This window comes from Streptomyces sp. NPDC111606, from assembly GCF_055656945.1.
Genome location: NZ_JBVKBY010000002.1, coordinates 452,676 through 509,612 on the forward strand (window position 1 = coordinate 452,676; position 56,937 = coordinate 509,612).

Consider the following 56,937-nt stretch of genomic DNA (forward strand, 5'->3'; position numbering starts at 1 on the left):
CCGTGGGCTCTTCGGCCCTGGGTGGTGACGTTCATGCGCCTGCGAGTGTTGCGCGTCACACCTATCGCTGTGAAGGGATGTGCAGCGATTGGCGGATTGCGCGCCTCCATTGCACACCCGCACGCGCTCTGTGTACGCCGGAGAGCCGAAAAAGCGCGGGGAGCGTGATTGCGCCGTACGGCAGTGCATTGCTCCGCACGGGTGGCCTTGCACGCTCTGGCCGCCGTGTCGTCTCCGACTGGCGAACCCTTTCCTCTTCAGTGGGTGCCTTAGATCTGATCAGCTCCAAAATACCGCCAAACGTGATCAGAACGCACTTAATGTCACCGGCGGGAGCGGCTCCCCGGAGGTACCTCAGATGTCCTACGACGGCTTCGGACCCAGGCCCGGCCGCAACGCGGTCATGCGCTCGGTGGCCTTCCTGACCGCCGGTGTGCTCGGCATGCCCGTGCTCGCCGGTTGCAGCGACCCGGACCCCGCCGGCAAGCCGCTGGCCGGGCAGGACATCGCCCCGGCCGCCCGGGACCGGATCGCCGACGGCGGCACGCTGCGGTGGGCCGTGGACGCCGTGCCCGAGACGCTGAACACCTTCCAGTCGGACGCCGACGCCACCACGACCCGGATCGCGCAGGCCACCCTGCCGTCGATGTTCCGGCTCGACCGGAACGGGCGGCCGGAGCGCAATCCGGACTATCTGGAGTCCGCCAAGGTCGTCGAGACCGAGCCCAAGCAGGTCGTCCTGTACAAGCTCAACCAGCAGGCCGTCTGGAGCGACGGCCGGGAGATCGGCGCCGCCGACTTCGCCGCCCAGTGGCGCGCCCTGTCCGGCAAGGACAGCGCCTACTGGACCGCCCGCAACGCCGGCTACGACCGCATCGAGAGGATCGAGCGCGGCGCCAACGACCTCGAGGTGCGGGTCACCTTCGAGCGGCCGTACGCGGACTGGCAGTCGCTGTTCTCGCCGCTGTACCCGAAGGAGGTCATGGGCACGCCGGACGCCTTCAACGACGGGGCACGGCGCAAGCTCAAGGTCACCGCGGGGCCGTTCACGGTGAAGAAGATCGACCGCAAGGGCGACGAGGTCGAGCTCACCCGCAATCCCCGCTGGTGGGGGCAGCGCGCCAAGCTGAACGAGATCGTCCTGCGCGCCGTGCCGCGCGAACAGAGGGCCGCCGCGCTGGCCGCGGGGCAGCTGGACCTGGCCGAGATCGACACCGCCGCGGCCCGGCGCATCGCGCTCGCCGCGCCGCCTCGGTCCGCGACCGCCAGTGCCTCCGCCCACGGCTCCGCCAGTGCTTCCGGTACGCCGCTGATGGGCCCGGAGCCGGGCACCAGGCTGACCCTCGAGCAGCGACGGGACCAGGCGAAGTTCCGGGGCTTCGAGGTACGCAAGTCCCTGGAGCCGGCGTACACGCAGCTCGCCCTCAACGGCGGCGACAGTCTGCTCGCCGACGAGCGGGTGCGGCGTGCCTTGGCCCGCGCCATCGACCGCAAGGAGCTGGCGAAGCTGGTCCTGGCCCCGCTCGGCCTGCCCACCGAGCCGGTCGGCAGCCACCTCGCCCTGTCCGGCCAGGCCGCGTATGCCGACAACAGCGGCGCGGTCGGCGGCCAGGACACGGCGGAGGCACAGGCGCTGCTCGCGGACGCGGGGTGGGTGCCGGGAGGGCCGGTCAAGAAGAAGAAGGGGGACGGGGAGGGCGCTGCGGGGAGCGAAGCGAAGAAGGGCGACAAGAGCGAGAAGGGCGGCAAGAGCGAGAAGGGCGAGAAGGGCGAGAAGGAGGCGGACGCCGGGGACAGGTCCAAGTCCGACTCCGGGGAGAAGCCCAAGGCCAGGTCCGACTCCGGCGACGAGTCCAAGTCGAAGGACAAGGCGGACTCGGAGTCCGAGGACGACGGGACGTACATCGTCGGGGACGACAACAAGGCGGGCGGGGACGAGGGGCACACCCAGAAGAGCGACGGCGAGGAAGGCTCGCGGCATCTCGCCCAGGACGGCAAGCAGTACGGCAACAAGCAGCTGCAGCAGGGCGGTGCGCCCGGCGCGTACGCCCCGCGCGGCACCGCCGCACCGGCGGGCGCGGCGGCCCGGCCGCTGGCCAAGGACGGCGAGCCGCTGGCGCTGCGGTTCGTGGTGCCCTCGGGGGAGGGGTCGCAGACGCTGCGCACGGTGGCGGACCGGATCGCGGTGATGCTGGAGCGGGTCGGCATCCGCACCGACATCGTCAAGGTCTCGGACGAGAGCTACTTCAAGGACCACATCGCATCCGGCCAGTTCGATCTGGCCCTGTACTCCTGGCCCGCCTCCGCCTACCCGGCGACCGACGCCCGGCCGATCTACGCCAAGCCGGTACCGGCCGCCGACGGGTCGCTGAACGTCGAGCAGAACTACACGCGGGTCGGGACCGACCAGGTCGACCAGCTCTTCGACCAGGCCATCGCCACGCTCGACGAGTCCGAGGCGCGGGCGCTGATCCGCAAGGCCGACTCACGGATCTGGGCGGCGGCGGGGTCGCTGCCGCTCTTCCAGCGGCCTCAGCTGACGGCGGCGCGGACGAGTGTCGTCAACGCGGGCGCCTTCGGCTTCGGGACGCCGGTGTACCAGGACATGGGTTTCCTGAAGAAGGGCGCGCACCCGGGGCCGAGCGGATCGTCCAACTGAGGGGTCTCGCCCCCACCGCCCCCACGCGTCCCGTACCTGGGGGCTCAGCGGGGTGTAAATAGCTCCTGACCTGCACCGACGTATCCCGGCGAGCCCCAGCGGCAGCGGCCACGTACCATGGGGTGAGGCCGTGGCGTGTCCAGCCCGGCAGGGCCCGCGTATCACAGACGTACGCGAGAGCCGTCCTCACCACTCCGGGAGTACGCCGCAATATGGCCACGCGCCACGACATCCGCAACGTCGCCATCGTCGCCCACGTCGACCACGGCAAGACCACCATCGTCGACGGCATGCTGAAGCAGGCCGGCGCCTTCGCCGCGCACCAGCTCGAAGGCGTCGACGACCGCATGATGGACTCGAACGACCTGGAGCGTGAGAAGGGCATCACGATCCTGGCCAAGAACACGGCGGTGAAGTACCACCCGAAGGACGGGGGGGACGTCATCACCATCAACATCATCGACACCCCCGGCCACGCCGACTTCGGTGGCGAGGTGGAGCGCGGTCTGTCGATGGTCGACGGTGTCGTCCTGCTCGTCGACGCCTCCGAGGGCCCGCTGCCGCAGACCCGCTTCGTGCTGCGCAAGGCGCTGCAGCAGCGCCTGCCCGTCATCCTGTGCATCAACAAGACGGACCGCCCGGACTCCCGGATCGACGAGGTGGTCAACGAGACCTACGACCTCTTCCTCGACCTGGACGCCGACGAGGAGCAGATCGAGTTCCCGATCGTCTACGCCTGTGGCCGTGACGGCATCGCCTCGCTGACCAAGCCGGAGAACGGCACGGTCCCGGCGGACTCCACCAGCCTGGAGCCGTTCTTCTCCACGATCCTCCAGCACATCCCGGCCCCGACCTACGACGAGGAGGCCCCGCTCCAGGCGCACGTCACCAACCTGGACGCGGACAACTTCCTCGGCCGTATCGCGCTGGTCCGCGTCGAGCAGGGCGAGCTGCGCAAGGGCCAGACGGTCGCCTGGATCAAGCGCGACGGCTCCGTCAGCAACGTCCGCATCAGCGAGCTGATGATGACCGAGGCGCTGACCCGCAAGCCCGCCGAGAAGGCCGGCCCCGGTGACATCTGTGCCGTCGCCGGTATCCCGGACATCATGATCGGTGAGACCCTCGCCGACACCGAGAACCCGATTCCGCTGCCGCTGATCACGGTCGACGAGCCCGCGATCTCCATGACCATCGGCACGAACACCTCGCCGCTGGTCGGCCGTGGCGGCACGGGCAAGGGCGCCGACAACAAGGCGGCCGTCAAGGACCGCAAGGTCACCGCCCGCCAGGTCAAGGACCGCCTGGACCGCGAGCTGATCGGTAACGTCTCGCTGCGTGTCATCGACACCGAGCGCCCCGACGCCTGGGAGGTGCAGGGCCGCGGTGAGCTGGCGCTGGCCATCCTGGTCGAGCAGATGCGCCGCGAGGGCTTCGAGCTGACCATCGGCAAGCCGCAGGTCGTGACCAAGGACGTCGACGGCAAGGTCTACGAGCCCGTCGAGCGCATGACGATCGACGTCCCCGAGGAGCACATGGGCGCGGTCACGCAGCTCATGGGCGTCCGCAAGGGCCGTATGGACAACATGTCCAACCACGGCTCGGGCTGGGTGCGCATGGAGTTCGTGGTGCCTTCGCGCGGTCTCATCGGGTTCCGGACCGAGTTCCTGACCCAGACCCGTGGCACCGGCATCGGCCACTCCATCCACGAGGGCTTCGAGCCCTGGTTCGGCGCCCTGCAGACCCGTAACAACGGATCGCTGGTCGCCGACCGCTCCGGTGCCGTCACCGCGTTCGCGATGACCAACCTGCAGGAGCGGGGCGTGCTGTTCACGGACCCGGGTACCGAGGTGTACGAGGGCATGATCGTCGGCGAGAACTCGCGCTCCGACGACATGGACGTGAACATCACCAAGGAGAAGAAGCTCACGAACATGCGGTCCTCCTCGGCCGACTCGTTCGAGGCGATCGTGCCGCCCCGCAAGCTCTCCCTGGAGCAGTCCCTGGAGTTCTGCCGCGACGACGAGTGCGTCGAGGTGACGCCGGAGGCCGTTCGTATCCGCAAGGTGAACCTGGACGCCCGCGAGCGCGCCCGCGCCGCGAGCCGCGCCAAGCACGGCTGAGTACCGGACGCCTGAGCCCCGGCTCCCCCGTCATGGGGGAGCCGGGGCTTTTTGCAACTCGTTTTCCGGTGGCCGAGAATCGCCGCCCTGTCCGAAATGCGGAGATCCTCGCCCGATACCCATGTAACACGTCCGTTTCGCGACGTTCTTCGACCCAACACTTTGTCCGGATTTTGGAAGGTCTTCACGCCAGCTGTGACTGAATTGAGATTTAAAGACGGTGGTCGGTAGTTGGCTCATGGCAGATAGTTAGCCGCAGCGCTCGGGTCAATGGGTCTCGCACTGTGGGGACAGTGCCGACTCGCGAGCAACAGGGGGTTGCCTGATCCTCCGTCAGGGGTGTCGGAGGAAGAGGCGCACACCTCCTACGCGCGTCCGGCTGCGGAGTTCCGCACGCCTCGCTTTGGCATACCCTTACCAGCGAAACGGGCGAAACGTGACAAGTGGTATCGGCATTGAGGGTGGCGGGACCTCGGTCATCGCGGACGGTGCACCAACTCCGGACGTGAAGCCCGAGGACGAGCAGCTGATCGGGCGTTCGCCCGGCCAGCTGATGTGGATCCGCTTCAAGCGGGACCGCACCGGGGTGATCTCGGCGTACGTCGTCATCTTCTTCTTCCTGATCGGCCTGCTCGCCCCGGTGATCTCGTGGCTGTACGGCAAGGACCCGTACACCGTGTACGCCGACGAGCGCCCCGAGCTGTTCGACAGCGCGGGTGTGCCGGTGCAGCCCAACGGCGGGATCAGCGGCGAGTTCTGGTTCGGCCTCGAACCCGGCAACGGGTACGACGTCTTCACCAAACTGCTCTACGGCATCCGGACTTCGCTCGGGATCTCGGTCGCGGTCACGATCGCGACCGTGCTCACCGGCATCCTGCTGGGTGTCACGGCCGGCTATCTCGGCGGCCGGACGGACTACTGGATCAGCCGGGTCATCGACTTCCTGCTGGCCTTCCCGTCGCAGCTGTTCTTCATCGCCAGCATGCCGGTCGTCGTCTCACTGTTCGTCAGCCCGCGCGACGAGACCCCGGTCTACGTCCGGGTGGTCGCCCTCATCCTCGTGATGTGGTTCCTCGGCTGGATGAGCCTCGGGCGGATCCTCAGAGGCACCACACTCGCCCTGCGAGAACGGGAGTTCATCGAGGCGGCCAAGGTCAGCGGGGCCCCACCGTGGCGGATCATCCGCAAGGAGATCCTGCCCAACGTGGTCACGCCGATCCTCGTGCAGGGCACGTACATGCTCCCCAACTTCGTGACCGCCGAGGCCGGTCTGTCCTTCCTCGGCGTGGGCATCGTCGAACCGACGCCGGACTGGGGACAGATGTTCTCCAAGGCGTCCACCGAACTCGTGATGCAGAACGACATCACCTACATGTTCTTCCCCGGCATCTCGATGATCATCTTCATCGTGGCGTTCAACCTGCTCGGGGACTCGGTCAGGGACGCCTTCGACCCCAAGACGGCGCGCTGAACCACTGGTTGGCACTTCCTTCGCACTGGTGACACACAGATGGGTGGAAACTGAGTGATGAGTAGGGGCGGACGCCACGTATACGCGGCAATCTCGGTGCTCGCGGCCGGCGCACTCGTGCTGACCGGGTGCAGCGAGGGCGGCAGCAAAGGCAGCGGCAACGACAAGGAACAGAAGGAGAACGCCGAGCGGCAGCAGGCGGCGATCGAGTTCGGGGACGCCGAGGCGTCCAAGGGCCCCGCCGCCGAGGTCCCCGGCGCCAAGCCCGGCGGCACCATCTCGGTGCTGGCCCGCGACAGTTACGCCCACCTGGACCCCGGACAGGTCTACGTCCAGGACGAGATGGCGGTCTCCCAGCTGCTGCACAGAGGGCTGACCGGCTACAAGGCGACCAGCAACGACGGCAGCAAGCACGAGGTCGTCGGCGACCTCGCCACCGACTCCGGTACCACCACGGACGGCGGCAAGACCTGGAAGTTCACGCTCAAGGACGGCATCAAGTTCGAGGACGGCTCCGGGATCACCTCCGCGGACGTCCGGCACACCTTCGAGCGGCAGTTCGCATCCTTCATCAACCAGGGCCCGCCGTACATCCAGCAGTGGCTGGCCGACACCCCGGGTGCCGACTACCGCAAGCTGCTGCCGGACGGCCCGTTCAAGGGCAAGCACCTGCCGGACAGCGTGCTGGAGACGCCGGACGACAAGACGGTCGTCTTCAAGTTCAAGAACCCGCACCCCGACCTGCCGTACGCCCTGGCCATGACGGGTTACGCCATCGTGTCCGAGAAGGGCGACACCAAGGAGAAGTACGACAAGGACCCGGTGGTGACCGGGCCGTACAAGATCCAGGAGTTCAAGTCCGGCAAGTCGATGGTGCTCGTCAAGAACGAGAACTGGGACCCGGACACGGACCCGCTGCGGCACCAGTACGTCGACCGGTTCAACATCACGTTCAACCAGCAGTACGAGGACTCCACCAAGGCGCTCCTCGCCGACAGCGGCGGTGACCAGACGGGCGTCAGTTTCAGCAACCAGGTCGACGCGGGCAACCTGACCAAGATCCTGAACGACCCGAAGATGAAGTCCCGCACGGTCTCCGGCTTCCAGCCCTACGTCGGCCAAATGAACATCAACCTGGCCCACCCGGAGATGAAGGACATCAAGGTCCGCCAGGCCATCGCCTACGCCCTCCCGGTCACGCCGTTCGTGCGTGCCTACGGCGGCACCGACGCGATGGAGGTCGCGGGCGGCATCATCAGCCCGACCGTCACCGGCTACGACCCCGCCTTCGACCCGTGGGGCAAGAAGAAGAAGCCCGCCGGTGACCCGGCCAAGGCCAAGGCGCTCCTGGAGGAGGCCGGCAAGACCGGTCTGAAGCTGACCTTCGGCTACATCAACACCCCCGAGGGCCAGCAGTACTCCACCGCCATGGCGGCGGGCCTGGAGAAGGCCGGCTTCGACGTCCAGCGGCAGGAGATCCCGGCCGAGACCTACTACGACCAGGTCAGCAAGCTGGACAACAACTACGACATCTTCCACACCGCGTGGGGCGCCGACTGGCCGTCCGCCTCGACCGTGATCCCGCCGCTGTACGACGGACGCGCGATCGCCGAGGGCGCCCAGAACTACTCGCAGGTCAACGACTCCAAGGTCAACAGCGAGATCGACCGGATCAACAAGATCACCGACCCGGCCAAGGCGTCGGCGGAGTGGGGCAAGCTCAACGAGTACCTGGTCAAGGACGTCGTCAACGTCGTCCCGACCGCGTACTACAAGCAGACCCAGATCGCCGGGACCAAGGTCGGCGGCCTCGTCTACGACGACATCATCGCCGGCGTCGACCCGCGCCGGCTGTACGTCAAGTAACCCCGCCCGCCCGGCACCCGGTGCGTCCGCCCTCCTTCCCCCAGGGGGCGGCGCACCGGGTGCCACCCGGCCCGCCGACGTCTGAGAGCTGCTTGCCATGCTGCGCTTCCTGGTCCGCCGGTCCCTCGGCGCCGTCGTCATCCTCTTCCTGCTGAGCATCGTCGCGTTCCTGCTGTTCTTCGGGATGCCGCGCGACCCGGCGCTCCTGATGTGCGGCAAGACGTGCACCCCGGCCAACCTGGAGAACCTGCACCGGGTGCTGGGCCTCGACAAGCCGATCCCCGAGCAGTACTGGATCTTCCTGACCAACCTCGTCATGGGCAGCGACGACTTCGCCCAAGGCCCGTGCCCCGCACCCTGCTTCGGCTACTCGTACCACTCCAACGAGCAGGTGTGGGGCACCCTCATGGACCGCCTGCCCACCACGCTCTCGCTCACCATGGGCGGGGCGGTCTGCTTCCTGATCGTCGGACTCGGCACCGGCCTGATCGCCGCGTGGAAGCGCGGCACGCTCATCGACAAGACCTTCACGGCCGGCGCGATGGTGATCAGCTCGATGCAGATCTACTTCCTGGGCCCGCTGGCCCTGGCGATCCTCGTCTACCAGACCCAAGTCTTCGACAAACCCGCCTACAACGAGTTCACCCAGAACCCGGCCGCCTGGTTCACGGGCCTGATCATCCCCTGGGTCGTCCTCTCCACGATCTTCGCCTCGCAGTACACCCGTATGGCCCGCTCGTCGATGATCGAGCAACTCCAGGAGGAACACGTCCGCACCGCCCGGGCCAAAGGCATGTCACGGCGGTACGTCTTCTTCCGCTACGCCTGGCGCGGCTCGCTGATCCCCATCGTCACCATTTTCGGCATCGACCTCGGCTCCCTGCTCGGCGGTGCCATCATCACGGAGTACACCTTCGGTCTTCCGGGGCTCGGCCGGCTGGCGGTGGAGTCGGTGTTCTTCAGCGACCTGCCGCTGCTGCTGGGCGTGATGCTGTTCTCCGCCACCATGATCCTGCTCTGCAACATCGTCGTCGACGCGACGTACGCCTTCATCGACCCGCGCGTGCGGTTGTCCTAGGTAGGAGCACTGACGTGACCACTCTGACCAAGGAGGCCGGCGCCCCGGTCCCGGCCGACGCGGACGCGTTCCTGTCGGTGCGGGACCTGCACGTCAGCTTCAAGACCGAGGACGGCATCGTACGGGCCGTGGACGGGCTCTCCTTCGACCTGGAGCGCGGCAGCACGCTGGGGATCGTCGGCGAGTCCGGCTCGGGCAAGTCGGTGACGAACCTGACGATCCTCGGGCTGCACAACCCCATGTTCACCACCGTCGAGGGCGAGATCCTCCTGGAGGGCCGGGAGCTCACCACGGCCCGGGAGTCCGAGCTGGAGAAGCTGCGCGGCAACAAGGTCGCCATGATCTTCCAGGACCCGCTCACCGCGCTGTCGCCGTACTACACGGTGGGCCGGCAGATCGCCGAGCCGTACATGAAGCACATGCGCGTCTCGAAGAAGGCCGCCTGGGAGCGGGCGGTGGACATGCTGGGGAAGGTCGGCATCCCCAACCCGAAGCAGCGGGCGAAGGACTATCCGCACCAGTTCTCCGGCGGTATGCGCCAGCGCGCGATGATCGCGATGTCGCTGGTCTGCGACCCGGACCTGCTGATCGCCGACGAGCCGACCACCGCGCTGGACGTCACGGTCCAGGCGCAGATCCTGGATCTGCTGAAGGACCTGCAGCGGGAGTTCGGCTCGGCGATCATCTTCATCACCCATGACCTCGGGGTGATCGCCGACATGGCCGACGACATCATGGTGATGTACGCGGGCCGGGCGGCGGAGCGCGGCACGGTCAACGAGGTACTGAGGGCGCCGCAACACCCGTACACCTGGGGCCTGCTGAACTCGATGCCGCGCCTGGACTCGGACCCGCACACCCCGCTGGCCCCGATCCCCGGCACTCCGCCGTCCCTGCTGCGCCCGCCCTCCGGCTGCCGCTTCCACCCCCGCTGCACGTTCCAGGACCGGGTCGGCGGCACGCGCTGTGTCACCGAGATCCCGCTGCTGGGCCCGGACCGCTCCTCGGCCTGCCACTTGACGGCGGACCAGAAGCGGACCATTTTCACCGAAGAGATCAAGCCCCGACTGCACTAGCGCCCCCGATCAGCCCCGTCTGAGGAGGACTACGGCTATGACAGAGGACCTCGTCCTCCCCGCACCCCGCGGGCCCGCCATCGACGCGTCCGGCGAACCGCTGCTGGAAGTGGCAGGGCTCGTGAAGCACTTCCCGGTCAAGGGCGGCTTCCCGATCCGGCGGACCGTCGGCCAGGTGCAGGCGGTCGACGGCATCGACCTGACGGTGCATGTCGGCGAGAGCTTCGGCCTGGTGGGGGAGTCGGGCTGCGGCAAGTCGACGACCGGACGGCTGATCACCAAGCTCATGGAGCCGACGAGCGGCCGGATCGCGTACCGGGGCAAGGACATCACGCGGGCCACGCGCAGGCAGCTGGCGCCGATCCGCTCCGAGATCCAGATGATCTTCCAGGACCCGTACTCCTCGCTGAACCCGCGCCAGACGGTCGGAAAGATCATCTCCGGTCCGATGGAGATCAACGGGATCGAGCCGGACGGCGGAAGGGAGAAACGGGTCAGGGAGCTGCTGGAGATCGTCGGTCTGAACCCCGAGCACTACAACCGCTTCCCGCACGAGTTCTCCGGCGGTCAGCGCCAGCGCATCGGTGTGGCACGGGCGCTGGCCCTCGAGCCGAAGCTGATCGTGGCCGACGAGCCGGTCTCCGCGCTGGACGTCTCCATCCAGGCACAGGTCGTCAACCTGCTGCAGAAGGTCCAGCAGGAACTGGGCATCGCGTTCCTGTTCATCGCCCACGACCTGGCCGTCGTACGGCACTTCTCGCAGCGCGTCGCGGTCATGTATCTCGGCAAGGTCATCGAGGTCGGCGACCGCGACTCCATCTACACCCGCCCCCGGCACCCCTACACCCACGCCCTGCTGTCCGCGGTGCCCGAGGTGAGCGTGGCCGACGAGGACGCTCCGGCGCGTGAACGGATCCGCCTGGCCGGCGACGTACCGTCCCCGATCTCCCCGCCCTCCGGCTGCCGTTTCCGCACCCGCTGCTGGAAGGCCCAGGACAAGTGCGCGGCCGAGGAGCCCCCGCTGATCCAGATCGAGGGCAACCACGACGGCCACCTGACGGCCTGCCACTTCCCCGAGGAGCCGACCATCGAGGCGCGGGACGAGGACATCGTGCTGGATCCGGCGCTGGCGGCGCTGGAGGAGTCGGACGACTAGGCGCTGGACTGTCAGTGGCCGACGGTACGTTGGGCGCATGTCGATATCTGTTGGCCTCAGCCTCGACGTCTCCGGTCTGCGTCAGGGGGAGGAGACGGCGCGGGTCGCCGAGGCACTGACCGTTTTCCTCACCGAGCACGATCTTGAGAGGGACGTGACGGTCGGAGAGGGCGCGTCCGCGGGGCAGGTCTCCGCGTGGAGCGAGTACCCCATCATCGTGACCCGCTTCGGCGGCTGGGCCGACAAGATCGAGCAGGCGGCTCACGACAGCGTGCGCGCGGTTGCTCCCGCCGCGCGGGTTGACCTCCGGTGGAGTTTCGAGGACGAGGACGACTAGGGCTGCGGCCCTAGGAGGCCGGTCCGGCCACGGTGATGATCTCCGGGGCGGCGGGCGTGACCGGCGTCCGCGCCCAGTCGCCGTACTGGTCGGCGATGGTGAGGCCGGCTTCGTGGAGGAAGGCGGACAGGGCGTCGGGGGCAAGGAAGCGGAGGGTGGTGCGGCTGACGGCTGGTGCCGGCCAGCTGTCGCAGGCGTACGTCTCCACAAAGGTCACCCGGTCTCCGACGGCAGGTCCCTCGACGTCGTGCCATACGCGTACGGCGTTCCCGTCCGCGCCGGTGACCGTGCGGGCCCTGTCGGGCGTCCACGTCTCCCAGGCCCGTGCGGCGGGATTCCGTGTCTCGAACACGAACCGCCCGCCGGGGCGCAGGGCCCGGTGCACGGCGAGCAGTGAGGCCCGCAACTCCTCGTCACACACCAGCACCTGGAACGCGTGCCCGGTCATCACGACCAGATCGAACTCCGCGCACCAGTCCCGCGTCCGCAGATCCCCGAGCACCCATTCCACGTCGGTGTCGTGCCGCCGCGCCTCCACCAGCATGGCGGCGGCCGGATCGAGCCCCACGAGCCGCCCACGGTGGCCGTCGGCACCGGCACGCCGGAGCAACTGGCCCGTACCGCAGCCGACATCGAGCACCGCGCCGGCGGCACTCACGAGCCCGAGGTAGAAGTCGTCACCCGGGCCCCAGGGGTTCAGGGTGTCGTACAACGCGGCGAGCGCAGGATCCGCGAACGACCGATCGACCACGCGCGGAAGTCTGCCACAACGAACTCGAACACGAGGGAAAGGTGCGGGAGTTGCTGCATCACGTCGAGCTGTGGGTGCCGGACCTGGGGCGTGCGGTCACGTCGTGGGGGTGGTTGCTGGAACGGCTGGGCTACGAGCCCCACCAGGACTGGCCGGCAGGCCGCAGCTGGCGGGCGGGGGAGACTTACCTCGTGGTCGAGGAGTCACCGGCGCTGCGGGGCGACCGGCACGACCGGCTGCGCCCCGGGCTGAATCACCTGGCCTTCCACGCGCCGGGCGGCCGGGCGGGCCTCGACGCACTGGTCGAGCAGGCGTCGCGGCACGGCTGGAGCCTGCTCTTCCCGGATCGGCATCCCTATGCGGGAGGGCCCGCGCACTACGCCGCCTATCTGGAGAACGGCGACGGCTTCGAGGTGGAGCTGGTGGCGCGCGAGCCCAGGCCCTGAGCCCTGTCGCCGTCGCCGCTCAGCGGACGACCCGCCCCCGCAGCACGATCCTCCGCGGATGCCGCAGCACCCCCGGCTCCACCCGCGGATCCGCGTCGTACACCGTCACGTCGGCAAGCCCGCCCTCCACCAGCCCGGGCAGACCCAGGAAGTCCCGCGCCGTCCAGCTCGCCGCACCCACCGCCACGTCGCCCGGCAGGCCCGCGGCGACGAGGTGTTCGACCTCGGTGGCCACGTTGCCGAAGGGGGCGGAGTCGGTGCCGGCGAGGACACGGACGCCGGCGTCGTGGGCCTCGCGGACCCGGCGGATCATGATGCGATGACCTTCGTGCCAGAGGCGCCCGCGGGGGTTGTCCTTGATGTCCGGCACGCGGCGCGCGAACGTCGTGAGGGTGGGGACGTAGACGGTCCCGTGCGTGGCCATCAGCTCGACGCACTCCTCCGGCATGCCCATCCCGTGCTCGATCGAGTCGACGCCGGCCCGCGAGGCGTTCAGCACGCCGCGCGCCGACTGGCAGTGCGCGGCGACGCGCCCCCCGACCGCGTGCACCGCGTCCGTGACGGCACGCAGGATGTCGTACGGCACCGGATCCGACTCGAAGTCCCAGTCGCCCATCAGCTTGCACCAGCCGTCGTGGGCCTTGGTCTCCGCGACGGCGGCGGCGACGAGGTCGTCGGTGACGGTGTGGAAGCCGGCGCTCTTCGACAGCCCCGCCCACGCCAGCCATCGCCCCGCCGTGATCATGCGCGGGGTGTCGGGGGCCTCGCGCAGACCCGCAGGGATCTCGCCCAGCAGTCCCGGGAACCGCAACGCCGCCGTCCCCGCGTCCCGGTGCGCCGCGATCTGCTCGGCGAACGCCTCGGAGTCGAAGACGGGTTCCTCCTCGGACGGGGACCCTGGGTGCGTGTGGACGTCGACCAGTCCCGGCAGCAGATAGCCGCCGTCGGCCACCGTCTGCGCCTCGCCGGACGGGCGGTCGAAGGTGATGCGGTCGCCGAGGAGCCAGAGGTCGCGGTGGATGCCATCGGGGAGGGTGGTGCCGCGCAGGTGGAGGGCCATCTGTCTCAACCTAGGGGATCGGTGCGGGAGTTGTCGTGACCGCCGTACCACCCTCAGCCCTCGCGACCGTCCCGGCGCGCGAAGGCCGCGAAGGCCTCCGCCTCGGTGGCCCGGGCGTTGAGGAAGTAGTCGGCCCACTCGGCGGCCTGCTCGAAGGCGGAGTCCGCGACGACGCGGGCGACCGCGGCCGCCACGTCCAGCACGGTGCGCCGCAGCTCGACCCCCGGCCCGAGCAACGCCCAGTGCGCCCCGAGCCGGCCGTACGGCATCCCGACGCTGCCCGGGTTCACCACGAGGCGCCCGGCGGCGAGGCGGGTGAACGGCATGTGGGTGTGGCCGCACACGACGGTGGTGACGGCGGGGCCGACGTCCGCGAAGACCTCCGCCCACCGCTCGGCACGGGAGTCGACGAGCACGACCTCCTCGTCGTCACGCGGCGTCGCATGGCAGAAGAGCACCTCGCCGAGACCGTCCACCGCAAGCGTGAGGGACGTCGGCAGCTGCTCCAGGAAGGCGACCTGATCCTCGCGGAGGCTCTCGGCGGCCCATGGTCCGACGGGGTCGGGGATGGACGTACGCAGTCCGCGCCGGTACTCGACGAGTTCACGGTCGGCGTTGCCCCGGATCCAGGCCGCCCGGTCGCCCAGGCCCGTCAGCAGGTCCATGACCTGGGCGGGCTGCGGCCCGCACGCGATGTCTCCGGTGAGCACGATCAGGTCCGCCGCCGCGACCTCCGGTTCCGCCAGCACCGCTTCGAGGGCGGGCAGCACGGCGTGGATGTCGGAGAGCACGGCCACTCGGTTCACCATGGGCCCCAGTATCCGGGGCCCCTGACCGAGAGATGAGGGCCCGCGCGCACCCAATGGGGTGTGCACGGGCCCTCCTTCCCCTGGAACCGGACGCTCATGGGCTCGGGTCAATGGGCCGGTGAAAGTCCGTTCCGGGCACGGCGACTGACGAAAAGGGGTGTGTCAGACCGCCGGCTGGGGGTCCTTGGCGAGACGCGGCGCGGGGACCGTGTCGTCCGTCTCGGGGTAGTGGCACGCGGTCAGGTGGCCGGGCTTGTTGCCCTCGACCTGGACCAGCGGCGGTGCCTCGGTCGCGCACTTGTCCGTCGCCTTCCAGCAGCGGGTGCGGAAGCGGCAGCCGGAGGGCGGGTTGATGGGGGAGGGGACGTCGCCCTGGAGGCGGATGCGCTCGCGGGGGGTCTCCTCCACCGTCGCCTCGGGCACGGCGGACAGCAGCGCCCGGGTGTACGGGTGGCGCGGGTTTTCGTACAGGTCGTCACGGTCGGCGATCTCGACGATCTTGCCGAGGTACATGACCGCGACGCGCTGCGAGAAGTGCCGTACGACGGCCAGGTCGTGGGCGATGAAGACGAAGGCGATGCCCAGTTCCTGCTGGACCTTCTGCAGCAGGTTGACGACCTGTGCCTGGATGGAGACGTCCAGCGCGGAGACCGGCTCGTCGGCCACGATCAGCTTCGGCTCGAGGGCCAGCGCCCGTGCCACACCGATGCGCTGGCGCTGACCGCCGGAGAACTCGTGCGGGAAGCGGTTGTAGTGCTCGGGGTTCAGGCCGACGATCTCCAGCAGTTCGCGTACGCGCTTCTCGCGGCCGCCCGCCGGGTTGATGTCGTTGATCTCCATCGGGCCGGAGATGATCTTTCCGACCGTCTGGCGCGGGTTCAGGGACGCGTACGGGTCCTGGAAGATCATCTGGATCTCGGAACGGACCGGCGCGAGCTTCTTGCGGCCCGCGTGCGTGATGTCCTGGCCGCGGTAGGAGATCTTGCCGCCCGTCGGCTCCAGGAGCCGCGTGATCAGCCGTCCGGTCGTCGACTTGCCGCAGCCCGACTCGCCGACCAGACCGAGGGCCTCGCCCTCGGCCACCTGGAAGTCGAGGCCGTCCACGGCCTTGACGGCCCCGACCGTGCGTTTGATCGGGAAGCCGCCCTTGATGGGGAAGTGCTTGGTCAGACCGCTGACGTCCAGGAGCGGTTGCGCGTTGCTCATGATGGTGAAGTCCTGTCTCGTGTACGTCAGTCAGTGCCGGGATCCGGCGAATTCGGCGAACAGATCCTTGCGCTCCTCGGGCGCCAGGTGGCAGGCGGAACCCCGGCCGTCCACCACGTCGAGGAGCGGCCGCTCGCTGGAGCACAGCCCGCCCGAAACCTTGTCGGTGAAGGCGCACCGCGGGTGGAAGCGGCAGCCGGTGGGCGGGTTCAGCAGCGACGGAGGCGCACCCGGGATCGGCGACAGCGGCACGTCGACCGGCCCGTCCAGGCTCGGCATGGAGCTGAGCAGACCCACGGTGTAGGGGTGCTGCGGGTCGCGCAGCACCTCCTCCTTGGTGCCCCGCTCCACGCACCGGCCGCCGTACATCACCAGCACGTCGTCCGCGATGTCGGCGATGACACCGAGGTCGTGCGTGATGAAGATGATCGCCGTGCCGAACTCCTGCTGCAGGTCCTTGAGCAGGTCCATGATCTGCGCCTGGACGGTGACGTCGAGCGCGGTGGTCGGCTCGTCCGCGATCAGCAGCTCGGGGTCGCAGACCAGCGCCATCGCGATCATCGCGCGCTGGCGCATACCGCCGGAGAACTGGTGCGGGTAGTCGTCCACCCGCATGTCCGGCTGCGGGATCCCGACCCGCCGCAGCATCTCGATCGCCCGCGCCCGGGCCTCCTTCTTGGAGGCACCGGTGTGCTTGCGGTACGTCTCGCCGATCTGCGTCCCGATGGTGTGGTACGGCGACAGCGAGGCAAGCGCGTCCTGGAAGATCATGGACATCTTGTTGCCGCGCAGCCGCTCCAGCTCCCGCTCGGAGGCGGTGAGCAGCTCCTTGCCGTCCAGCAGGATCTCGCCGTCGATCTTGGTGCGGAACGGGTCGTGCAGGCCCAGGATCGTCAGGTTGGTGACGGACTTGCCGGATCCCGACTCACCCACGATGCCGAGCGTCTGGCCCTTGGCAAGGTCGAAGGAGAGCCCGTCGACGGCCTTGACGATGCCGTCCTCGGTGGAGAAGTGGACTTGAAGGTCCTTGACGGAGAGGAAGGGCTGCTGATCGGTGCTCGTCACGGGGACGCTCCTGAGGGGGGTGATGCGAGGGGTCGGGAGTGGGGGGCGGAGGTCAGGCGAGCCGGATCCGCGGGTCGATGAGGGCGTAGACGGCGTCCACGATGATGTTGGCGAAGACGATCGCGCCGGCCGCCAGCAGGGTCACACCCAGCAGCATCGGCAGGTCGCTCTGGTCCACGGACTTCACCGCGAGCCGGCCGACGCCCGGGAGGCTGAAGGTCGACTCGGTGATGATGGCACCGCCGATCAGCGTGCCCAGGTCGATGCCGAACACCGTGACGATGGGGCCCATCGCGCCGCGCCAGGCAAACCGGAAGAACACGTTCGACCGGGACAGACCCTTGGCCCGTGCCGTGCGGACGTAGTCCTCGCTGAGTTGCTCCACGAGCTGGGAGCGGGTCATACGCGTGTAGTTGGCCGTGAAGATGATCGCGAGGACCAGCCAGGGCAACAGCAGCCCGCCGAACCAGGCGGCCGGGTTCTCCGAGAGCGGGGTCCACTGCGGCTGGTCGAGCCACCCCAGCTGCGCGACGAAGAAGAACATCGCGATGTAGCCGACGAAGTAGATCTGGAGCGAGGAGCCGAGCAGCGAGGCGGAGCTGGCGAACTTGTCCAGGAACTTGCCCTGCTTGAGCGCCGCGAGCATGCCCGCGCCGATACCGAGGATCAGGAAGACGACGGCCGCGCCGAAGGCGAGCGACAGGGTCGTCGGCAGCCGGTCCATGATCGTGTCGAAGACCGGCTCGCGGTTGGCGAAGGAGTACCCGAGGCAGGGTGCGTTGCAGAAGTCGTAGTTGGCGTAGTCGCGTCCGACGAAGACGCCGACGAGCCACAGCCAGTACTGCACCGGGATCGGCTTGTCGATGCCCAGGTTCTGCCGGATCTGCGCCAGGTTCTCGGGCGTGCAGTTCTTGCCGCAGGACATCATCGCGGGGTCACGCGGCACGGCGTAGAAGAGCCAGAAGGTGATGGCGCTGATGATCAACAGAATGACCAGCGCGCCGATGACTCGGCGGACAAGGAAGCGGAACATGAGGCGTGACTTTCCGGACGGGGCGCCGTCGCCGGGAGGAAGTAGAGGGGGGTGGGCCGCAGGGGCGGCCATGTGGAATGGCCGCCCCCAGGGGTCGTGCTCGCTTACTTCTTGGCGTAGAGCTTGGTGAGCGCGACGCAGGTGTTGCCGCCGTCCCAGACGACGTTGCCGACCTTGGAGCCGTACAGGTAGTTCCGGATCTTGTGGTAGTCCGGGACGACCGCGGCCAGCTCCATGATCATCTTGTCGACGTTGCCCCAGGCCTTGTTGGCCTCCTCGACGTCCGCGATCCTGCCCGCGGCGTCGATGGCCTTGTTGACGCTCGGGTCGTCCAGCTGGGCGTAGTTGCTGCGGCCGTCGCCGATGTTCTTGCCGCTCCAGCACGGGTAGAACTGCGAGTAACCGCCCGGCCAGTCCGGGCTCCAGCCGGCGGCGAACAGGTCGAAGTCGTTGTCGATCTTGCCGATCTGGGTGTAGAACGTCGACTTGTCGACCTGCTTGTTGACGACCTGGAAGCCGGCGGCCTCCAGCGCGTTCTTGATGGCGACGGCGGTCTTCACCGCGGTGTCCGACTGCTGGTAGGCGATGACCAGCTTGTAGCCCTCCTTGCCGGCCTCCTTCAGCAGGGCCTTGGCCTTCGCGGGGTCGCCGCCGGGCTTCTTGTCGACGCCGTACAGGTCGAACTTGGTGTAACCGGGCGTCACCGGGGCGAAGATCGTGGTGGCGATCTCCTGGGACGCGGCGCCGCCGCCGATGGTCTGGAGCTGCTGGTGCGGCCAGGCGTGGTTGATGGCCTGACGGACCTTGAGGTCCTTGACCCGGGTCATGTTGATCGGCCAGTAGTAGGTGACCGTGTCGACCGCGGTGAGGACGCGCTTCTTCAGCTCGGGCTTGGTGAGGACCTGGGCGAGACGCTCGGGGGCGACCTCGTTGAAGATCGGCACCGCGTACTGGTCGTTGCCCTGGTCCGCGATCCAGCGGTCGGTCGACGCGACCAGCTCGTAGCCCATCTGGAAGACGAACTTGTCCGGGTAGGCGTTGCGGATCGGGTCGGTCTTCGCGTCCCAGTGCTCGTTGCGCACGAAGGTCATCGACTTGCCGATGCTACGGCTCTCGATCTTGTACGGACCGCAGGAGACCGGCTTCTTGTCGTACTTCTCCTTGGTGTCGCCCTTCTTGGGCACCAGGGAGTAACCACGCATCGCGAGCGTGTAGTTGAAGTCGACGCGGGCTTCCTTGAGACGGAAGGTGATGGTCTTGCCGTCGATCTCGATGGAGTCGAGGCTCTTGCCGCCGTACGGGCCGTCGTACTTGTCGCCGCCCTCCAGGAACTCCTGGACGTAGATCGGGCCCTCGGTGATGAAGCTCGCGAAGAGGCGCTCGAAGGTGTGGCGGACGTCGTCCATGGAGAGGTCGGCGCCGTCCTCCCACTTGATGCCGTCCTTGATGGTGAAGGACCAGGTCTTGCCGCCGTCCTTCATCGTGCCGGCGTCGGTCGCGGCGTCGCCGACCAGGGTGGCCCCGCCCTTGTCGTCCAGCTTGTAGCCGGTCAGACCACGCATGATCGGGACGGTGATGGCGCCCTCGGTCGAGACGTAGATCTGCGCCGGGTCCATGTGGTCCATGTCGAACTGCTGGAGCGAGTAGATCGTCCCGCCCGTCACCGCGCCCTTGACCTCGGGGGCCGGGCCGGTCGAGTCGGCCTTGGTGCCCACGGGGATCTCGGTGGTCTTGGAGCCAGTGACCTTCGGGGCCTGGTCCTGCGAGCCGCCCTCGCTGCCGCTGCTGCAGGCGCTCAGCACCGAGGTCGACGCCGCGGCCACGCCGGTGGCGATCAGGAAGTTTCTACGCGAGAAGGACATCGCATCCTGCCTTGAAGTGGGTTGAGTGAGAGAAGAATCCGGCACCCGGCGACTTCGCCGTGGTCCTGAAATGAGCCGGAGTCAGCGCTTGGACTTCGGGTCGAGTGCGTCACGCACCGAGTCACCGAGGAGGTTGAACGCGAGCACGAAGATCACCATGGACAGGCCCGGGAAGAGCATGAAGGTGAGGTCCTCGGTGTAGAACTGGGCGCCTCGCTGGATCATGACGCCCCAGTCCGGGGTCGGGTCGATCATGCCGACACCCAGGAAGGCGAGACCCGCCTCAGCGGTGACGAAGGCCGGGAGCATCAGCGTGGACTGAATGATGATCGGAGTCCACAGGTTGGGCAGCAGCTCCTTGAAGACGATACGCCGCGGTGACGCGCCCGTGACCTTGGCGGCCTCGACGAACTCCCGCTCGCGCAGGCCGAGTACCTGGCCGCGCAGCAGTCGGGCGATGGATGCCCAGCCGAAGGCGGAGAGCACGATGATCAGGCCGGCGGCGCGCAGCCATGTCGGGATGTTCTCGTCGGGGGCGACGAAGAGCCCGTACACGACCGGCATGAAGGCGATGAAGAAGAGGGTGGACGGGAACGACAGCAGGATGTCGATGACCCGGCCCACGAAGTAGTCCGTCCGCCCGCCGAGGTAGCCCGCGGTGACGCCGATGACCACGCCGAGGACGACGGTGAGCAAGGTGGCCGCCACGGCGATGCCGAGCGAGGTGCGGATCGCGTAGAGCAGGAAGGTGAAGACGTCACGCCCGAGCTGCGGCTCCACGCCGAACCAGAAGTCCGAGCTGATACCGCCGTTCGGACCCGCCGGGTACGCGAAGGCGTTCAGCAGCTCAGGCTGCTGGCTCGCGTACGTCGTGTACGGATCCTTCCCGTACAGCTTCGCAATGAGTGGAGCGGCGAGCGCGATCACGAAGAAGAAGATCACGATGTACGCCGATATGACGCCCGTGTGGTCCCGCTTGAAGCGAGTCCACGCCAGCCGTCCCGGCGAGCGGCTTTCGTTGCCCTTAGGGGTGGAGGGCGAAGGCGACTTGTCGATGCTTTCGTCAGTCGCCTCAAGCGGGGCAGCCGCGGATGGAGTTGGGGGGGTCATGGTGCTCCTGGCCCAAGGGAGGGTCTGATGACTCCGCAGGGCACGCTCCCCTACGGGCTACGCCGGACTTTTTCAACGCAATTCATTCAAGGTCAATAAATTCTCGGCCGACTTGGTTGTCTCTTTACGTTCTTTACCCTGTCTTGACCATTCCGTAGCTACGCGGGTAGCGCAACGTGATTGAGTTGTGCCTTGACTCGGACTAACTGGACCAATCGGGCAACGAGTTCGATATGCGGACGCTCCTGTATCGAAATGTGTACATCCAGCGGTCGTAATCCAACGGTTCGGCATCGGATGGTGGAGATCCATTGCGTCATACATCGAAGATCCATTGGGCCGGATGAAAGAAGTCCGTTTCGTCGCCCGCGCGGACGTCGCACGGGCGTTGCGCGGACCCTCGTGGACGCCCCGTGGGTACGGCCAAAGCTCCGGCATCCGGACGGTCTGTTGCTCCATTGGCCGGAGTCCATGTGCGATATGTGCCTTTTCGCTCGATATTGGCCCGTAACGGATCAGTACCAGAGGAGGCACTCCATGCGTGGAGCCACATTCGCCGGACGGGCCGCATGTGCGATGGCGGTCGCGCTCGTGGCGACGGCCTGTGGAGGCGGGGGTGACAGCGGAGCCGGCGGCGAGGTGCTGAGCTCGTCGTGGACCGATCCGCAGAACCCGCTGGAGCCGGCCAACACCAATGAGGTGCAGGGCGGCAAGGTGCTCTCCATGATCTTCCGGGGCCTGAAGCAGTACCACCCGAAGACCGGCGAGGCCGAGGACATGCTCGCCGAGCGGATCGAGACCACCGACTCGCGCACCTACACGATCACCGTCAAGGACGGCTGGACCTTCAGCGACGGCGAGCAGGTCACCGCCAAGTCCTTCGTGGACGCCTGGAACTACGGGGCGAGCCTGAAGAACAACCAGAAGAACGCCTACTTCTTCAGCTACATCGACGGCTACGACAAGGTCCATCCCGCCAAGGGCGAGCAGAGCGCCGACACCATGTCCGGGCTGAAGGTGGTCGACGACAGGACGTTCACCGTCCGGCTCAGCCAGAAGTTCTCCGGCTTCCCCGACACCCTCGGCTACAACGCCTTCGTCCCGCTGCCGCGCGCCTTCTACGACGACCACGCCGGCTGGCTCGCCAAGCCCGTCGGCAACGGCCCGTACACCGTGGCGTCGTACACCAAGGGCTCCGAGATGAGCCTCGCGAGATGGGACGCGTACCCGGGTCCGGACGCGGCCCTGAACGGCGGCGTCACCCTCAAGGTCTACACGGACAACAACACGGCCTACACCGACCTGATGGCCGGCAACCTCGACCTCGTCGACGACGTGCCGGCCCAGCAGCTGACGAACGTCCGCGGCGACCTAGGCGACCGCTACCTCAACACCCCGGCCGGCATCATCCAGACCCTGGCTTTCCCCCACTACGACAAGGACTGGAACAAGGCCGGCTCGGTCAAGGTCCGCAAGGGGCTGTCCCGGGCCATCGACCGTGAGCAGATCACCAGGACCATCTTCCAGGGGACCCGTACGCCCGCGACCGACTGGACCTCACCCGTCCTGGGCGCGGAGGGCGGCTACAAGGAGGGGCTGTGCGGTGAGTGGTGCCGGTACGACGCGGCCGCGGCGAAGAAGCTGATCGAGGAGGGCGGCGGGCTGCCCGGCGGGCAGGTGAAGATCACCTACAACGCGGACACCGGCTCCCACAAGCTGTGGGTGGACGCCGTCTGCAACTCCATCAACAACGCCCTGGGCAACGACCGGGCCTGCGTCGGCAACCCGATCGGCACCTTCGCCGACTTCCGCAGCAAGAGCACGACCCAGAAGCTCTCCGGCCCCTTCCGGGCGGGCTGGCAGATGGACTACCCGCTCACCCAGAACTTCCTCCAGCCGCTCTACTACACCAACGCCTCCTCCAACGACGGCAAGTGGTCCAACGAGGAGTTCGACAAGCTCGTCGACGCGGCGAACGCCGAGACCGACCCCGCGCGGGCCGTGGAGATGTTCCAGAAGGCCGAGGCGGTCGTCCGGGACAACATGGCGGCCATTCCGCTCTGGTACCAGAACGGCAGCGCCGGCTGGTCGCAGCGGCTGTCGAACGTGGCCCTCAACCCGTTCAGCGTCCCCGTCTACAACGAGATCAAGGTCGGCTGAGTCCGTCATGGGGCGGTACGTCGTCCGGCGCCTGGTGCAGATGGTCCCGGTGTTCATCGGGGCCACCCTGCTGATCTTCCTCATGGTCAACGTGATGGGCGACCCCGTCGCGGGCCTGTGCGGCGACCGGCAGTGCGACGCGGCGACGGCGGCTCAGCTCAGGAAGGAGTTCGGCCTCGACAAGCCCGTGTGGCAGCAGTACCTGACCTACATGGGGAACGTCTTCACCGGAGACTTCGGTACGGCGTTCAACGGCCAGGAAGTCACCGAGCTGATGTCGACGGCCTTCCCGGTCACCTTCCGGCTCACGGTCGTCGCGATCCTCTTCGAGATCCTCATCGGCGTCACGCTGGGCGTCGTCACCGGCCTGCAGCGGGGCCGCCCCGTCGACTCCGGCGTCCTGCTCCTGACCCTCGTCGTGATCTCCGTCCCCACCTTCGTCACCGGCCTGCTGCTCCAGCTGCTGCTCGGGGTGGAGTGGGGCTGGATCCGCCCGTCGGTCTCCGCTCAGGCCCCCTTCGGCGAGCTGCTGATCCCGGGCCTCGTCCTCGCCTCGGTCTCCCTCGCGTACGTCACCCGGCTGACCCGCACCTCGATCGCCGAGAACCGGCGCTCCGACTACGTCCGTACGGCGATCGCCAAGGGCTTGCCGAGGCACCGAGTGGTCACCCGGCATCTGCTCCGCAACTCGCTCATCCCCGTCGTCACCTTCATCGGCGCCGACATCGGCTTCCTCATGGGAGGCGCGATCGTCACCGAGCGGATCTTCAACATCCACGGCGTCGGCTACCAGCTCTACCAGGGCATCCTGCGCCAGAACACACAGACCGTCGTCGGCTTCGTCACGGTCCTCGTCCTCGTCTTCCTCGTCTGCAACCTGGTCGTCGACCTGCTGTACGCCGTACTCGACCCGAGGATCCGCTATGCCTGAGCAGCCGTTCCAGTCCGAAGGGGCGATCGCCGGCAGCGGCGCGGGCGGTGCGATGGAGCTGGCCGCGGGCGAGGCGCAGACGCTGGAGCCGCGTCCGCCGGTCGGGCCGGCACCGCGGGGTCCGCAGGGCACGGGACCGCCGGGGCCGGACCCATCGGCGGCCTCGGCGGACGAACGTCCGCGCAGCCTCTGGTCCGACGCCCGGCAGGACCTGTGCCGCAACCCCGTCTTCATCGTCTCGGGCCTGATCATTCTCTTCCTGCTCTTCATCTCCCTGTGGCCCTCGGCGATCGCCTCCGGCAGCCCCCTCACATGCGACCTCGCCAAGGCCCAGCAGGGTTCCGCGCCCGGCCATCCTTTCGGCTACGACGGCCAGGGCTGCGACGTCTACACGCGCACGGTCTACGGCGCCCGTACGTCCGTCGCGGTGGGCGTCTGCGCCACGCTCGGGGTCGCGGTCCTCGGCTCGGTGCTCGGGGCGCTGGCCGGGTTCTTCGGCGGCCTGTGGGACTCGTTCCTCTCCCGCATCACCGACGTCTTCTTCGCCATCCCGGTGATCCTCGGGGGCCTGGTCCTGCTGTCCGTGGTCACCAGCAACTCCATCTGGCCGGTCATCGGCTTCATCGTGCTGCTCGGCTGGCCGCAGATCTCCCGCATCGCGCGCGGCGCCGTCATCACCGCCAAACAGCACGACTACGTCCAGGCCGCCCGCGCCCTCGGCGCCTCCAACTCCCGCATCCTCCTGCGCCACATCGCGCCCAACGCCATCGCCCCGGTGATCGTGGTCGCGACCATCGCCCTTGGCACGTACATCGCCCTGGAGGCGACCCTGTCCTACCTGGGTGTCGGCCTGAAGCCCCCCAGCGTCTCCTGGGGCATCGACATCTCGGCCGCCTCCCCCTACATCCGCAACGCCCCCCACGCCCTCCTGTGGCCCTCCGGCGCCCTCGCGATCACGGTCCTGGCCTTCATCATGCTGGGCGACGCGGTCCGCGACGCCCTCGACCCGAAGCTGAGGTGAGGCGCGGTGGCGGTCACGACGAGGCAGGTTCCGGGGCGGGTCGCCGGCTCGGGCGTGGGCGCGGGGTACGGCCTGCCGGCCCGCCTTCGCCCCTCCGACACGGCCCCCCGATCCCGGCGGCAACGCGAGCTGCGGATGGCCCGGGGCCGGGAGGGCGACGAGGAGTTGGCCAGTGGCCCGCCCGGGGTGGTGCTGCCGACCGTGCTCGGCCGGTGGCGGCGGGGGAGCCGCCCTGCGGGGTGCCGGCGTCCCCAGGACGCCTGCCGGCGCGCCCTCTCCCCTGGGCCGTGTCCGCAAAGTCCCGCCTGCCCCGCGACGCCTGGCACGCTCCCCCACTCTCGGCTTCGCTCGAGCGGGAGGGGCCCCCACCGCCCCAGGCGCCTGGTGGTCGCCGTACTGGTTGCCGTCATGCACTCGGGGTCGCGGTATGCGGCGCCCCCAAGGTCTCCCCAGGGCCCCCGCCCCTCCGCCCTCTCGGCGAAGCCACCCGCAACGCCCCCGTCCGAAAGTGAGGTGAGCCGCCGGCATGCTGCTCGAAGTGCGTGATCTGCACGTGGAGTTCCGGACGCGGGACGGGGTCGCCAAGGCGGTCAACGGGGTGAGCTACGGCGTGGACGCGGGGGAGACGCTTGCCGTGCTCGGGGAGTCCGGGTCCGGGAAGTCGGTGACCGCGCAGGCGGTGATGGGGATTCTGGACACGCCGCCCGGGAGGATCACCGGGGGCGAGATCCTCTTCCAGGGGCGCGACCTGCTGAAGCTGAAGGAAGAGGAGCGGCGCAAGGTCCGCGGCGCCGAGATGGCGATGATCTTCCAGGACGCCCTGTCGTCGCTGAACCCCGTACTGACCGTCGGCGACCAGCTCGGCGAGATGTTCGTGGTGCACCGAGGCATGTCGAGGAAGGACGCGCGGGCGAAGGCCGTGGAGCTGATGGACCGGGTGCGCATCCCGGCCGCGCGCGAGCGCGTCAAGCAGTACCCGCACCAGTTCTCCGGCGGCATGCGCCAGCGCATCATGATCGCGATGGCCCTCGCCCTCGAACCCGCGCTCATCATCGCCGACGAGCCCACCACCGCCCTCGACGTCACCGTCCAGGCCCAGGTCATGGATCTGCTGGCGGAGCTCCAGCGCGAGTACCGCATGGGCCTGATCCTCATCACCCACGACCTCGGCGTCGTCGCGGACGTCTCGGACCGGATCGCCGTGATGTACGCGGGCCGCATCGTGGAGTCGGCGCCCGTGCACGACATCTACAAGGCGCCCGGCCACCCGTACACCAGGGGCCTGCTGGAGTCGATCCCGCGCCTGGACCAGAAGGGCCAGGAGCTCTACGCCATCAAGGGCCTGCCCCCCAACCTCATGAACATCCCGCAGGGCTGCGCGTTCAACCCCCGCTGTCCCATGGCCCGCGACATGTGCCGCACCGACGTGCCTGAGCTGTACGAGGTCTCCGAGGTACGGGGCAGCGCCTGCCACTTCTGGAGGGAGTGCCTGGATGGCTGAGGCGATTCTGGAGGTCAGCGGCCTCGTCAAGCACTACCCGCTCACCCGGGGCATCCTCTTCAGGAAACAGGTCGGCGCGGTCAAGGCCGTCGACGGCGTCGACTTCACCCTCCACCGCGGCGAAACCCTCGGCATCGTCGGCGAGTCAGGCTGCGGCAAGTCCACGGTCGCCAGGATGCTGGTCAACCTGGAACGGCCGACGGCCGGTTCGATCAAGTACAAGGGCGAGGACATCACCGGACTGTCCGGCCGTGCCCTCAAGGCCGTACGCCGCAACATCCAGATGGTCTTCCAGGACCCGTACACCTCCCTCAACCCCCGCATGACGGTGGGCGACATCATCGGAGAGCCGTACGACATCCACCCCGAGGTCGCCCCGAAGGGTGACCGCCGCCGCCGGGTGCGGGACCTGCTGGACGTGGTCGGCCTCAACCCCGAGCACATCAACCGCTACCCGCACCAGTTCTCCGGCGGCCAGCGCCAACGCATCGGCATCGCACGGGGGCTGGCGCTGCGCCCGGAGGTCATCGTCGCCGACGAACCCGTCTCCGCGCTGGACGTCTCGGTCCAGGCCCAGGTCATCAACCTGATGGACCGCCTGCAGAACGAGTTCGACCTCTCCTATGTCTTCATCGCCCACGACCTGTCGATCGTCCGGCACATCTCCGACCGCGTCGGGGTGATGTACCTCGGACGGATCGTGGAGATCGGCAGGGACGCCGAGATCTACGACCACCCCACGCACCCGTACACCCAGGCGCTACTCTCCGCGGTCCCGGTCCCCGACCCGGAGGCCCGTGAACACCGCGCGCGCATCATCCTCGCGGGCGATGTCCCGTCCCCGACGAACGTCCCCTCCGGCTGCCGCTTCCGCACCCGCTGCTGGAAGGCGGAGGAACGCTGCGCCGAGCAGGTGCCGGCGCTTGCGGTGCCGTCCCGGCTGCGGGACCCGGGCGGGCCCGAGGCGCACGACTCGGCGTGCCATTTCGCGGCGGCGCAAGGCAACGGGCCGGGGTGACATGGCGCACCCCGGCCCGTTTACGGCACCCGCACGGCCGTACGCTGTTGAGCCTCCACCGTCCGTATATCGGTACCGCTTCGGTGAAGTTGCCTGCGTGTTAACGCAGTTCGGGCGCTTTTGAACCGCTATGCCAGCGAGCGCTGCAGGAATTCCAGCTGAAGCAGCAGCAGGTTCTCCGCGACCGCTTCCTGCGGCGTCATGTGTGTGACGCCGGACAGCGGCAGCACCTCGTGCGGACGGCCCGCGGCGAGCAGGGCCGAGGACAGGCGCAGGGAGTGGGCGACCACCACGTTGTCGTCCGCGAGGCCGTGGACGATCATCATCGGGCGGTGCGGTTCGGCCGCGTCCACCAGGCCCGCGTCGTCGATCAGCGAGTTGCGGCGGTAGACCTCCGGCTGCTCGTCGGGATGTCCGACGTACCGCTCCTGGTAGTGGGTGTCGTACAGGCGCAGATCGGTGACCGGTGCGCCGACCACCGCCGCGTGGAAGACGTCCGGGCGGCGCAGCGCGGCGAGCCCCGCCAGGTAGCCGCCGAAGGACCAGCCCCGGATGGCCACGCGGGTCAGATCGAGCGGGAACCGCTCGGCGAGCGCGTGCAGCGCGTCGACCTGGTCCTGCACCACGATCGCCGCGATGTCGTCCTTGATGGCCTTCTCCCATGCGGGCGAGCGCCCCGGCGTACCGCGCCCGTCCGCGACGATCACCGCGAACCCCTGGTCGGCGAACCACTGCGAGGTGAGGTGCGCGTTGTGCGCGGCGACCACCCGGGAGGCGTGCGGACCACCGTAGGGATCCAGCAAAACCGGCAGCGGGGTGTCACTGGCGTAGTCCCGAGGCATAAGCACGGCGCACGGGATGCGGCGTGCGCCCCCTTCGGTAAGGGTCACGCGCGGGGTCAAACCGGGATCTTCGGCATGTGACCGGACCGTCGCCGTCGGCTTCCCGTCCCGCAGCACCTGGACCTGAGCCCCGGGCCGGTCAAGGGTGTGGGAGGCCAACACCGTCACGCCCCCGGCGCGCACCGCCGAGTGCACGCCCGGCTCCTGTGAAACGCGCTCCACGCCGAGCTCGTTCACCCGGTACACGTGCACTTCGCCGACCTCGGGAGCGGCCGCCGCCTCGCCCGCCGACGCCGAGATCAGCACGTCGTCCGACGTGACGTCCAGCACCGCGCGGACGTGCAACTGCGGTCCGGTCAGCGGGCGTTCGCCCACCGTGAGCACGCGTGCGCCGCCCTCGTCGGCGATGCGCACGAGATGCCCGGCAGGGCTCCAGCAGGGGACCCCAGGGAAAAGATCCAGCCATTGTGGATCTTCGTCCGCGTGCACCATCCGGGTCGCCCCCGTCGCCGGGTCCACGGCCAGGAACAGCTGGCTGCGCTGGTCGCGCGCCTGTACGAGCAGCAGCGGTGCACCCGCCGCTGACCAGTGCACTCGCGCCAGATACGGGTACCGCGCCCGGTCCCAGGAGACCTCTGTGCGCACCCCGTCCAGACCGATCACGAACAGCCGCACGTCCGCGTTCGGTGTTCCCGCCGCCGGATACGCCACTCGCTGCGGCTCGCGCTCCGGACGCGCCGGATCGGAGATCCACCAGCGGCGCACCGGCGTGTCGTCCGCCCGCGCCACCAGCAGCAGGTCCGACTCCGGACCCCACCAGAAGCCCCGGTAGCGCCCCATCTCCTCGGCGGCGATGAACTCCGCAAGGCCGTAGGTCACCCCGTCCGACTCCGGCTCGGCGAGCGCACGGTCGCCCTCGCCCTCGGCGCCCACCACCCGCAGGGACCCCTGCGTGACGTACGCGATGTGCCGTCCGTCGGGGGAGGGGCGCGGGTCGATCACCGGCCCGGGGACCGGGAGTTCACGTGCCGTACCGGCCCGCAGTTCGGCCGTGAAAAGCCGCCCTGACAAGGCAAAGGACGCCAACTCCACGGCCGCGTCGGTGGCGTGGGAGACGATGCCGGCGCCGCCCTCCCGGCTGCGCTCGCGGCGTGCCCGCTCCTCGGGCGAGAGGTCCTCCGAGGCGCCGCCCAGGAGGGCGCGCGGGTCGGCCGCCACGCGCTCCCCGCCGTCCGTCGTGTCGAGCACCCACAGCGAACTCGCCGGATCCGTACCGGAGGTGGAGCGCAGGAACACGACACGGGAACCGTCGGGCGCCACCGTGAATGCGCGCGGTGCGCCGAACGTGAACCTCTGGGTGCGGGCGTGCCGTCGGGGGAAGGACACAGGCTCGGTCGTCATGCCCCGACCATATTGGCCAGTGCGCCCCCTTGTGCGGCTGTGCGCCGATCGATGCGCACGGACGGATAGTTATGATCACAAGCGCATAGTGGGTATGAACCTGCTGGCTGCTGCATGGATTTATCTGCCCCCATAGTCCGACCCCCGCGCCTGGGATTCTTGGAGGTGAGCCGCCGTGGCACTCTCGATTTCGGCGGTGGTGCTGCTGGCGATCGTCGTCTTCCTGCTGGTCAAGAAATCAGGGCTGAAGGCGGGCCACGCCGTGGTCTGCATGCTGCTCGGCTTCTACCTGGCGTCCTCGACCGTCGCTCCCACCATCAGCGAGCTGACGACGAACATCGCGGGCATGATCGGCAGCATCAAGTTCTGAGCCGTGCCGGGCAGCGCTGTCGGTGTCGCCTCGTAGGGTGGGGCCCATGACGGAACTGCCCGACCGGCGTCTGCTCCTGGTGCACGCGCACCCGGACGACGAGTCGATCAACAACGGCGCGACCATGGCCAAGTACGCGGCCGAGGGTGCCCGGGTGACCCTGGTCACCTGCACGCTCGGCGAACACGGCGAGGTCATTCCCCCCGGGCTGCGCCATCTGACCGGAGCCGAGCTCGGCGAACACCGCCTGGCCGAGCTCACGGCCGCGATGCGCGAGCTCGGCGTCGAGGACTTCCGTCTCCTCGGCGGCAAAGGCCGCTTCGAGGACTCGGGGATGATGGGCATCGCCGACAACGACGACCCCGCGAGCCTGTGGCAGGCGGACGTCGACGAGGCGGCCCGGGAGCTCGTCGAGGTCATCCTGGAGGTACGCCCCCAGGTCCTCGTCACCTACGACCCCGACGGCGGCTACGGCCACCCCGACCACATCCAGGCCCACCGCGTCGCCATGCGCGGGGCCGAGCTGGCCGCGGACGCCGGGTGGCGGATCCCCAAGATCTACTGGAACCGCGTCCCGCGCACGGTCGCCGAGGAGGCCTTCGCCCGACTTCAGGCGGACCTGCCCGGATTGCCCTTCGCCAAGGCCGCCACTGTCGGCGACGTGCCGGGTGTCGTGGACGACGAGCGGATCACCACCGTGATCGACGGCACCGCCCACGCCCGCGCCAAGGCCGCCGCGATGCGGGCGCACGCCACGCAGATCGACGTGGCCGAGCCGTACTTCGCGCTCTCCAACGAACTCGCGCAGCCCCTTTTCACGACCGAGTACTACGAGTTGGTGCGCGGGGAGCAGGCAGCGCGGACGGAGTCCGATCTGTTCGCCGGTGTCGCCGGTGTCGCCGCCGAGGAGGCGTCATGAGCTCGATGCTCGCCCAGCCGCTGAAGCGGCCCTCCGCCCTGCGGGTCCTCGCCCACCTCGGGCTCTTCGTGCTCGGCGCGGTCGTCGGCGTGGCCGGGGCGCTGGTGCAGCCCGCATGGTTCCCGGGCGGCCTGCTGCTCGCACTCGCGGGCGAGGCCGGGCTCTGCCTGGGCGCCGCCCGCGCGATGGGCAGCCGGGCCGCGGCCGTCGCGCCCGCCGGCGGCTGGACGATCACCGTCATCCTGCTCACCGCCAGCCGCCCCGAAGGCGACTTCGTCTTCGGCACAGGCGCCGCCTCCTACCTCTTCCTGCTCGGCGGCATGGCCGTGGCTGTGATCTGCGCCACCCTCGCGCCCGTGCGGCAACCGGGTGGAGACCCCGTCCGACTTGGCAATTGACGTACCACTTCGCCATGCCGCTCTCGTGCGAGTCCCGTGTGGGTTTCCAAGGCGGTCGTGGGATACGCGCCAGAAGTGGCCAGTATGGTGGTGCGCGCCGCCGAGCCGCCCGAAGCAGTGAGGTATGGGCGGCGGAGCCAACCGGGAGAACCTGCCTTGAGTCGTGAAACTGACACTCCGTCCTCCGGGCCCAACGGGCGCGGCGGAGCCGCATACCCCTCGGGCACGCCGCCGTACGGGACCCCCATGGCTTCCGACAGCGGTGCGGACGCGGGCCGTTCGGCCACGCAGCCGGAGGAACGCAAGACCGAGACCACGCTGACGACGCGGATCCGGATCAATATCCCCGGATCCCGGCCCATTCCGCCGGTCGTCGTGCGCAAGCCCGTCGCGGACGCCGAGAGCTCCGGCCCCGTCGACAACACGGACGCCGAGACGTCGAAGCCGTCCGCCGCCACCGCCATGTCCACGGGCACCGTCGAGCCCCCGGCCCCGCCCGCGGGGCAGGCGGAGGAGAAGACGAGCGACTGGTTCGCGCCCCGCAAGTCCTCGGGGGGCAAGGGCGGTCAGGGCGGCACGTCCACCAACGGTGCGGGCCTGCCGGGCGGTTCGGGCCCCGGCGCGGGCGGTCCCGCCGGCCCGGGCGCCGGTGCCGGGCGGCCCGGTGGGGTCGTCGGCTCGATGAGCGTGCCGGGCGGCTCGCGCCCCGGCGGTGCGAGCGGCTCCGGGCTCCCCGGTGCGACCGGCGGTCCCGTGGCTCCGGGGCACGGCGGCGGCACCGGTTCCTTCGACGTGACCGAGGCGCTGGCGGCGGGCCCGCTGGGAGGCGGCAACGGCGCGCGCCCCGGCGGCGAGGCGCGCCGCGACGACCTGCCCTACTTCGCGGAGAACGGCAGCGGAGGCCAGGACGGTCAGGGCGCCCCGAACGGCTACGGCGGCCAGGGCGGCCCGACCGGCCCGGGCGGATACGGCGCCCAGGGCGGGCCGGGCGGCTTCGACCCGGCCGCCGACTTCAACGCTCCGAACAGCTTCGACGCCTCCGGCGACTTCGGCGGCCCGAGCGACTTCAACGGCTCGAACGGCCGCGGCGGCCAGGGTGGCCCGCACGGCCCCGCGGGCCCGACGACCGGTCCGGTCACCGGCGACGGCCCTGCGGTGCCGCCGGTCACGGGCGGCGGACTCGGCGGCCCCGGTGCTGCCGGTCTTCCCGGCGGTCCGGGTGGTTCCGGTATTTCCGCCGGTCCGGGCGGTCCGGGCGGCCCGGCTGGTGCCGGCATCTCCGCGGGCCCGGGTCGCCCCGGCGGTCCCGGCAGTGGCCGTGGCGGTCCCTCCGGTCCCGGTGGTCCTCCCGGACCTGCGGGCCCGGGTGGTCCGAGCGGCCCCGGCATCTCCGCCGGACCCGGTGGCCCCGGCGCCTCCCCGCACGCCCCGGGCCGCGGCCCCGGCGGTGCGATGAGCGACGACACCGCGATCCTCACCCCGCAGAAGCCGGCCCCCGAGCCCGGCAACCCGCACTACGGCATCGCCGACAACGTCTCGGGCCACACCGTCACCAGCGGCATCCCCGTCGTCCCCTCCGGCGCCCAGAGCGGGCCGTTCGGGCCGGGCGGCCCCGACGCGCCCGGGCCGCACACGCCCCCGAAGCTGCCGGAACCCGCCACTTCGCAGACTCAGGCGTCCCGCGCGCCCAAGAAGAAGGGCCGCAGCAAGCGGGCCCTGATCGGCGGCGGCGTGATCGTCCTCGCCGGTGGTGTCTACGGCGCCGGCCTGCTGATGGCCCACTCCGACGTGCCCAAGGGCACCACCGTGCTCGGCGTCGACATCGGCGGCGGCACGCGCGACGAGGCGCTGAAGAAGCTCAACGACGCCTTCGACAAGCAGGTCAACAAGCCGCTGAAGCTGTCCGTGGGCGGCAAGACCGTCACGCTGGAGCCGGACAAGGCCGGGCTGCAGTTCGACATGCAGCAGACGGTCAGCACGGCCGCGACCAGTGACTACAACCCGGTCTCGGTCATCGGCTCCCTCTTCGGCAACCACCGGGTCGTCGACCCGGTCATGCCCACCGACGAGGAGAAGCTGCAGGCGGCCCTGCAGGACGTCTCCGGCGGTTCCGGCTCCGTGACCGAGGGCACGATCAAGTTCGACTCCGGCAAGGCCGTCGCCGTCTACGGCAAGGCGGGCAAGGGCATCGACGTCGCCAAGTCCACCGCGGCGGTCCAGGAGGCCTACCGCACCCAGGTGGAGACCGGCGCGTCCTCCGCGGTGCAGGTCGCCACGACCACTCAGCAGCCGAAGATCGCGAACGCCGAGGTCGACCGGTTCATGAAGGAGTTCGCCGAACCGGCGATGGCCACCAAGGTCACGGTCCAGACGGACGCCGCGCACAGCATCCCGTTCGGCTCCCTGTCACTGCCGAAGATCCTCGGAGTCAAGGCCGTCGACGGCAAGCTCGTGGACACGTACGACCTCAAGGCGCTCAAGGAGGCGTACGGCGCCACCTTCGACGGCGTGCAGATCAACGGCGCGAGCGGCAAGCGCGATGTCCTTCCGCAGGACGTCGCCTCCGCACTGCGCAAGGCGCTGCGCGGCAAGACGGCGGCGGAGCGCACCGTCACCATCGACACCAACCCGAGTTAGCGCAGCTGCTCGGACCAGGGGGCACCCGGCACTCGCCGGGTGCCCCCTGGTCGTCGTATGACATCTGTCATCCGGCAGTCAGGACCGCCGACACTGCCGGGCTCCGGGCCTGCGCGGCCACCCTTGAGCACATGACAACGACAGCGTTGAACACGACGACTCCGGTGGTCGGATTCGACCAGGTGAGCAAGAGCTACGGGGACGTACGAGCCGTCGACGGGCTCACGCTCGCGCTGCACCCGGGGGAGACCGTGGCCCTGCTGGGCCCGAACGGGGCCGGCAAGTCCACCACGCTCGATCTGCTGCTCGGCCTCAAGCGCCCCGACAGCGGCAGGGTCGGCGTCTTCGGCACCGACCCGCGCGAGGCGATCGTCGCCGGACGGGTGGGGGCCATGCTGCAGAGCGGCGGGCTGATGGGCGAGGTCACGGTCGCCGAGATGGTGCGGCTGGCCTGCGATCTGCATCCGCGGCCGTACCCCGTCTCCGACGTGCTCGCCCGCGCGGGCATCACGCAGATCGCCGACCGCAAGGTCGACAAGCTCTCCGGCGGCCAGTCCCAGCGCGTCCGCTTCGCCCTCGCGACCGCGGGCGACAGCGACCTGATCGTCCTCGACGAGCCCACGACCGGCATGGACGTCACCACCCGCCAGGCCTTCTGGGCCACCATGCGCGAACAGGCCGACCAGGGCCGTACGGTCCTGTTCGCCACGCACTACCTGGAAGAGGCCGACGCGATCGCCGACCGGGTGCTGGTCCTGCACCGCGGCCGGCTGCTGGCCGACGGCACGGCGGCCGAGATCAAGGCGAAGGCCGGGGCCCGGCGGATCTCCTTCGACCTGGCCGGCAGTGCGGTCGACGAGGCCGCCCTGCGCGACCTGCCCTTCCTCACCACGCTCGCGGTGTCCAACAGCGGCTCCGCCGCGGGGCCCGGCCGGACCGTCCGCATCCAGTCCTCCGACGCCGACGCGACCGTCCACGCCCTCTACGGACTCGGCCTCTACCCCCGCAACCTCGAAGTCGCCGGGCTCGGACTCGAGCAGGCGTTCGTCGCCATAACCACCGCCGAGGAGGCACGTACGTCATGAAGGCCCTGATCCGGCTGGAACTCACCCGCGCCCTGCGCAACCGCAAGTTCCTGTTCTTCTCGGTGCTCTACCCGTCGATGCTGTTCCTGCTGATCGCGGGCAGCGCCGACAGCACGACCGAGGTCGACGGCACCGGCCTGACCCTGCCGACGTACATGATGGTCTCCATGGCCTCCTTCGGCGCGCTGACGGCCGTCCTGATGGGCAACAGCGAGCGCATCGCCAAGGAGCGCGAGAGCGGCTGGGTACGGCAGCTGCGGCTGACCACCCTGCCGGGCCGCGGGTATGTGCTGGCCAAGACCGCGAGCGCCGCGGTGGTCAGCCTGCCGTCGATCGTCGTCATCTTCGTCGTCGCCGCCGTCGTGAAGGACGTACGGCTGGACGCCTGGCAGTGGCTCGCCCTCACCGGTGCGATCTGGGCCGGGAGTCTGGTCTTCGCCGCGCTCGGTGTGGCGATCGGATACTCCGCGACCGGTGACGCGGTACGCCCGATCACGATGATCATCTACTTCGGGCTGTCCCTGCTCGGCGGCCTGTGGATGCCCACGACGACCTTCCCGCAGTGGCTCCAGGACATCGCCGCCTGGGTGCCCACGCACGCGTACGCTGCCCTGGGGCAGGCCATCGAGCAGAGCCAGGCCCCGCACGCGAAGGACCTCGTCGTCCTCGTCGTCTCCTTCGCCCTGTTCACGGGCGGCGCGGCCTGGCTGTACCGGAAGGACACGTTGAAGGCGTGAGCGGCACAGGCGTCGGGATGGGGCAGCGCCCGGAGAATCACCGGCAACGGTTCGTCAAGGTTCTGTGGACCGGCATCTGGCTGGTGTACCTGAGCGCGCCGGCCAACGACCTGCTGCACGGCGGCCACAGCACAGGCGTCCGGGTGCTCGGCTGGATCGGCCTCGCCGCGTTCGTCACCTGGTACATGCTGCTGCTCTTCCGCACCGGCCGAGGCGAACGCAACAGCGTCGTGCTCGCCTCGCTGGGCGTCCTCGCCGCCCAGTCCACGGTCCTCGCCCTGACCCTGGGCCGGGAGTGGCTGGTGCTGTTCGTGTACGTCTCCATCGCGTCCGGCGCGGCCCTGCCGCTGCGCATGGCGCGCTGGACGATCCCGGCCGCGTCCGCGCTGATGACTGTGATCGCGTTCGCGACACCGGGCGGCAAGGCCTTCCTGGCCGGGCTGTTGATCCCGGCCCTGCTGGGCGGCTTCGCCATGACCGGCGTACGCGAACTCGTCCGCACGACGATCGCGCTGCGCGAGGCCCGTGCCACCGTCGCCCAACTGGCCGCCAACGAGGAGAGACTGCGCCTGGCCCGGGACCTGCACGACCTGCTGGGCCACTCCCTCTCCCTGATCACCATCAAGAGCGAACTCGCGGGCCGTATGCTCCCTGACCACCCCGACAAGGCGGCCCGTCAGGTCGCCGACATCGAGCAGGTCAGCCGCCAGGCCCTGGTCGATGTGCGCGAGGCGGTCTCGGGCTACCGCCGCCCGCGCCTCGCGGCGGAACTGGCAGGCGCCAGGGTCGCTCTGACAGCGGCCGGGGTGACGGCCGAACTCCCGGCCGAGCCCGACCTCGCCGGCGTCCCCGAGGACAGCGAGTCGGCCCTCGCCTGGGCGCTTCGCGAGGCGGTCACCAACGTCGTACGGCACAGCGGCGCCCAGCGCTGCACGGTCGAGGTCCTGCGCCGCCAGACCCTCGACGGCCCCGTCCTCGAACTCTCCGTCGAGGACGACGGCTCCGGCGACCAGGGCAACGGCCCCGGCCACGGCCTGACCGGCCTCACGGAACGCCTGGAGACGGCGGGCGGCACCCTGCAGGCGGGCGGTACCCGGCACGGCTTCCGCCTGATCGCCCGCGTCCCGGCCGCCGCGATCCCGGCGGACGTAGGATCCGGTTCATGAGCCGCACGATCAAGGTCCTCCTCGCCGAGGACCAGTCGATGGTCCGCGAGGCCCTGGCCGCCCTGCTCGGCCTGGAGGAGGACATCGAGGTCGTAGCCCAGGTGGCCCGCGGCGACGAGGTCCTGGCGGCGGCCCGCGACCACGACGTGGATGTGGCGCTCCTGGACATCGAGATGCCGGGCGCGACGGGCATCGAGGCGGCGGCACTGCTGCACGACGAGCTGCCGGCCGTGAAGCTGGTCGTCCTCACGACCTTCGGCCGCCCCGGCTACCTCCGCAGCGCGATGGAGTCCGGCGCCGACGCCTTCCTGGTCAAGGACGCCCCCGCGGCCCAACTGGCCGAGGCGATACGCAAGGTCCTGGCAGGCGAACGGGTCATCGACCCCACCCTGGCGGCAGCGGCCCTGGCGGAGGGCGCCAACCCCTTGACCGACCGCGAGCGAGAGGTCCTCCGAGCGGCGGAGGACGGCTCCACGAACGCCGAACTGGCGGCGTCCCTGCACCTGTCCCAGGGCACGGTCCGCAACTACCTCTCGACGGCCATCCAGAAACTGGCGGTACGCAACAGGGCGGAGGCGGTGAGGATCGCGCGGGAGAAGGGCTGGCTGTGACCCCTCCACGGCGAACCGGCGAACTCAGTTGAGCAACGCCCGCGCGGCCCGAGCCTGCCCCCGCACCTGTTCCGCCGCCCCCTCATCCACCGCACAGATCAACTCCGCGTACTCCTCCAACTCCACGGCCCCCTCGACGAAGTCCCCCCGCTGCACCAGCAACTGCGCCCGTTCGAACCGCAACCGAGCCGGATGCGACGGCAGCAGCAGCGACAGCTCCACCGCCCACAGCGCCACATCCGACCGCTCGGGCCGAGTCGCCGCCCAGGCGCGCACGTTGTTCAGTATCCGCAGCACCACATCCAGCGGATCGGCCGGCGACAGCATCGACGGATCCAGCGGCGCCCCCGTGGCCCCCGCCACCAGCAGCTCCGCATCGCCCCCCGTCAGCACCCGCCCCCCGTCGAACGGGTCGGCGAGCACCTGCTCATCGGTCGGCCCGAAGCCCACGACGAAGTGCCCGGGCAGCGCGACCCCGTACACCGGGGCCCCCGCCCGCCGGGCCACCTCCATCCACACCACCGACAACAGGATCGGCAGCCCCCGCCGCCGCTCAAGCACCTCGTGCAGCAACGACGACTCCAGCCGCTGATAGTCCGCGGCCGAGCCGCGAAACCCGCACCGCTCCCCGAGCAGCTCCCGCAGGGCCACGGCCCACGCCCTCGGCCCGCCCGGCCGGAACGGCAGCCGTCCGGCCAGCGCGTCCAGCTCCACCTGCACGGAATCCATCCCCGACTCGTCCAGCGCCCCGTCCGCCTCGGCTCCCACCAGCAGACACAGCATGGACAGATCGGGCCGCTCGGACCGCGCCTCTTCGGCGAACCGCCGCCGCAGCTCGGCGGAGCGTTCGGGCGGTGGGGGGTAGGGGGGACGCATAGCTGGCTCGTGCCCTTTCGCGGCGATCGGTACCACTGCTCACGGAGATCGATAGTGGTGGTAGGCATGATGCGCGGCGAACCCCATCGCGGCGTACATTTCCCGCGCGCCCTCGTTCTCCGCCTCGACCTGCAGCCATGCCGCGGACGCCCCCTCGTCGAGGGCCTGCCGGGCCAGCGCGGCCATCACCCGGGTGGCCAGCCCCTGCCGCCGCAGCGACGGATCGACCTCCACGGCGGCGAACCCGGCCCACCGCCCGTCCACGACACAGCGCCCGATCGCGGCAGGCGCACCGCCACTCGCACCGGGAACCGTCGCGAACCACACCGACGGCCCGCTCCCGAGCACCTTCAGGGCCACCTCGCTCACCCCCTTGCGCTGATACCGCGCAAGCCAAGCCTCGTCCGCCTTCCGGGCCACCACCACTCCGGCGCCCTCGTCCCGGTCGGCGACGGGCGCGAGCGCCCCGACCCACATCTCGGCGGACACCTCCCGCACCCACCCGAGCCGCTCCAGCTCCGCGCACAGCAGCTCCTGCGTGCCCTCGGCTCCGGTCGCGGTCTGGACGTAGGCGGGGAGCCCACGGTCGCCGTACCAGCGCCGTACGACCTCCAGTGCGGCGGGCAGCGGCATGCCGGGGTCGCCGAGCGGCAGCACCGAGTTGGCCCGCCGGGTGAACCCGGACGCGGCGCGCAGCTCCCACTCGCCGAGCCGCTCGCTCTCGACGGGCCGCCACGCGCGCGAGGAGACGTGCGCGAGTTCCTCGTACGAGGCGGCGGGCCCCCGGCGCCTGGCGGGAGCGGCGGGCACCACCTTCCCCGCGACCAGCGACGATTCCGCGATGCGGACGGTCTCGCCACTCTTCCGTGTGATCAGCAGCACACCGTCGTCCCATGATGCGAGAACACCCACCGTGTCGGTGAACTTCTCACCCTCGGCCGCAGGATCGTTCAGGCAGCGTACGGAGACCCGTTTGCCCACGTCAGCAGCGGTGATACGGACCTCAAAGCGCCCCGTCGCTGAGATTTCCACAGGTCAGTTCACCCCTCCTGTTCGGATCATGCCCAAGAACGGAGATACTAGGGGCGGGCATCGACGACGCCGCGCTCCCGCGCGCCAGGCGGCAGGGCCTGAGGAGGCCCGCCAGCGCCCTATCGAGGAGGAACGACAGCGTGACCTACGTCATCGCGCAGCCTTGTGTCGACGTGAAGGACAAGGCGTGCATCGAAGAGTGCCCGGTCGACTGCATCTACGAGGGCTCCCGGTCCTTGTACATCCACCCGGACGAATGCGTCGACTGTGGTGCCTGTGAGCCGGTATGCCCGGTCGAGGCGATCTTCTACGAGGACGACACTCCGGAGGAGTGGAAGGACTACTACAAGGCGAACGTCGAGTTCTTCGACGAGCTCGGCTCCCCCGGCGGCGCCAGCAAGCTGGGCCTGATCGAGCGCGACCACCCGTTCGTCGCCGCGCTCCCGCCGCAGGCCGAGTAATCCTCACCGGCGACCCGCACAGCGTGCCGCCTCGGTCCCGTACGGCCTGATCGCCCCGATCGTCGTACGGGACCGAGGCGTTGCCGTATCTGCTGTACCAGAAAGTGAGCGAGATCCCGTGTCCGCAGTCTCCGACCGTCTTCCGACCTTCCCCTGGGACAAGCTGGAGCCGTACAAGAAGACGGCCGCCGCGCACCCCGACGGCATCGTCGACCTCTCCGTCGGCACGCCGGTCGACCCGGTTCCCGAGCTGATCCAGAAGGCTCTGATCGACGCGGCGGACTCCCCGGGCTATCCGACGGTCTGGGGCACCCCGGCACTGCGTGACGCGATTACGGGCTGGGTGGAGCGCCGCCTGGGCGCCCGTGAGGTCACCCACCGGCACGTCCTGCCGATCGTCGGCTCCAAGGAACTGGTCGCCTGGCTCCCCACCCAGCTGGGCCTGGGCCCCGGCGACAGGGTCGCGTACCCGCGCCTCGCCTACCCGACGTACGAGGTCGGCGCCCGCCTCGCCCGCGCCGACCACGAGGTCTACGACGACCCGACCGAGCTGGACCCGGCCGGCCTGAAGCTCCTCTGGCTGAACTCCCCGTCGAACCCGACGGGCAAGGTCCTGTCCAAGGACGAGCTCACCCGGATCGTGGCGTGGGCCCGCTCGCACGGCATCCTGCTCTTCTCCGACGAGTGCTACCTGGAGCTGGGCTGGGAGGCCGACCCGGTCTCGGTCCTGCACCCGGACGTGAACGGCGGCTCGTACGACGGCATCGTCGCGGTCCACAGCCTCTCCAAGCGCTCGAACCTGGCCGGCTACCGCGCCGCGTTCCTGGCCGGCGACCCCGCGGTCCTGTCTCCCCTCCTGCAGATCCGCAAGCACGGCGGCATGATGACGTCGGCCCCGACCCAGGCGGCGGCCGTCGCGGCTCTGGGCGACGACGAACACGTCCGCGTCCAGCGCGACCGCTACGCCGCCCGCCGCACGGCCCTGCGCGAGGCCCTGCTCCGCCACGGCTTCCGCATCGAGCACAGCGAGGCCAGCCTCTACCTCTGGGCCACCAAGGACGAGTCCTGCTGGACGACCGTCTCCGCCCTGGCCGACCTGGGCATCCTCGTGGCCCCGGGCGACTTCTACGGCGAGGCGGGCGCCCACCACGTCCGAGTCGCCTTCACGGCAACGGACGAACGCGTGAGGGCAGCGGTCCAGCGCCTGACGTAGGCCCGCGGTCGAACGGCAGCCCACCGAATACGCCCCGGCCCTGGCCGACGTACCGTCGCAGGCACGCAAAAGCCGACGGGGCCCAGGGAAATTCCCTGAACCCCGTCGGCTCAAGCCGGGCGCATGCCGACCGTCAGCCGAGCGGAAGCCCCTGCACCGGCAGCGAGCCGGTCGCCGGCACGCCACTCCCAGCCGCGTCACCGAGGACGGTCCCGACCGACCCGGCGACACCGCCCGCGGTCTCCTGAGCCGCGGGCGTCGCCTTCTTCGTGACCTTGCTGCCGGCCTTGGTCGCCGTCGGCACCGCCTTCTTCGCGGCCTTGCCGCCGGTCTTGGTCACCTTGCCACTGGCCTTCGTCGCGGTCGGCAGCGCGTTGTCGACCGCGTTGTCGACCGCGCCACCCGCGAGCCCGGTGGCGTTCGTGGCCGCGCCGTCGACGACGCTCGTGCCGTCCAGGGCGGTCAGCCCGCCGACCTTGGAGGCGTCGGGCAGTTCGGGGGCCGCGCTGGCGGAGCCGGCCGCACCGACCCCGGCAGCCGCTCCCGCAGCGACGAGCAGCGCGGCACGGGCGATCCGGCGGGTCAGGGGGAGGGACATGATGCTCCTTCGACGGTTATGTCGGATGAGAACGATGAAGTGTCCGACCACGCCCGGCAGTTGACCGACTGGCTGTTGATCTCCGGGCTCGGACGCAGTGACTACCGCTCGAAGCCCTCGAAGGTTGCGGCGGCGCAACGTAAAGAGTTGGCAATGCGTCGCATTATCGCCTGCGGATAAATCGGGGCAGAACTCATGCCGCCCGAAACCCTGCCGAATCCTTACAGCCCTTGATTCTCAAGGCCTTTGACGGATGTGAGGGTGTCCGCGCGAAAACCTGCCCACAGCACCGCCGACCGACACCCCGGGTGACCCTCGGGAGTGATCGGCCGAACGCCTGCGCGTAGCAGTCGGCGTGTACGGGTGGCCGGCTGTTACGGCATGGTCGTGATCCGGACCGAGTCCAGCCCGCTCCGCGCCCCCGAGGCGTCCTGCCCCGCGAGCGGACGCCACCGGCTGTCGGTGTTCCCGGCGGTCCACTCCCGCCCGGCGTACGACACCCGCTTGATGTGCAGTTCGGAGGCGTTGGCCACGGCCCAGTGGGCCAACTGCCAGCCGCGCTCGCGGACTTCGCGCCCGGCGCCGGAACCCCCGTCGGCCGTCACGGGCAGCACAACGGTCTGCCCGTCGCTCCCGCCCGCGGTCGCGGTGGGCGTGGGTGTGGCGTCCTCGGCACCGACCTCGGCCGAGGCCGGCTGGAGGGCGTCCCGCCCGAAGTCCCGTACGAGCGCGGCCCGCACGCCGTCCGGGCCCGTGGCTCGCGCGACGCCCGGGCGCCCCTCGCAGGTCAGCGTGGCCGCCGAACGCCCGGTGAGAGCGGCCGCGAGCAGCGTCGCGTCCGGCTCGTGCTTGGCGTACGCGTCCGGGAAGCCGCTGCGCTGGACGTGCTGCGCGGCCACGGTGAGCGGCATCTCCATGTATCCGCGGACCTTGACCAGGTGCTGGTAGAACATGCCCGACGAGTAGATCGGGTCCATGATCTCCGCCTCGGTGCCCCAGCCCATCGAGGGCCGCTGCTGGAACAGGCCCAGCGAGTCACGGTCGCCGTGGGTGATGTTGCGCAGCGCCGACTCCTGCAGGGCGGTCGCGAGAGCGATCGTCACGGCGCGCTCGGGCAGTCCGCGGCCGGTGCCGACGGCGGCGATCGTCGCCGCGTTCACCGCCTGCTCCGGCGTGAACTGGTACCTCGCCCCGTCACCGTCGCCGGAGGCGACCTCGCAGCCCGGTTCACCCGTGCCGCCGGTGACGTACTGCACCGCGAGATAGCCCGCGACGGCGAGCAGGACCAGGAAGGCCGCCCCGCGACGCAGGAGGCGGCCACGACGTGTGGAGGAGGGGTACGGCTCTGGCACGCCCTACAAGGTAGCTGAGGTTACCGAGGGGTATGGGGCGAGTGAGGAAAGTGGGCGGACGGCCCGACGGTCCGGCGCGTTAGGGTCGGCACCATGGCCGACACCTCCCTTGACCTCACGCAGGACGCCGCGAAGCTCACCGCGCAGCTCGTCGACTTCCCTTCCGTCAGCGGCACGGAACAGCCCCTCGCGGACGCGATCGAGGCCGCCCTGCGCGCGCTGCCGCACCTGACGGTCGACCGGTACGGCAACAACGTCGTGGCGCGGACCAACCTGGGTCGGCCGGAGCGTGTGATCCTCGCCGGCCACATCGACACGGTCCCGATCGCGGACAACGTCCCGTCACGGCTCGACGAGGACGGCGTCCTGTGGGGCTGCGGCACCTGCGACATGAAGTCGGGCGTCGCGGTCCAGCTCCGCATCGCCGAGACGATCCTGGCCCCCAACCGCGACCTGACCTTCATCTTCTACGACAACGAAGAGGTCACCGCGGACCTCAACGGCCTCAAGCACGTGTCCGAGGCCCGCCCGGAGTGGCTGGAGGGCGACTTCGCGGTCCTGCTGGAGCCGTCGGACGGCGAGGTCGAGGGCGGTTGCCAGGGCACGCTCAGGGTGCTCCTCAAGACGAAGGGCGAGCGCGCCCACTCCGCGCGCGGCTGGATGGGCTCGAACGCGATCCACGCGGCGGCCCCGATCCTGGCGCGCCTGGCGTCGTACGAACCCCGTTACCCGCTGATCGACGGCCTGGAGTACCGCGAGGGCCTGAACGCGGTCGGCATCTCGGGCGGCGTGGCGGGCAATGTCATCCCGGACGAATGCGTCGTGACCGTCAACTTCCGCTACGCCCCCGACCGCACCGAGGAGGAGGCCGTCGCGCACGTCCGCGAGGTCTTCGCCGACTGCGGGGTCGAGGAGTTCGTGGTGGACGACCACAGCGGCGGCGCGCTCCCCGGCCTCTCCCACCCCGCGGCAGCGGCGTTCATGGCCGCGGTCGGCGGCACCGCACGCCCCAAGTACGGCTGGACGGACGTCTCCCGTTTCTCCTCCCTCGGCATCCCGGCGGTCAACTACGGCCCCGGCAACCCGCACTTGGCGCACAAGCGGGACGAACGCGTGGAGACGGCGAAGATCCTGGCGGGGGAGGAGCGGCTGAGGGCGTGGCTCACGGCGTAGCAGCGAGGGTGGACGAGGGGTGAGCGCGCGCCCGGGGATCGCCGGTACGGCGCTTCATGGCGGACATGCACACGTCCCCCGTCCGTAACCCGCGTGGATCTACGCTGAGTGGAAAGACCTGCAACATCTGCACGACCTGCAAGACCGCAGGCCCCGCAGCGGAGGGAGCGTACATGGCTACAGGCAACCCCGAGGGGAAGAAGCAGCCACCGTCGGAGCAGCGTCTGGGACCGGTGATCCGCAGGCGGGGCCAGGTGACGGCGAGCACGACCGACCAGCGCCTGCTGGATGCGGGCGGGCCCTCCGACTGGGTCCACACGGACCCCTGGCGCGTCCTGCGCATCCAGTCGGAGTTCATCGAGGGCTTCGGCACCCTCGCCGAACTCCCGCCCGCGATCAGTGTGTTCGGCTCCGCCCGCACACCGGCCGACTCTCCCGAGTACGACGCCGGGGTCCGCCTCGGCCGGGGCCTGGTCGAGGCCGGCTTCGCGGTGATCACCGGCGGTGGCCCCGGTGCCATGGAAGCGGCGAACAAGGGCGCCTGCGAGGCGAAGGGCGTCTCCGTCGGCCTCGGTATCGAGCTCCCCTTCGAGCAGGGGCTCAACCCCTACGTCGACATCGGTCTGAACTTCCGGTACTTCTTCGTCCGCAAGATGATGTTCGTCAAGTACGCCCAGGGCTTCGTGGTCCTCCCCGGCGGCCTCGGCACCCTCGACGAACTCTTCGAGGCCCTCACCCTCGTCCAGACCCAGAAGGTCACCCGCTTCCCGATCGTCCTCTTCGGCACCGAGTACTGGGGCGGCCTGGTCGACTGGCTGAAGAACACCCTGGTGGCCCAGGGCAAGGCCTCGGAGAAGGACCTGCTCCTGTTCCACGTCACGGACGACGTGGACGAGGCGGTGGCCCTGGTCTCGAAGGAGGCGGGGCGCTAGCGCCGGTTTTTTTGGCCGTCGTCCCGGGCGTGTACGAGTGGGTGGGCGAGGCCCCTTGCCCACCCACCACACGTCCCGGTCCCTCGAGAGGCGGGACTTGAGGGGTGGGGGCGGCGGGGGCGGGAACGCTACGCCAACCCCCGGCGCGCCACCGCCGGAGCCCGCCACCCCGCGATCGACGCCACCATGTCCAACACCTGCCGCGTCTCCGCCACCTCGTGCACCCGATACACCTGTGCCCCCAACCACGCCGACACCGCGGTAGTGGCCAACGTCCCCACCACCCGCTCCTTCACCGGCCTGTCCAACGTCTCCCCGACGAAGTCCTTGTTGGACAGCGACACCAGCACGGGCCACCCGGTCTCCACCATCTCCCCGAGCCGCCGAGTCGCCTCAAGGCTGTGCCGCGTGCTCTTCCCGAAGTCGTGCCCCGGATCGATCAGGATCGACTCCCGCGGCACCCCCAGCGCCAACGCCCGCTCGGCCAGCCCCACGGTCACCCGCAGAATGTCCGCCATGACGTCGTCGTACGTCACCCGATGCGGCCGAGTACGAGGCTCCGCACCCCCGGCATGCGTACACACCAGCCCCGCCCCGTACCGAGCGGCGACCTCCGCCAGCTCCGGATCCACGCCGCCCCACGCGTCGTTCAGCAGATCCGCCCCGGCCTCGCACACCGCCGCCCCGACGGAAGCCCGCCAGGTGTCGACGCTGATCACGACATCCGGAAAGCGCCGCCGCACCTCGGACACGAACCCGACCGTCCGCCGCGCCTCCTCCTCGGCCGTCACCTCGTCGCCGGGCCCGGCCTTGACCCCACCGATGTCGATGATGGCCGCCCCCTCCGCCACGGCCTGCTCCACGCGCGCGAGGGCGGGCTCGTCGCGGAACGTCGCCCCTTGGTCGTAGAAGGAGTCCGGGGTCCGGTTCACGATCGCCATGATCACCGGCTCGTGCGTGTCGAACTCACGCCTGCCCAGCCTGAGCATCCCCTGTGACCTCTCCTTGTGTGTCCTGGTACGTACCGCCCTTTGGGCCGCCTGCGACCCTAGCTGTCAGAGTCGCATGGCACGATCGGACCCTGACACACTCGACCGCTCGCATAAACCGACCGTGGGGGCCGCAGCGATGGTTATGTTCTTGTTCCTGGTCGTCGCGCTGGCCGTCGTGGTCGCCGCGGTGACACTCGCCGTGGTGGGCGGCGGCGAGAGCGACGGCCCGCTGCCCGAGGCGGCGCCCGAGCGTCTGCAGGATCTGCTGCCGCCGGACCGTCCGCTCGACCGCGCGGACATCGAGACCCTGCGCTTCCCGCTCGCCGCACGCGGCTACCGCATGGCCGACGTCGACGACGCCCTCAGCCGCCTCGGTGCCGAGCTCGCCGAGCGCGACGCCCGCATCGCCGACCTGGAGTCCGCGCTGTCCGGCGCGCAGGCCTCGGCCGGCCATGTGTCGATGGACAAGCCCTCCCCGGAGGACCAGCAGTGAGTGACGGCACGGCCCTCGCCGGCCCGGACGGTGCCCTGCGCTGCCCCTGGGCCCTGTACACCCCGGACTACGTGACGTATCACGACGAGGAGTGGGGCCGCCCGGTCCACGGCGACGACGCGCTCTACGAACGCCTCAGCCTGGAGGCCTTCCAGTCGGGCCTGTCCTGGATCACGATCCTGCGGCGGCGGGAGGGCTTCCGCGCCGCCTTCGCGGACTTCGAGATCGCCAAGGTCGCGACCTTCACGGACGCCGACAGGGACCGCCTCCTCGCGGACGCGGGCATCATCCGCAACCGCGCGAAGATCGACGCGACCATGGCCAACGCACGCGCGCTGGCCGAGTGGACCCCCGGCGACCTGGACGACCTGATCTGGTCCCACGCCCCCGACCCGGCCACTCGCCCGGCCCCGAAGACCCTGGCGGACGTCCCGGCGGTCACCCCGGAGTCGACGGCCCTGTCCAAGGCCCTGAAGAAGAGGGGCCTGCGCTTCGTAGGACCGACGACGGCCTACGCGTTGATGCAGGCGTGCGGTTTGGTCGACGATCACTTGGAAACCTGCGTCGCGAGAAGCGCCGTCTAGGAGCGCGGGGCCGCATCGATGTACGACTCCGCCGCGTGGGCGAGACCAGCCCCCACGGGCCCGCAGTCCCCGACGGCGCGACCGCCCCAGCTCATCGGCCCAGGTACTTCGGCTTCTCCTTGTTGACGAAGGCCTGCACCGCGATCGCATGGTCCTCGGAGGACCCGGCCCGCGTCTGCAGGTCGTCCTCCTTCTCCAGGGTCTCCTCGAGCGAGTGCGACAGCCCGAACGCCACCGCCTCCTTGATCGCGCCGTAAGCGACCGTCGGCCCCTCGGCGAGGGCCCGCGCAACCTTCTCGGCCTCGGCCCGCAGCTCCGCGGCGGGCACCAGCCGGTTCGCGATCCCCAGCTCGTACGCCTCCTGAGCCTTGATGTTGCGCGGGAAGAGCAGCAGGTCGGCCGCGCGGCCCGGTCCGACGACCCGCGGCAGCGTCCACGAGATCCCGGAGTCGGCGGTCAGCGCGACCCCCGCGAAGGACGTGTTGAAGGCCGCCGTATCCGCCACCACCCGATAGTCCGCAGCGAGCGCGAACCCGAAGCCGGCCCCGGCAGCGACGCCGTTCACCCCGGCCACCACCGGCTTCGGCATCCCTGCCAGCGCCCGCACGACCGGGTTGTAGTGCTCCCGCACGGTGCTCATCGTCTGCCCCGACCCGGTCTCCCGGTCCGACATCAGCAAACCGATGTGCTCCTTGAGGTCCTGCCCCACGCAGAACGCCCGCTCCCCGGCCGCGGTCAGCAGCACGGCGCGTACGGCGTCGTCGCCCGCAGCAGCCTGGACCGCGTCCCGCAGGGCGACCTTGGTCTCGACGTTCAGCGCGTTCATCGCCTCGGGGCGGTTCAGCGTGATCGTCGCGAGCCCGTCGCTCACCTCGTAGAGCACGGTGTCGGCCATGGCGTATCCCCTCCGGTGTGACGGCTCGGGCGTACTCGTCGGTACGCACCTGTCTGAAGGACAGCATGGCGGAGATCACCGGCAACGGCCCCGACCGGACGTGTGACCTGCGTCAAAGAATTTGCGTCCGGTTCCGTTCGGCCGAAGCGCGTGCGGCGGAGCAGTATCGCAGTCACATCGCCGAATTGAGTGGTTTTGCTCGCGCGCGTTGCCCAAGCGATGCCGACTGATGTTGGTCATCGGGTCCTGAGATGCGGGATAATGGCTTGGAAGCAATGTGTTCGATGCCGGTGTCGCGTGTCCCATACCTGACGCGCGTGCCCTCCATGGGGCCGTCGGCTTTGACGATGAGCTGGTTTCAGGAAGGGGAACGAGCATGGCGGCCATGAAGCCGCGGACGGGCGATGGCCCGCTCGAGGTGACCAAGGAGGGGCGGGGCATCGTCATGCGCGTTCCGCTCGAAGGCGGCGGTCGGCTCGTCGTCGAGCTGACCCCGGACGAGGCCGACGCGCTCGGCGATGCCCTCAAGAAGGTCGTCGGCTGACGCGGCAGCGACCCTACCCTTTCGGCGACCCCGGCATCGCACATGGTGCCGGGGTCGCTGCTTCCCCCGGTACGTCCGCGATTCTCTCCGGCTCGTCAGCCAGTCTTCCCGGTAGGTCCGTGGCTATTCCCGGCAGGGACAAGGCCTGCAGGGGGGCCGGTCAGGCGGTCAGCGCTTGACCGCGCACAGCAGCCCGTCGCCCACCGGCAGCAGCGACGGCACCAGTTCCTGGCTCTCGCGCACCGCGCGCAGCAGTTCCCGGATCCGTATGACCTCGGTGGGCTGCGGGCCCGAGTCGACCGTGCGGCCGTTGGCGAACACGCCCTCGAACACGACGAGGCCGCCCGAACGCAGCAGGCGCAACGATTCAGCGAGATAGTCGAGGAACTCCAGCCGGTCGCCGTCGCAGAAGACGAGGTCGTAACCGGCGTCGGCGAGGCGGGGCAGGACGTCCAGGGCGCGGCCCGGGATGAAGCGGGCGCGGTTGCTGGCGAAGCCCGCGGCCCGGAAGGCCTGGCGGGCGAACTGCTGGTGCTCGGGCTCCGGGTCGACCGTGGTCAGCACGCCGTCCGGACGCATACCGTGCAGGAGGTGGATGCCGGAGACGCCGGTACCGGTGCCGATCTCCGCGACCGCCTTGGCGTCCACGGTGGCGGCGAGCATCCGCAGCGCGGCACCCGTGCCGGGCGACACCGAGCGCAGCCCCGCTTCGCGGGCCCGGTCACGGGCCCAGCGCAGGACTTCGTCCTCGGCGACGTAGGCGTCGGCGAACGCCCAGCTCGTCTGCCGGTTGCCGGTAATGACCCTCTCCTGTCCCCGTGGTTGCCTGGGCGTGACTGTATCCGTTGCGGCCGGGAACCCGCAGATGGGACCGAGCGTTTAGAGGGGTGGGAAGACGAGCGGGGGGACACAGTTGGATCACGACGACGAGCAGGGCCGAGAGCAAGTGCTGACGCAGGCCCACCAGCCGTGTCAGCCCAGATCAAATTCTCGTAAAACCGCTTATCCGGAGCTAACGGGCGAGGTGGCTATGGTAGGGGCTCCACTGGACACCACCAGAGCCGATAGGGGAGGTGCGGCTGCGCCTGTGGATCGGGGAGGAGTGCTCCGGCGCTTTCTCGGATCGGCGGGTAGGCCGAAATCCGTGAACGACACCGCTGACCACAGCCACGCCGACGACTACGCCCAGACCGCGACCTTTTCCACCGACGCGGACGGGCAGGCGTGGACTCCGCCCACCTGGGAGGAGATCGTCAGCACGCACAGCGGCCGCGTCTACCGCCTGGCGTACCGCCTCACCGGCAACCAGCACGACGCCGAGGACCTGACGCAGGAAGTCTTCGTCCGCGTCTTCCGCTCCCTGTCGACGTACACGCCGGGCACCTTCGAGGGCTGGCTGCACCGCATCACCACCAACCTCTTCCTGGACATGGTCCGTCGCAAGCAGCGCATCCGCTTCGACGCGCTGGGCGACGACGCCGCCGAGCGGCTGCCCAGCAAGGAGCCCACGCCCCAGCAGGTCTTCAACGACGCGCACTTCGACGCTGACGTCCAGCAGGCCCTCGACACGCTCGCGCCCGAGTTCCGCGCCGCGGTCGTCCTGTGCGACATCGAAGGACTGTCGTACGAGGAGATCGCCGCGACCCTCGGCGTCAAGCTCGGCACCGTCCGGTCCCGTATCCACCGCGGCCGTTCCCAGCTGCGCAAGGCCCTCGCACACCGTTCGCCGGAGGCGCGTGCCGAGCGCCGCTCCTTCGTGCCGCGCGTGCCTGCACTGGGGGGAGGGGGCGCGACCGCGTGAGTGGCACTCGACCCAACCCCGCCGAACGGCTCCTCGCCGAGCAGCACCTTGGCGACCGACTCTCCGCGCTCGTCGACGGAGAGCTCGGTCATGAGACGCGCGAGCGCGTCCTGGCCCACCTGGCGACCTGCGCCAGGTGCAAGTCGGAGGCCGACGCCCAGCGCCGACTGAAGAACGTCTTCGCGGAGGCGGCCCCGCCGCCTCCCTCCGAGAGTTTCCTGGCCCGTCTTCAGGGCCTCCCCGGGGGAGGTGACCTGGACGGCGGCGGCTCGCCGCTGGGCGGGGGAGGATTCGGCGGACTGTCCGGACGGCCGGGCGCCGGGGCCTTCGGGGTGAACCGGGAGGACCGCTTCGAGTTCGGATACGTCCCGTCGCGTTCGCACGCCGTACCGGCGCTCCCCGCCTCCGACCGCGGCTTCCGCACCCATCCCGTGGGCCGTCATGACGCCGATCGCGCGTCCTCCCGTATGAGGTTCGCGTTGGTCGCGGCGGGCGCGGTGTCGCTGGCCGCCATCTCGCTGGGCGGCGTCACGACCAGCGCGCCGACCGACGCGGAAGCGCGCGGCGGCTCGGGAACCGGCAGCAATGTGACGCCGACGCGGAACCAGGGCACCGGGGCCACGACGGCACCGGAGAACCAGCGCCGCCGCGCCCTGGGCCCCCTCCTCACGCAGGGGCAGGGTGTGCAGACGCCCGACACCCACGTGGCCCCGACCGAGGTCGCGGCTCCCCTCCTGCCCGGCATGCCGGCCCATCCCGCCGACGCGGACATACACACCCTCGCCGCGCCCGTGGTGGCCGGCGCGGCCGCCATGTCCCCGCTGATACGCCCGCTCAGCGCGACCGCGCCGCTCGCGCTGACCTCGTGGGCCACGACCGCCGCGATCACGGCGGCCCCCGACCTGCTCACCTCACCCCTGCCCGACGTGACCTCGTCCCCCTCCGCCCCTCCGGCCACCGGCCGCTGACCCGGCCTCTGCGCAGTGGCCCACGAACCTGGTTGAATCCAGGGTGGGCCGCGCGCCGTGCCTGTGGGCCGGGCGCGGAGTGGATGGACTGCGGCCGCCGTTGACGCCGCGTGCCGGATGGGGGGTAGCACGAGGTCGCCGGTTTCCTGGGGGGAACCTGAGTGCGACAGCGCAGAGTCGAGTAGGCATTCGGGCGCCGGGACGTCCCGGTGGCGGCCTGCCGGGAAGCCAGGGATCGCATGCAGCCGCTGCTGTTGGCGCGGCACCGTTCGGGCGGGGTTCCTTGGACAGCCGGCACATGGGCTGCGGGGTGGCGACCGATCGGCTGAGGCTGCCCAGCCGGACGTCGGCCGTGTCCGTTCGGATGCGGCCAGGAGCGGAGCGGCCTACTCGAGCATCGGGTCAGCAGTGAGCAGGAAGCAGAGCATGAACGAGGGGAAGCCCGCGAAGGCGAAGTGGTGGAACCGACCTCGACCGCAGGGGCCTTCGGCCGAGCCGGCGGGGGCGGCTCCGGCACCGGACGACTTGAGCGAGCCGAGGACACCGGCCGGGGCTGCCGGAGACGCCGGTGCGCGGGGCCACGGTGCCGACACCGACGGGGACTTCGAGCTGGCGCGGCCCGCGGTGAGCGACGGCCGTGGCGAAACTTCGGCCGAGGGCGACTTCGAGCTGGCGCGGCCCGTGGAGGGAGCGGTCGGCGACGGGGCCTCGACGGAGGGGGACTTCGAGCTTCGGCCTGCGGTGAGCGGCAGTGGCGACGACGGGGCTTCCGCCGAGACGGACTTCGTACTGGCCCGGCCTGCTGCGCGCGTGGACGGCGACGGTGACGGCGACGCGGCTTCGGGTGAGGGGGACTTCGAGCTGGCGCGGCCGACCGGAGCACCCGCGTCCGTCCCGGACGCCGACGTGACAGTCACGGCAGTCGGAGTTGCTGACGACGCCGAGCGCCCCAAGCCCTTGCACGACCCCGACCCCTACAGCACCCCGCCCTACGGCGAGCCCGGCCCCTGGGCGCCCGCCCCGCCGGTCCAGCACCCGGCGACCACGCCCGCGCACGGGACGGCCGTACCGCCCCCGCCGGTGCCCGGCGTGCCGACGCCCGCGCCCGGCGCACCCGCCCCGACGACCGGCACCGAGGCCGCAGCGCACACCGCACCCGCGCCTCCGGTACCCCCGCCCCCGTCCGTCACCGAACCCACCCCCGCACCGACCCAGGGCCTCAGCGCAACCGTCACGGCGGCGCCCCCGGGCATCCCCGCCCAGACACCCCCTCCGGTGCCCGGCGCGGCCACCCAGGCCACCCCCATCCCGGCGGCCCCGGCGGCGGACACCCAGGGCCCCGCCAATCCCTGGCAGAACTACGACCCCTGGTCCCGCACGCCCCACCCCACCGCCGCCCTCCAGCAGAACGGCGCCGCAGGCGTCACCGGTGAGCCGAGCCGCAGGCGCGGGAGGAAGGCGCTCCTCGTCGGTGCCCTGTTGCTCGCGCTCGTGTCCGGTGGGGTCGGTGGTGCCGTGGGGGCGTATCTGGAGCGCACCGGGGGTGTGGGGGACGTGGAGCTGCCGCAGGCAGGCAGTGAGTCCGCCGGGCGGGCGCCGGACAGTGTCGCCGGGATCGCCGCGCGGGCCCTGCCGAGTGTCGTGACGCTGCATGTGAGCGGCAGCGAGGAGCAGGGCACCGGCACCGGGTTCGTGCTCGACGACCGCGGCCACATCCTCACCAACAACCACGTCGTCGAACCCGCGGGCGATGACGGCGAGATATCCGTGACCTTCCACAGCGGCGACACCGCGAAGGCCACCGTCGTCGGACGGGACGGCGGCTACGACCTCGCCGTCGTCAAGGTCACCGGCGGCAGTGACCTCGCCCCCCTGCCGCTCGGCAATTCCGACAATGTCCAGGTCGGCGACCCTGTCGTGGCCATCGGCGCCCCGTTCGACCTGGCGGGCACGGTCACCTCCGGCATTGTCAGCGCCAAGGAGCGGCCGATCACGGCCGGCGGTGAGAGCAGCGACGGGAGCGACATGTCGTACGTCGACGCCTTGCAGACCGACGCGCCCATCAACCCCGGCAACTCCGGCGGCCCTCTCCTCGACGCCCAGGGCCGTGTCGTCGGCATCAACTCCGCGATCCGTTCCGCCGACAGCGGCTCCGACCTCGACGGCGGCCAGGCCGGCTCCATCGGCCTCGGCTTCGCCATCCCGGTCAACCAGGCCAAGCGCGTCGCCGAGGAGCTGATCAACACGGGCAGGGCGACCCACCCCGTCATCGGGGTCACGCTCGACATGGACTACACCGGCGACGGAGCCCGCGTCGGAGCCAAGGGCAGCGACGGCGGTCCCGCGGTGACCGGCGGCGGCCCCGGCGCCAAGGCCGGCATCAAGTCGGGCGACGTCATCACCGAGGTCAACGGCCAGCGCGTCCACTCCGGTGAGGAACTCATCGTCAGGACCCGCGCCCACCGCCCCGGCGACCGGCTGGAGCTGACCTTGGAGCGTGGCGGAAAGGAGATCTCGATCTCGCTGACGCTGGGCTCGTCGAGCGGCGGCTGAGCGGGGCCGAGACTCACAGAAACCTCTCAGCGTGACCCGTGTCACCTCCCACACGGGTCCTGACAAGGCAAACAACCCGGAAAACCGCACGCCCACACGCATTCGGAGGCCTCGGGACAGTACCGGTCGTAGCGGATGGCCGGGTACCGTGGAGCCGACCGAGGACATCGCAAGGAGCTTCAGGTGTTCAATGACATAGGACCGCTCGAGCTGGTGACGCTCATTGTCCTCGCCGTGCTCGTCTTCGGTCCGGACAAGCTCCCGAAGCTCATCCAGGACGCCACGCGGACGATTCGCAAGATCCGCGAGTTCTCGGAGAGCGCCAAGCAGGACATCCGGCAGGAACTGGGCCCGGAGTTCAAGGACTTCGAATTCGAGGACCTCAACCCCAAGACGTTCATCCGCAAGCAGATGGACAACGACGAGCTGGGGCTGAAGGAGATCCGCAACGGCTTCGACCTGAAGAAGGAAATGGCCGAGGTCACCGACGCCGTCCATGGCCGTGACGCGGAATCGTCCTCGTCGTCCTCCGCCTCGGGAACCTCGGGTTCCGCAGGCGGCGCGATCGACATGACGAAGAAGCCCGAGAACCCCCGCGACGAGCGCCCGCCCTACGACGCGGACGCCACCTGACCCGTGCGAACACGCGGGCGGGACACCGCTCGTACGTGACGCTTCTCATACTCCGCTCGGGTCGTGCACGGCCTGAACCCGCCCTCTGTGCGCCCCACGCGCCGGGCGGTTTCACTGCTGTTCGGAGCGGTGTGGCTATGCTGCCGAGTTGTTGTGCGGACCGGACGAGTACGCCCGAAGGGGGGCGGGCCGGGCTGGTCCGGCGAGAACGAGGAGGCGTCCGGGCACATGGAGACGACGAGTCAGACGACGAGTCGGGCAGTCGCGCAGGCGGCCGCGGAGAGCGGACAGCAGGTCCCCTCCGCCCGGCGCACGGTCGACGGCTACCTGTTGGCGCCCTTCCCGTGGTACGGCCTCGATGAGGCCTTCACGGGGCCGCGCTGGCTGATGCAGGTCGGCATGGCGGCCGACGGGTCCGTGGAACACGGCTCGATCGGACACGGCGACGAGCCCTCCGTACGGAACGAGGCGACGGAGGACCGGGAGAAGTTCGCGGTGGTCGTGACCGTCGCGGCGAACCCGTCCCGGCACAGCGCCGACGGTACGGGGCTGCTGGAGGCCACATCGGTGTCCTCGGCGGCGTGGCTCGCGGGGGTGGGGCTGCTGTCCTTCACCTGGCCGGGCCAGATGGACCACACGCTGCGCGACGACTGGCTGGAGCAGCAGACGGAGACGGCGTGGGCCCTCGCGGACGACCTCGAGGGTTCGGACTGGTCGACGCTGTCCCTGCCGGTGGACGGGGTGCCCACGCCCTTCCACTACCGGGAGTCCGAGTTCGGCTGGGTGCTGGCCGGCTCCACTCAGGAGGGCGTGCACGTGGGGGCGTACGGGCGGGGCATGAGCGCGTACGGGCTGGGCTTCGCCATGATCAAGGACATCTCGGCATACGCCTAGGCCCCGGCCTGCCGCGAGATACACATACGACGATGGGGGCGCCGTCTCACCGGACGGCGCCCCCATCGTCGTACCGGACTCAGAACTTGTTGCGCGGCGTGATCCCCAGCGACATGCCCGAAAGGCCGCGCTGGCGGCCTCCCAGCTTCCCCGCGATCGCGCGCAGGGCCGAGCCGGCCGGGGAGTCCGGGTCCGTCAGGACGACCGGCTTGCCCTCGTCGCCGCCTTCGCGCAGGCGGACGTCGATGGGGATGTTGCCGAGGACCGGGACGTTCGTGCCGGTCGTGCGGGTGAGGCCCTCGGCGACCACCTGGCCGCCGCCCGTGCCGAAGACGTCGACCATCTCGTCGCAGTGCGGGCAGGGCAGGCCGGACATGTTCTCGACCACGCCGACGATCTTCTGGTGGGTCTGGACGGCGATGGAGCCGGCCCGCTCGGCGACCTCGGCGGCCGCCTGCTGAGGCGTGGTGACCACGAGGATCTCCGCGTTCGGGACGAGCTGGGCCACCGAGATCGCGATGTCGCCCGTGCCCGGGGGAAGGTCCAGGAGCAGGACGTCCAGGTCGCCCCAGTACACGTCCGCCAGGAACTGCTGGAGCGCACGGTGCAGCATCGGGCCGCGCCAGACCACCGGGGCGTTGCCCGGCGTGAACATGCCGATGGAGATGACCTTCACGCCATTCGCGGACGGCGGCATGATCATGTTCTCGACCTGGGTCGGACGCCCGTCCGCGCCCAGCATGCGCGGCACGCTGTGGCCGTAGATGTCGGCGTCCACGACGCCCACCTTGAGGCCGTCGGCCGCCATCGCCGCCGCCAGGTTGACCGTCACGGACGACTTGCCGACGCCGCCCTTGCCGGAGGCGACCGCGTACACGCGGGTCAGCGAGCCCGGCTTGGCGAAGGGGACCTCGCGCTCGGCTGTGCCGCCGCGCAGGGCGTTCGCCAGTTCCTTGCGCTGCTCGTCGCTCATCACGTCGAGCGTGACCTCGACGCGGGTGACGCCCTCGACCGCGGAGACGGCGTCCGTCACGCGCTGGG

Annotated in this window: 52 protein-coding genes (1 of these 52 cut by a window edge); 35 read left to right on the forward strand and 17 right to left on the reverse strand. The window is 70.1% G+C overall.

Translation table 11 applies throughout. From position 1 onward, the window contains the following. The first annotated feature begins 358 nt into the window (after nt 1-358). The 8 genes from ACZ7M7_RS09910 to ACZ7M7_RS09945 all read left to right on the forward strand — a co-directional run bounded on the left by ACZ7M7_RS09910 (nt 359) and on the right by ACZ7M7_RS09945 (nt 11,763). Nucleotides 359-2,659 carry an ABC transporter family substrate-binding protein gene (locus ACZ7M7_RS09910; RefSeq protein WP_472114619.1) on the forward strand — a complete coding sequence of 767 codons (2,301 nt, stop codon included), beginning with the start codon at nt 359-361 and terminating at the stop codon, nt 2,657-2,659. 212 nt (nt 2,660-2,871) lie between these two features. After that, nucleotides 2,872-4,779: a translational GTPase TypA gene (gene typA / locus ACZ7M7_RS09915; RefSeq protein WP_383603292.1), complete on the forward strand. Its 1,908-nt coding sequence runs from the start codon at nt 2,872-2,874 to the stop codon at nt 4,777-4,779. Between the two features lie 436 nt (nt 4,780-5,215). Then, nucleotides 5,216-6,250, forward strand: coding sequence for an ABC transporter permease (locus ACZ7M7_RS09920; protein ID WP_383603289.1), 1,035 nt, complete (start codon nt 5,216-5,218; stop codon nt 6,248-6,250). A gap of 57 nt (nt 6,251-6,307) precedes the next feature. After that, nucleotides 6,308-8,116 (forward strand): ABC transporter substrate-binding protein, encoded by a 1,809-nt coding sequence (locus tag ACZ7M7_RS09925; protein WP_472114622.1) that lies wholly within the window; start codon nt 6,308-6,310, stop codon nt 8,114-8,116. Between the two features lie 97 nt (nt 8,117-8,213). Then, nucleotides 8,214-9,194 carry an ABC transporter permease gene (locus tag ACZ7M7_RS09930; protein WP_383603284.1) on the forward strand — a complete coding sequence of 327 codons (981 nt, stop codon included), beginning with the start codon at nt 8,214-8,216 and terminating at the stop codon, nt 9,192-9,194. A 14-nt stretch (nt 9,195-9,208) separates the two neighbouring features. Beyond that, nucleotides 9,209-10,270 (forward strand): ABC transporter ATP-binding protein, encoded by a 1,062-nt coding sequence (locus tag ACZ7M7_RS09935; RefSeq protein WP_472114625.1) that lies wholly within the window; start codon nt 9,209-9,211, stop codon nt 10,268-10,270. Between the two features lie 37 nt (nt 10,271-10,307). Further along, the gene (locus ACZ7M7_RS09940; protein ID WP_383603279.1) at nt 10,308-11,426 is read left to right on the forward strand and encodes an ABC transporter ATP-binding protein; all 1,119 of its coding nucleotides are present in this window, start codon (nt 10,308-10,310) and stop codon (nt 11,424-11,426) included. A gap of 37 nt (nt 11,427-11,463) precedes the next feature. Beyond that, nucleotides 11,464-11,763, forward strand: coding sequence for a hypothetical protein (locus ACZ7M7_RS09945; protein ID WP_472114628.1), 300 nt, complete (start codon nt 11,464-11,466; stop codon nt 11,761-11,763). A 10-nt stretch (nt 11,764-11,773) separates the two neighbouring features. Here ACZ7M7_RS09945 and ACZ7M7_RS09950 read toward each other — a convergent pair whose 3' ends face one another. Beyond that, a complete protein-coding gene (locus tag ACZ7M7_RS09950; RefSeq protein WP_472114631.1) occupies nt 11,774-12,514 on the reverse strand; it encodes a class I SAM-dependent methyltransferase in 741 nt (246 codons plus the stop codon). Nucleotides 12,515-12,564: 50 nt separating this feature from the next. Between ACZ7M7_RS09950 and ACZ7M7_RS09955 the strand changes: the two genes are divergently transcribed. After that, a complete protein-coding gene (locus ACZ7M7_RS09955; protein ID WP_472114634.1) occupies nt 12,565-12,960 on the forward strand; it encodes a VOC family protein in 396 nt (131 codons plus the stop codon). Nucleotides 12,961-12,979: 19 nt separating this feature from the next. On the opposite strand, the gene ACZ7M7_RS09960 is transcribed toward ACZ7M7_RS09955, so the two are convergent. The 7 genes from ACZ7M7_RS09960 to ACZ7M7_RS09990 form a co-directional block, all read right to left on the reverse strand. Continuing rightward, nucleotides 12,980-14,020 (reverse strand): amidohydrolase family protein, encoded by a 1,041-nt coding sequence (locus tag ACZ7M7_RS09960; protein WP_472114637.1) that lies wholly within the window; start codon nt 14,018-14,020, stop codon nt 12,980-12,982. A 53-nt stretch (nt 14,021-14,073) separates the two neighbouring features. Beyond that, the gene (locus ACZ7M7_RS09965; protein ID WP_472114640.1) at nt 14,074-14,829 is read right to left on the reverse strand and encodes a metallophosphoesterase family protein; all 756 of its coding nucleotides are present in this window, start codon (nt 14,827-14,829) and stop codon (nt 14,074-14,076) included. A gap of 162 nt (nt 14,830-14,991) precedes the next feature. Beyond that, the gene (locus tag ACZ7M7_RS09970; protein WP_383603263.1) at nt 14,992-16,035 is read right to left on the reverse strand and encodes an ABC transporter ATP-binding protein; all 1,044 of its coding nucleotides are present in this window, start codon (nt 16,033-16,035) and stop codon (nt 14,992-14,994) included. 30 nt (nt 16,036-16,065) lie between these two features. Continuing rightward, nucleotides 16,066-17,100 (reverse strand): ABC transporter ATP-binding protein, encoded by a 1,035-nt coding sequence (locus ACZ7M7_RS09975; RefSeq protein ID WP_383628141.1) that lies wholly within the window; start codon nt 17,098-17,100, stop codon nt 16,066-16,068. Nucleotides 17,101-17,152: 52 nt separating this feature from the next. Next, nucleotides 17,153-18,133, reverse strand: coding sequence for an ABC transporter permease (locus ACZ7M7_RS09980; protein WP_363034853.1), 981 nt, complete (start codon nt 18,131-18,133; stop codon nt 17,153-17,155). Between the two features lie 104 nt (nt 18,134-18,237). Next, complete coding sequence (locus ACZ7M7_RS09985; RefSeq protein ID WP_383603255.1) at nt 18,238-19,995, reverse strand: ABC transporter substrate-binding protein; 1,758 nt, start codon at nt 19,993-19,995, stop codon at nt 18,238-18,240. A gap of 81 nt (nt 19,996-20,076) precedes the next feature. Next, on the reverse strand, nt 20,077-21,105 hold the full coding sequence (locus ACZ7M7_RS09990) for an ABC transporter permease (RefSeq protein ID WP_383603252.1): 1,029 nt from the start codon (nt 21,103-21,105) through the stop codon (nt 20,077-20,079). 537 nt (nt 21,106-21,642) lie between these two features. Between ACZ7M7_RS09990 and ACZ7M7_RS09995 the strand changes: the two genes are divergently transcribed. The 5 genes from ACZ7M7_RS09995 (at nt 21,643) to ACZ7M7_RS10015 (ending at nt 27,736) form a co-directional block, all read left to right on the forward strand. Then, nucleotides 21,643-23,265 (forward strand): peptide ABC transporter substrate-binding protein, encoded by a 1,623-nt coding sequence (locus tag ACZ7M7_RS09995; RefSeq protein WP_383628144.1) that lies wholly within the window; start codon nt 21,643-21,645, stop codon nt 23,263-23,265. A 7-nt stretch (nt 23,266-23,272) separates the two neighbouring features. Then, entirely contained in the window at nt 23,273-24,196 is a 924-nt protein-coding gene (locus ACZ7M7_RS10000) for an ABC transporter permease (RefSeq protein WP_451169199.1), read from the forward strand. After that, nucleotides 24,189-25,217 (forward strand): ABC transporter permease, encoded by a 1,029-nt coding sequence (locus ACZ7M7_RS10005; RefSeq protein WP_383628147.1) that lies wholly within the window; start codon nt 24,189-24,191, stop codon nt 25,215-25,217. Before ACZ7M7_RS10000 ends, ACZ7M7_RS10005 begins: the two co-directional genes overlap by 8 nt. A gap of 526 nt (nt 25,218-25,743) precedes the next feature. After that, nucleotides 25,744-26,718 (forward strand): ABC transporter ATP-binding protein, encoded by a 975-nt coding sequence (locus tag ACZ7M7_RS10010; RefSeq protein WP_472114647.1) that lies wholly within the window; start codon nt 25,744-25,746, stop codon nt 26,716-26,718. Next, the gene (locus ACZ7M7_RS10015; protein ID WP_472114649.1) at nt 26,711-27,736 is read left to right on the forward strand and encodes an ABC transporter ATP-binding protein; all 1,026 of its coding nucleotides are present in this window, start codon (nt 26,711-26,713) and stop codon (nt 27,734-27,736) included. The genes ACZ7M7_RS10010 and ACZ7M7_RS10015 overlap by 8 nt, the downstream gene beginning before the upstream one ends. A 128-nt stretch (nt 27,737-27,864) precedes the next feature. Here the strand turns inward: ACZ7M7_RS10015 and ACZ7M7_RS10020 are convergent, their stop codons facing one another. After that, the gene (locus ACZ7M7_RS10020) at nt 27,865-29,979 is read right to left on the reverse strand and encodes a S9 family peptidase (protein ID WP_472114652.1); all 2,115 of its coding nucleotides are present in this window, start codon (nt 29,977-29,979) and stop codon (nt 27,865-27,867) included. 175 nt (nt 29,980-30,154) lie between these two features. Between ACZ7M7_RS10020 and ACZ7M7_RS10025 the strand changes: the two genes are divergently transcribed. The 8 genes from ACZ7M7_RS10025 (at nt 30,155) to ACZ7M7_RS10060 (ending at nt 37,902) form a co-directional block, all read left to right on the forward strand. Then, entirely contained in the window at nt 30,155-30,349 is a 195-nt protein-coding gene (locus ACZ7M7_RS10025; protein ID WP_328423806.1) for a hypothetical protein, read from the forward strand. A gap of 46 nt (nt 30,350-30,395) precedes the next feature. After that, on the forward strand, nt 30,396-31,268 hold the full coding sequence (mshB, locus tag ACZ7M7_RS10030; RefSeq protein ID WP_472114655.1) for an N-acetyl-1-D-myo-inositol-2-amino-2-deoxy-alpha-D-glucopyranoside deacetylase: 873 nt from the start codon (nt 30,396-30,398) through the stop codon (nt 31,266-31,268). Continuing rightward, nucleotides 31,265-31,666 (forward strand): DUF6113 family protein, encoded by a 402-nt coding sequence (locus ACZ7M7_RS10035; RefSeq protein WP_383603228.1) that lies wholly within the window; start codon nt 31,265-31,267, stop codon nt 31,664-31,666. Before mshB ends, ACZ7M7_RS10035 begins: the two co-directional genes overlap by 4 nt. Nucleotides 31,667-31,822: 156 nt before the next feature. Beyond that, on the forward strand, nt 31,823-34,303 hold the full coding sequence (locus tag ACZ7M7_RS10040; protein WP_472114657.1) for a hypothetical protein: 2,481 nt from the start codon (nt 31,823-31,825) through the stop codon (nt 34,301-34,303). Nucleotides 34,304-34,434: 131 nt separating this feature from the next. Beyond that, nucleotides 34,435-35,388, forward strand: coding sequence for an ABC transporter ATP-binding protein (locus ACZ7M7_RS10045; protein WP_472114660.1), 954 nt, complete (start codon nt 34,435-34,437; stop codon nt 35,386-35,388). Beyond that, nucleotides 35,385-36,125 (forward strand): ABC transporter permease, encoded by a 741-nt coding sequence (locus tag ACZ7M7_RS10050; protein WP_369273226.1) that lies wholly within the window; start codon nt 35,385-35,387, stop codon nt 36,123-36,125. Before ACZ7M7_RS10045 ends, ACZ7M7_RS10050 begins: the two co-directional genes overlap by 4 nt. Continuing rightward, nucleotides 36,122-37,291, forward strand: a complete 1,170-nt coding sequence (locus ACZ7M7_RS10055) for a sensor histidine kinase (protein ID WP_472114663.1) — start codon at nt 36,122-36,124, stop codon at nt 37,289-37,291. The genes ACZ7M7_RS10050 and ACZ7M7_RS10055 overlap by 4 nt, the downstream gene beginning before the upstream one ends. Further along, nucleotides 37,288-37,902: a response regulator transcription factor gene (locus tag ACZ7M7_RS10060; protein WP_383603214.1), complete on the forward strand. Its 615-nt coding sequence runs from the start codon at nt 37,288-37,290 to the stop codon at nt 37,900-37,902. The genes ACZ7M7_RS10055 and ACZ7M7_RS10060 overlap by 4 nt, the downstream gene beginning before the upstream one ends. Nucleotides 37,903-37,926: 24 nt before the next feature. On the opposite strand, the gene ACZ7M7_RS10065 is transcribed toward ACZ7M7_RS10060, so the two are convergent. After that, nucleotides 37,927-38,778: a transglutaminase family protein gene (locus ACZ7M7_RS10065; RefSeq protein WP_383628164.1), complete on the reverse strand. Its 852-nt coding sequence runs from the start codon at nt 38,776-38,778 to the stop codon at nt 37,927-37,929. A 39-nt stretch (nt 38,779-38,817) separates the two neighbouring features. Next, entirely contained in the window at nt 38,818-39,810 is a 993-nt protein-coding gene (locus tag ACZ7M7_RS10070; protein WP_472114667.1) for a GNAT family N-acetyltransferase, read from the reverse strand. A 140-nt stretch (nt 39,811-39,950) separates the two neighbouring features. On the opposite strand from ACZ7M7_RS10070, the gene fdxA reads away from it, so the two are divergent. After that, nucleotides 39,951-40,271, forward strand: coding sequence for a ferredoxin (gene fdxA, locus ACZ7M7_RS10075; RefSeq protein ID WP_362249186.1), 321 nt, complete (start codon nt 39,951-39,953; stop codon nt 40,269-40,271). Nucleotides 40,272-40,389: 118 nt separating this feature from the next. Continuing rightward, nucleotides 40,390-41,484: a bifunctional succinyldiaminopimelate transaminase/glutamate-prephenate aminotransferase gene (locus ACZ7M7_RS10080; protein ID WP_383628168.1), complete on the forward strand. Its 1,095-nt coding sequence runs from the start codon at nt 40,390-40,392 to the stop codon at nt 41,482-41,484. Nucleotides 41,485-41,617: 133 nt separating this feature from the next. Here the strand turns inward: ACZ7M7_RS10080 and ACZ7M7_RS10085 are convergent, their stop codons facing one another. After that, on the reverse strand, nt 41,618-42,082 hold the full coding sequence (locus tag ACZ7M7_RS10085) for an ATP-binding protein (protein WP_383603202.1): 465 nt from the start codon (nt 42,080-42,082) through the stop codon (nt 41,618-41,620). A gap of 374 nt (nt 42,083-42,456) precedes the next feature. Then, nucleotides 42,457-43,434 carry a VldE C-terminal domain-containing protein gene (locus ACZ7M7_RS10090; RefSeq protein WP_383628170.1) on the reverse strand — a complete coding sequence of 326 codons (978 nt, stop codon included), beginning with the start codon at nt 43,432-43,434 and terminating at the stop codon, nt 42,457-42,459. Nucleotides 43,435-43,527: 93 nt separating this feature from the next. On the opposite strand from ACZ7M7_RS10090, the gene dapE reads away from it, so the two are divergent. Further along, the gene (dapE, locus tag ACZ7M7_RS10095) at nt 43,528-44,607 is read left to right on the forward strand and encodes a succinyl-diaminopimelate desuccinylase (RefSeq protein WP_472114672.1); all 1,080 of its coding nucleotides are present in this window, start codon (nt 43,528-43,530) and stop codon (nt 44,605-44,607) included. A gap of 173 nt (nt 44,608-44,780) precedes the next feature. Further along, nucleotides 44,781-45,539, forward strand: coding sequence for an LOG family protein (locus tag ACZ7M7_RS10100; RefSeq protein ID WP_383628173.1), 759 nt, complete (start codon nt 44,781-44,783; stop codon nt 45,537-45,539). Between the two features lie 128 nt (nt 45,540-45,667). On the opposite strand, the gene folP is transcribed toward ACZ7M7_RS10100, so the two are convergent. Beyond that, a complete protein-coding gene (gene folP / locus ACZ7M7_RS10105) occupies nt 45,668-46,528 on the reverse strand; it encodes a dihydropteroate synthase (RefSeq protein WP_383628176.1) in 861 nt (286 codons plus the stop codon). Between the two features lie 139 nt (nt 46,529-46,667). On the opposite strand from folP, the gene ACZ7M7_RS10110 reads away from it, so the two are divergent. After that, nucleotides 46,668-47,024 (forward strand): DivIVA domain-containing protein, encoded by a 357-nt coding sequence (locus tag ACZ7M7_RS10110; RefSeq protein ID WP_383628177.1) that lies wholly within the window; start codon nt 46,668-46,670, stop codon nt 47,022-47,024. Then, nucleotides 47,021-47,608 carry a DNA-3-methyladenine glycosylase I gene (locus ACZ7M7_RS10115; protein ID WP_472114675.1) on the forward strand — a complete coding sequence of 196 codons (588 nt, stop codon included), beginning with the start codon at nt 47,021-47,023 and terminating at the stop codon, nt 47,606-47,608. Before ACZ7M7_RS10110 ends, ACZ7M7_RS10115 begins: the two co-directional genes overlap by 4 nt. 91 nt (nt 47,609-47,699) lie before the next feature. Here the strand turns inward: ACZ7M7_RS10115 and chcB are convergent, their stop codons facing one another. Further along, on the reverse strand, nt 47,700-48,503 hold the full coding sequence (gene chcB, locus ACZ7M7_RS10120; protein ID WP_383603182.1) for a 2-cyclohexenylcarbonyl CoA isomerase: 804 nt from the start codon (nt 48,501-48,503) through the stop codon (nt 47,700-47,702). A 65-nt stretch (nt 48,504-48,568) separates the two neighbouring features. On the opposite strand from chcB, the gene ACZ7M7_RS10125 reads away from it, so the two are divergent. Both ACZ7M7_RS10125 and ACZ7M7_RS10130 read left to right on the forward strand, forming a co-directional pair. Further along, the gene (locus ACZ7M7_RS10125; protein WP_328879485.1) at nt 48,569-48,733 is read left to right on the forward strand and encodes a hypothetical protein; all 165 of its coding nucleotides are present in this window, start codon (nt 48,569-48,571) and stop codon (nt 48,731-48,733) included. 146 nt (nt 48,734-48,879) lie between these two features. Next, entirely contained in the window at nt 48,880-49,047 is a 168-nt protein-coding gene (locus tag ACZ7M7_RS10130; RefSeq protein ID WP_003966491.1) for a DUF3117 domain-containing protein, read from the forward strand. A gap of 168 nt (nt 49,048-49,215) precedes the next feature. On the opposite strand, the gene ACZ7M7_RS10135 is transcribed toward ACZ7M7_RS10130, so the two are convergent. After that, nucleotides 49,216-49,848 carry an O-methyltransferase gene (locus ACZ7M7_RS10135; protein ID WP_383603755.1) on the reverse strand — a complete coding sequence of 211 codons (633 nt, stop codon included), beginning with the start codon at nt 49,846-49,848 and terminating at the stop codon, nt 49,216-49,218. Between the two features lie 301 nt (nt 49,849-50,149). Here ACZ7M7_RS10135 and sigE point away from each other — a divergent pair, with 301 nt between their 5' ends. The 5 genes from sigE to ACZ7M7_RS10160 all read left to right on the forward strand — a co-directional run bounded on the left by sigE (nt 50,150) and on the right by ACZ7M7_RS10160 (nt 55,896). Beyond that, nucleotides 50,150-50,848 carry an RNA polymerase sigma factor SigE gene (gene sigE / locus ACZ7M7_RS10140; RefSeq protein WP_369273240.1) on the forward strand — a complete coding sequence of 233 codons (699 nt, stop codon included), beginning with the start codon at nt 50,150-50,152 and terminating at the stop codon, nt 50,846-50,848. After that, entirely contained in the window at nt 50,845-51,816 is a 972-nt protein-coding gene (locus ACZ7M7_RS10145; RefSeq protein ID WP_472114678.1) for an anti-sigma factor family protein, read from the forward strand. The genes sigE and ACZ7M7_RS10145 overlap by 4 nt, the downstream gene beginning before the upstream one ends. Before the next feature lie 426 nt (nt 51,817-52,242). Further along, complete coding sequence (locus ACZ7M7_RS10150) at nt 52,243-54,369, forward strand: S1C family serine protease (protein ID WP_472114682.1); 2,127 nt, start codon at nt 52,243-52,245, stop codon at nt 54,367-54,369. A gap of 183 nt (nt 54,370-54,552) precedes the next feature. Then, the gene (locus tag ACZ7M7_RS10155) at nt 54,553-55,002 is read left to right on the forward strand and encodes a sec-independent translocase (protein ID WP_383628180.1); all 450 of its coding nucleotides are present in this window, start codon (nt 54,553-54,555) and stop codon (nt 55,000-55,002) included. Nucleotides 55,003-55,230: 228 nt separating this feature from the next. Beyond that, on the forward strand, nt 55,231-55,896 hold the full coding sequence (locus ACZ7M7_RS10160; RefSeq protein WP_383603171.1) for a hypothetical protein: 666 nt from the start codon (nt 55,231-55,233) through the stop codon (nt 55,894-55,896). Nucleotides 55,897-55,975: 79 nt separating this feature from the next. On the opposite strand, the gene ACZ7M7_RS10165 is transcribed toward ACZ7M7_RS10160, so the two are convergent. Next, a protein-coding gene (locus tag ACZ7M7_RS10165; protein WP_472114685.1) for an Mrp/NBP35 family ATP-binding protein crosses the window boundary here: on the reverse strand, nt 55,976-56,937 show its 3' portion. Its footprint extends 172 nt past the window's final position; 962 of the gene's 1,134 nt are visible here — the last part of the coding sequence; the start codon falls outside the window, past its right edge — the gene reads right to left on this strand; its stop codon occupies nt 55,976-55,978.

Excerpts from the sequence above, each read along its gene's own strand:
- ACZ7M7_RS09910 (WP_472114619.1), top strand. The coding sequence starts at position 359 with ATGTCCTACGACGGCTTCGGACCCAGGCCCGGCCGCAACGCGGTCATG.
- typA (WP_383603292.1), top strand. The coding sequence starts at position 2,872 with ATGGCCACGCGCCACGACATCCGCAACGTCGCCATCGTCGCCCACGTC.
- ACZ7M7_RS09925 (WP_472114622.1), top strand. The coding sequence starts at position 6,308 with ATGAGTAGGGGCGGACGCCACGTATACGCGGCAATCTCGGTGCTCGCG.
- ACZ7M7_RS09930 (WP_383603284.1), top strand. The coding sequence starts at position 8,214 with ATGCTGCGCTTCCTGGTCCGCCGGTCCCTCGGCGCCGTCGTCATCCTC.
- ACZ7M7_RS09940 (WP_383603279.1), top strand. The coding sequence starts at position 10,308 with ATGACAGAGGACCTCGTCCTCCCCGCACCCCGCGGGCCCGCCATCGAC.
- ACZ7M7_RS09945 (WP_472114628.1), top strand. The coding sequence starts at position 11,464 with ATGTCGATATCTGTTGGCCTCAGCCTCGACGTCTCCGGTCTGCGTCAG.
- ACZ7M7_RS09960 (WP_472114637.1), bottom strand. The coding sequence starts at position 14,020 with ATGGCCCTCCACCTGCGCGGCACCACCCTCCCCGATGGCATCCACCGC.
- ACZ7M7_RS09965 (WP_472114640.1), bottom strand. The coding sequence starts at position 14,829 with ATGGTGAACCGAGTGGCCGTGCTCTCCGACATCCACGCCGTGCTGCCC.
- ACZ7M7_RS09970 (WP_383603263.1), bottom strand. The coding sequence starts at position 16,035 with ATGAGCAACGCGCAACCGCTCCTGGACGTCAGCGGTCTGACCAAGCAC.
- ACZ7M7_RS09980 (WP_363034853.1), bottom strand. The coding sequence starts at position 18,133 with ATGTTCCGCTTCCTTGTCCGCCGAGTCATCGGCGCGCTGGTCATTCTG.
- ACZ7M7_RS09985 (WP_383603255.1), bottom strand. The coding sequence starts at position 19,995 with ATGTCCTTCTCGCGTAGAAACTTCCTGATCGCCACCGGCGTGGCCGCG.
- ACZ7M7_RS09990 (WP_383603252.1), bottom strand. The coding sequence starts at position 21,105 with ATGACCCCCCCAACTCCATCCGCGGCTGCCCCGCTTGAGGCGACTGAC.
- ACZ7M7_RS09995 (WP_383628144.1), top strand. The coding sequence starts at position 21,643 with ATGCGTGGAGCCACATTCGCCGGACGGGCCGCATGTGCGATGGCGGTC.
- ACZ7M7_RS10000 (WP_451169199.1), top strand. The coding sequence starts at position 23,273 with ATGGGGCGGTACGTCGTCCGGCGCCTGGTGCAGATGGTCCCGGTGTTC.
- ACZ7M7_RS10005 (WP_383628147.1), top strand. The coding sequence starts at position 24,189 with ATGCCTGAGCAGCCGTTCCAGTCCGAAGGGGCGATCGCCGGCAGCGGC.
- ACZ7M7_RS10010 (WP_472114647.1), top strand. The coding sequence starts at position 25,744 with ATGCTGCTCGAAGTGCGTGATCTGCACGTGGAGTTCCGGACGCGGGAC.
- ACZ7M7_RS10015 (WP_472114649.1), top strand. The coding sequence starts at position 26,711 with ATGGCTGAGGCGATTCTGGAGGTCAGCGGCCTCGTCAAGCACTACCCG.
- ACZ7M7_RS10020 (WP_472114652.1), bottom strand. The coding sequence starts at position 29,979 with ATGACGACCGAGCCTGTGTCCTTCCCCCGACGGCACGCCCGCACCCAG.
- mshB (WP_472114655.1), top strand. The coding sequence starts at position 30,396 with ATGACGGAACTGCCCGACCGGCGTCTGCTCCTGGTGCACGCGCACCCG.
- ACZ7M7_RS10035 (WP_383603228.1), top strand. The coding sequence starts at position 31,265 with ATGAGCTCGATGCTCGCCCAGCCGCTGAAGCGGCCCTCCGCCCTGCGG.
- ACZ7M7_RS10045 (WP_472114660.1), top strand. The coding sequence starts at position 34,435 with ATGACAACGACAGCGTTGAACACGACGACTCCGGTGGTCGGATTCGAC.
- ACZ7M7_RS10050 (WP_369273226.1), top strand. The coding sequence starts at position 35,385 with ATGAAGGCCCTGATCCGGCTGGAACTCACCCGCGCCCTGCGCAACCGC.
- ACZ7M7_RS10060 (WP_383603214.1), top strand. The coding sequence starts at position 37,288 with ATGAGCCGCACGATCAAGGTCCTCCTCGCCGAGGACCAGTCGATGGTC.
- ACZ7M7_RS10065 (WP_383628164.1), bottom strand. The coding sequence starts at position 38,778 with ATGCGTCCCCCCTACCCCCCACCGCCCGAACGCTCCGCCGAGCTGCGG.
- ACZ7M7_RS10085 (WP_383603202.1), bottom strand. The coding sequence starts at position 42,082 with ATGTCCCTCCCCCTGACCCGCCGGATCGCCCGTGCCGCGCTGCTCGTC.
- dapE (WP_472114672.1), top strand. The coding sequence starts at position 43,528 with ATGGCCGACACCTCCCTTGACCTCACGCAGGACGCCGCGAAGCTCACC.
- ACZ7M7_RS10100 (WP_383628173.1), top strand. The coding sequence starts at position 44,781 with ATGGCTACAGGCAACCCCGAGGGGAAGAAGCAGCCACCGTCGGAGCAG.
- folP (WP_383628176.1), bottom strand. The coding sequence starts at position 46,528 with ATGCTCAGGCTGGGCAGGCGTGAGTTCGACACGCACGAGCCGGTGATC.
- ACZ7M7_RS10110 (WP_383628177.1), top strand. The coding sequence starts at position 46,668 with ATGGTTATGTTCTTGTTCCTGGTCGTCGCGCTGGCCGTCGTGGTCGCC.
- chcB (WP_383603182.1), bottom strand. The coding sequence starts at position 48,503 with ATGGCCGACACCGTGCTCTACGAGGTGAGCGACGGGCTCGCGACGATC.
- ACZ7M7_RS10125 (WP_328879485.1), top strand. The coding sequence starts at position 48,569 with ATGGCGGAGATCACCGGCAACGGCCCCGACCGGACGTGTGACCTGCGT.
- ACZ7M7_RS10130 (WP_003966491.1), top strand. The coding sequence starts at position 48,880 with ATGGCGGCCATGAAGCCGCGGACGGGCGATGGCCCGCTCGAGGTGACC.
- ACZ7M7_RS10150 (WP_472114682.1), top strand. The coding sequence starts at position 52,243 with ATGAACGAGGGGAAGCCCGCGAAGGCGAAGTGGTGGAACCGACCTCGA.
- ACZ7M7_RS10160 (WP_383603171.1), top strand. The coding sequence starts at position 55,231 with ATGGAGACGACGAGTCAGACGACGAGTCGGGCAGTCGCGCAGGCGGCC.